Source organism: uncultured Deefgea sp. (genome assembly GCF_947072475.1).
In the GTDB taxonomy this organism is placed as follows: domain Bacteria; phylum Pseudomonadota; class Gammaproteobacteria; order Burkholderiales; family Chitinibacteraceae; genus Deefgea.
The window spans coordinates 1-53,728 of the sequence record NZ_CAMTIA010000005.1 but is presented as its reverse complement, the minus strand read 5'-3'; the positions used below and the strand labels follow the sequence as shown (position 1 = coordinate 53,728).

General features: G+C 51.3%; 70 protein-coding genes (1 of these 70 cut by a window edge). 52 read left to right on the top strand and 18 right to left on the bottom strand.

Translation table 11 applies throughout. The annotated features are described in order from the left end of the window. On the bottom strand, positions 1–357 hold the 5' portion of the coding sequence (locus Q0V82_RS03260) for a hypothetical protein (protein ID WP_297572657.1). 57 nt of this gene lie to the left of the window's left edge; the window shows 357 of its 414 coding nt (coding positions 1–357); it begins with the start codon at positions 355–357; its stop codon lies beyond the left edge, outside the window. A gap of 177 nt (positions 358–534) precedes the next feature. On the opposite strand from Q0V82_RS03260, the gene Q0V82_RS03255 reads away from it, so the two are divergent. Further along, positions 535–1,188, top strand: coding sequence for an aminotransferase class I/II-fold pyridoxal phosphate-dependent enzyme (locus tag Q0V82_RS03255; RefSeq protein WP_297572655.1), 654 nt, complete (start codon positions 535–537; stop codon positions 1,186–1,188). A gap of 144 nt (positions 1,189–1,332) precedes the next feature. Here the strand turns inward: Q0V82_RS03255 and Q0V82_RS03250 are convergent, their stop codons facing one another. The 15 genes from Q0V82_RS03250 to Q0V82_RS03180 form a co-directional block, all read right to left on the bottom strand. Continuing rightward, positions 1,333–1,689, bottom strand: coding sequence for a Mor transcription activator family protein (locus Q0V82_RS03250; protein WP_297572653.1), 357 nt, complete (start codon positions 1,687–1,689; stop codon positions 1,333–1,335). After that, positions 1,686–2,285 carry a gp16 family protein gene (locus Q0V82_RS03245; protein WP_297572651.1) on the bottom strand — a complete coding sequence of 200 codons (600 nt, stop codon included), beginning with the start codon at positions 2,283–2,285 and terminating at the stop codon, positions 1,686–1,688. The genes Q0V82_RS03250 and Q0V82_RS03245 overlap by 4 nt, the downstream gene beginning before the upstream one ends. A 72-nt stretch (positions 2,286–2,357) precedes the next feature. Further along, the gene (locus Q0V82_RS03240; RefSeq protein ID WP_297572650.1) at positions 2,358–2,633 is read right to left on the bottom strand and encodes an HU family DNA-binding protein; all 276 of its coding nucleotides are present in this window, start codon (positions 2,631–2,633) and stop codon (positions 2,358–2,360) included. 87 nt (positions 2,634–2,720) lie between these two features. After that, positions 2,721–2,921 (bottom strand): hypothetical protein, encoded by a 201-nt coding sequence (locus Q0V82_RS03235; RefSeq protein WP_297572648.1) that lies wholly within the window; start codon positions 2,919–2,921, stop codon positions 2,721–2,723. Then, positions 2,921–3,523, bottom strand: a complete 603-nt coding sequence (locus Q0V82_RS03230; RefSeq protein WP_297572646.1) for a DUF3164 family protein — start codon at positions 3,521–3,523, stop codon at positions 2,921–2,923. The genes Q0V82_RS03235 and Q0V82_RS03230 overlap by 1 nt, the downstream gene beginning before the upstream one ends. After that, a complete protein-coding gene (locus Q0V82_RS03225; RefSeq protein WP_297572644.1) occupies positions 3,505–3,855 on the bottom strand; it encodes a hypothetical protein in 351 nt (116 codons plus the stop codon). Before Q0V82_RS03225 ends, Q0V82_RS03230 begins: the two co-directional genes overlap by 19 nt. After that, entirely contained in the window at positions 3,852–4,037 is a 186-nt protein-coding gene (locus tag Q0V82_RS03220) for a hypothetical protein (protein ID WP_297572643.1), read from the bottom strand. The genes Q0V82_RS03225 and Q0V82_RS03220 overlap by 4 nt, the downstream gene beginning before the upstream one ends. After that, positions 4,034–4,270, bottom strand: coding sequence for a hypothetical protein (locus Q0V82_RS03215; RefSeq protein ID WP_288843240.1), 237 nt, complete (start codon positions 4,268–4,270; stop codon positions 4,034–4,036). Before Q0V82_RS03215 ends, Q0V82_RS03220 begins: the two co-directional genes overlap by 4 nt. Continuing rightward, positions 4,254–4,577, bottom strand: coding sequence for a hypothetical protein (locus Q0V82_RS03210; RefSeq protein WP_297572642.1), 324 nt, complete (start codon positions 4,575–4,577; stop codon positions 4,254–4,256). Before Q0V82_RS03210 ends, Q0V82_RS03215 begins: the two co-directional genes overlap by 17 nt. Before the next feature lies 1 nt (position 4,578). Next, positions 4,579–5,763, bottom strand: coding sequence for an ExeA family protein (locus Q0V82_RS03205; RefSeq protein WP_297572640.1), 1,185 nt, complete (start codon positions 5,761–5,763; stop codon positions 4,579–4,581). Continuing rightward, entirely contained in the window at positions 5,763–7,535 is a 1,773-nt protein-coding gene (locus Q0V82_RS03200) for a DDE-type integrase/transposase/recombinase (protein WP_297572638.1), read from the bottom strand. The genes Q0V82_RS03205 and Q0V82_RS03200 overlap by 1 nt, the downstream gene beginning before the upstream one ends. A 2-nt stretch (positions 7,536–7,537) precedes the next feature. Beyond that, positions 7,538–8,539 carry a hypothetical protein gene (locus Q0V82_RS03195; protein WP_297572636.1) on the bottom strand — a complete coding sequence of 334 codons (1,002 nt, stop codon included), beginning with the start codon at positions 8,537–8,539 and terminating at the stop codon, positions 7,538–7,540. Between the two features lie 12 nt (positions 8,540–8,551). Continuing rightward, on the bottom strand, positions 8,552–8,860 hold the full coding sequence (locus Q0V82_RS03190; protein WP_297572634.1) for an HTH domain-containing protein: 309 nt from the start codon (positions 8,858–8,860) through the stop codon (positions 8,552–8,554). Then, a complete protein-coding gene (locus Q0V82_RS03185) occupies positions 8,853–9,032 on the bottom strand; it encodes a hypothetical protein (protein WP_288843234.1) in 180 nt (59 codons plus the stop codon). The genes Q0V82_RS03190 and Q0V82_RS03185 overlap by 8 nt, the downstream gene beginning before the upstream one ends. Then, entirely contained in the window at positions 9,029–9,499 is a 471-nt protein-coding gene (locus tag Q0V82_RS03180; RefSeq protein ID WP_288843233.1) for a hypothetical protein, read from the bottom strand. The genes Q0V82_RS03185 and Q0V82_RS03180 overlap by 4 nt, the downstream gene beginning before the upstream one ends. 118 nt (positions 9,500–9,617) lie before the next feature. Between Q0V82_RS03180 and Q0V82_RS03175 the strand changes: the two genes are divergently transcribed. Beyond that, entirely contained in the window at positions 9,618–9,884 is a 267-nt protein-coding gene (locus tag Q0V82_RS03175; RefSeq protein WP_297572630.1) for a hypothetical protein, read from the top strand. Between the two features lie 155 nt (positions 9,885–10,039). Here the strand turns inward: Q0V82_RS03175 and Q0V82_RS03170 are convergent, their stop codons facing one another. Continuing rightward, positions 10,040–10,246, bottom strand: coding sequence for a DNA-binding protein (locus Q0V82_RS03170; RefSeq protein WP_297572629.1), 207 nt, complete (start codon positions 10,244–10,246; stop codon positions 10,040–10,042). A gap of 121 nt (positions 10,247–10,367) precedes the next feature. Here Q0V82_RS03170 and Q0V82_RS03165 point away from each other — a divergent pair, with 121 nt between their 5' ends. The 41 genes from Q0V82_RS03165 (at position 10,368) to Q0V82_RS02965 (ending at position 40,588) form a co-directional block, all read left to right on the top strand. After that, positions 10,368–10,829 carry a helix-turn-helix domain-containing protein gene (locus Q0V82_RS03165; RefSeq protein WP_297572627.1) on the top strand — a complete coding sequence of 154 codons (462 nt, stop codon included), beginning with the start codon at positions 10,368–10,370 and terminating at the stop codon, positions 10,827–10,829. After that, complete coding sequence (locus Q0V82_RS03160) at positions 10,826–11,653, top strand: hypothetical protein (RefSeq protein ID WP_297572625.1); 828 nt, start codon at positions 10,826–10,828, stop codon at positions 11,651–11,653. The genes Q0V82_RS03165 and Q0V82_RS03160 overlap by 4 nt, the downstream gene beginning before the upstream one ends. Before the next feature lie 29 nt (positions 11,654–11,682). Continuing rightward, complete coding sequence (locus Q0V82_RS03155) at positions 11,683–12,036, top strand: hypothetical protein (RefSeq protein WP_297572623.1); 354 nt, start codon at positions 11,683–11,685, stop codon at positions 12,034–12,036. 24 nt (positions 12,037–12,060) lie between these two features. Beyond that, positions 12,061–12,231 carry a hypothetical protein gene (locus Q0V82_RS03150; RefSeq protein WP_297572621.1) on the top strand — a complete coding sequence of 57 codons (171 nt, stop codon included), beginning with the start codon at positions 12,061–12,063 and terminating at the stop codon, positions 12,229–12,231. Positions 12,232–12,252: 21 nt separating this feature from the next. Next, positions 12,253–13,140 carry a DUF6731 family protein gene (locus tag Q0V82_RS03145; RefSeq protein ID WP_297572619.1) on the top strand — a complete coding sequence of 296 codons (888 nt, stop codon included), beginning with the start codon at positions 12,253–12,255 and terminating at the stop codon, positions 13,138–13,140. Continuing rightward, on the top strand, positions 13,124–13,561 hold the full coding sequence (locus Q0V82_RS03140) for a hypothetical protein (protein ID WP_297572617.1): 438 nt from the start codon (positions 13,124–13,126) through the stop codon (positions 13,559–13,561). The genes Q0V82_RS03145 and Q0V82_RS03140 overlap by 17 nt, the downstream gene beginning before the upstream one ends. Before the next feature lie 75 nt (positions 13,562–13,636). Next, complete coding sequence (locus Q0V82_RS03135) at positions 13,637–14,161, top strand: N-acetylmuramoyl-L-alanine amidase (protein WP_297572615.1); 525 nt, start codon at positions 13,637–13,639, stop codon at positions 14,159–14,161. A gap of 182 nt (positions 14,162–14,343) precedes the next feature. Then, positions 14,344–14,559 (top strand): hypothetical protein, encoded by a 216-nt coding sequence (locus Q0V82_RS03130; protein ID WP_297572613.1) that lies wholly within the window; start codon positions 14,344–14,346, stop codon positions 14,557–14,559. Beyond that, positions 14,556–15,161: a hypothetical protein gene (locus tag Q0V82_RS03125; RefSeq protein WP_297572611.1), complete on the top strand. Its 606-nt coding sequence runs from the start codon at positions 14,556–14,558 to the stop codon at positions 15,159–15,161. The genes Q0V82_RS03130 and Q0V82_RS03125 overlap by 4 nt, the downstream gene beginning before the upstream one ends. After that, positions 15,154–15,561 (top strand): Gp49 family protein, encoded by a 408-nt coding sequence (locus Q0V82_RS03120; RefSeq protein WP_297572608.1) that lies wholly within the window; start codon positions 15,154–15,156, stop codon positions 15,559–15,561. Before Q0V82_RS03125 ends, Q0V82_RS03120 begins: the two co-directional genes overlap by 8 nt. Further along, positions 15,545–15,757, top strand: a complete 213-nt coding sequence (locus tag Q0V82_RS03115) for a TraR/DksA family transcriptional regulator (RefSeq protein ID WP_297572606.1) — start codon at positions 15,545–15,547, stop codon at positions 15,755–15,757. Before Q0V82_RS03120 ends, Q0V82_RS03115 begins: the two co-directional genes overlap by 17 nt. Next, a complete protein-coding gene (locus Q0V82_RS03110; protein ID WP_297572604.1) occupies positions 15,754–16,089 on the top strand; it encodes a hypothetical protein in 336 nt (111 codons plus the stop codon). The genes Q0V82_RS03115 and Q0V82_RS03110 overlap by 4 nt, the downstream gene beginning before the upstream one ends. Beyond that, positions 16,082–16,393, top strand: a complete 312-nt coding sequence (locus tag Q0V82_RS03105; protein ID WP_297572603.1) for a hypothetical protein — start codon at positions 16,082–16,084, stop codon at positions 16,391–16,393. Before Q0V82_RS03110 ends, Q0V82_RS03105 begins: the two co-directional genes overlap by 8 nt. Further along, positions 16,390–16,938, top strand: coding sequence for a DUF3486 family protein (locus Q0V82_RS03100; protein WP_297572601.1), 549 nt, complete (start codon positions 16,390–16,392; stop codon positions 16,936–16,938). The genes Q0V82_RS03105 and Q0V82_RS03100 overlap by 4 nt, the downstream gene beginning before the upstream one ends. Further along, positions 16,938–18,467: a terminase large subunit domain-containing protein gene (locus Q0V82_RS03095; RefSeq protein ID WP_297572599.1), complete on the top strand. Its 1,530-nt coding sequence runs from the start codon at positions 16,938–16,940 to the stop codon at positions 18,465–18,467. Before Q0V82_RS03100 ends, Q0V82_RS03095 begins: the two co-directional genes overlap by 1 nt. Beyond that, positions 18,464–19,936, top strand: coding sequence for a DUF935 domain-containing protein (locus Q0V82_RS03090; protein WP_297572597.1), 1,473 nt, complete (start codon positions 18,464–18,466; stop codon positions 19,934–19,936). Before Q0V82_RS03095 ends, Q0V82_RS03090 begins: the two co-directional genes overlap by 4 nt. After that, the gene (locus Q0V82_RS03085; RefSeq protein WP_297572594.1) at positions 19,933–21,258 is read left to right on the top strand and encodes a phage minor head protein; all 1,326 of its coding nucleotides are present in this window, start codon (positions 19,933–19,935) and stop codon (positions 21,256–21,258) included. The genes Q0V82_RS03090 and Q0V82_RS03085 overlap by 4 nt, the downstream gene beginning before the upstream one ends. Positions 21,259–21,363: 105 nt before the next feature. Further along, positions 21,364–21,861, top strand: coding sequence for a phage virion morphogenesis protein (locus Q0V82_RS03080; protein WP_297572592.1), 498 nt, complete (start codon positions 21,364–21,366; stop codon positions 21,859–21,861). Positions 21,862–22,070: 209 nt separating this feature from the next. Next, on the top strand, positions 22,071–23,195 hold the full coding sequence (locus Q0V82_RS03075) for a peptidase (RefSeq protein WP_297572590.1): 1,125 nt from the start codon (positions 22,071–22,073) through the stop codon (positions 23,193–23,195). Positions 23,196–23,206: 11 nt separating this feature from the next. Further along, positions 23,207–23,581: a capsid cement protein gene (locus tag Q0V82_RS03070; RefSeq protein ID WP_288843468.1), complete on the top strand. Its 375-nt coding sequence runs from the start codon at positions 23,207–23,209 to the stop codon at positions 23,579–23,581. A 15-nt stretch (positions 23,582–23,596) separates the two neighbouring features. Then, complete coding sequence (locus Q0V82_RS03065; RefSeq protein WP_297572588.1) at positions 23,597–24,547, top strand: hypothetical protein; 951 nt, start codon at positions 23,597–23,599, stop codon at positions 24,545–24,547. 53 nt (positions 24,548–24,600) lie between these two features. Beyond that, positions 24,601–24,891 carry a hypothetical protein gene (locus Q0V82_RS03060; RefSeq protein ID WP_297572587.1) on the top strand — a complete coding sequence of 97 codons (291 nt, stop codon included), beginning with the start codon at positions 24,601–24,603 and terminating at the stop codon, positions 24,889–24,891. Continuing rightward, on the top strand, positions 24,891–25,313 hold the full coding sequence (locus Q0V82_RS03055; protein WP_297572584.1) for a gp436 family protein: 423 nt from the start codon (positions 24,891–24,893) through the stop codon (positions 25,311–25,313). Before Q0V82_RS03060 ends, Q0V82_RS03055 begins: the two co-directional genes overlap by 1 nt. Next, positions 25,313–25,915 carry a phage protein Gp37 gene (locus tag Q0V82_RS03050; RefSeq protein WP_297572582.1) on the top strand — a complete coding sequence of 201 codons (603 nt, stop codon included), beginning with the start codon at positions 25,313–25,315 and terminating at the stop codon, positions 25,913–25,915. Before Q0V82_RS03055 ends, Q0V82_RS03050 begins: the two co-directional genes overlap by 1 nt. Continuing rightward, positions 25,912–26,190: a hypothetical protein gene (locus Q0V82_RS03045; RefSeq protein WP_297572580.1), complete on the top strand. Its 279-nt coding sequence runs from the start codon at positions 25,912–25,914 to the stop codon at positions 26,188–26,190. The genes Q0V82_RS03050 and Q0V82_RS03045 overlap by 4 nt, the downstream gene beginning before the upstream one ends. Further along, the gene (locus Q0V82_RS03040; protein WP_297572577.1) at positions 26,190–27,611 is read left to right on the top strand and encodes a phage tail sheath subtilisin-like domain-containing protein; all 1,422 of its coding nucleotides are present in this window, start codon (positions 26,190–26,192) and stop codon (positions 27,609–27,611) included. Before Q0V82_RS03045 ends, Q0V82_RS03040 begins: the two co-directional genes overlap by 1 nt. A 46-nt stretch (positions 27,612–27,657) precedes the next feature. After that, complete coding sequence (locus Q0V82_RS03035; protein ID WP_297572574.1) at positions 27,658–28,032, top strand: phage tail protein; 375 nt, start codon at positions 27,658–27,660, stop codon at positions 28,030–28,032. Then, a complete protein-coding gene (locus Q0V82_RS03030) occupies positions 28,029–28,361 on the top strand; it encodes a hypothetical protein (RefSeq protein WP_297572572.1) in 333 nt (110 codons plus the stop codon). Before Q0V82_RS03035 ends, Q0V82_RS03030 begins: the two co-directional genes overlap by 4 nt. A 207-nt stretch (positions 28,362–28,568) precedes the next feature. Then, positions 28,569–30,722: a phage tail tape measure protein gene (locus Q0V82_RS03025; protein WP_297572569.1), complete on the top strand. Its 2,154-nt coding sequence runs from the start codon at positions 28,569–28,571 to the stop codon at positions 30,720–30,722. A gap of 2 nt (positions 30,723–30,724) precedes the next feature. Then, complete coding sequence (locus Q0V82_RS03020) at positions 30,725–32,125, top strand: DNA circularization protein (protein WP_297572566.1); 1,401 nt, start codon at positions 30,725–30,727, stop codon at positions 32,123–32,125. Continuing rightward, the gene (locus tag Q0V82_RS03015) at positions 32,109–33,236 is read left to right on the top strand and encodes a phage baseplate assembly protein (RefSeq protein WP_297572563.1); all 1,128 of its coding nucleotides are present in this window, start codon (positions 32,109–32,111) and stop codon (positions 33,234–33,236) included. The genes Q0V82_RS03020 and Q0V82_RS03015 overlap by 17 nt, the downstream gene beginning before the upstream one ends. Beyond that, positions 33,236–33,808, top strand: coding sequence for a phage baseplate assembly protein V (locus Q0V82_RS03010; protein ID WP_297572562.1), 573 nt, complete (start codon positions 33,236–33,238; stop codon positions 33,806–33,808). The genes Q0V82_RS03015 and Q0V82_RS03010 overlap by 1 nt, the downstream gene beginning before the upstream one ends. Before the next feature lie 105 nt (positions 33,809–33,913). Then, positions 33,914–34,438 (top strand): hypothetical protein, encoded by a 525-nt coding sequence (locus Q0V82_RS03005; protein ID WP_297572560.1) that lies wholly within the window; start codon positions 33,914–33,916, stop codon positions 34,436–34,438. Between the two features lie 110 nt (positions 34,439–34,548). After that, entirely contained in the window at positions 34,549–34,905 is a 357-nt protein-coding gene (locus tag Q0V82_RS03000; RefSeq protein ID WP_297572558.1) for a phage GP46 family protein, read from the top strand. A 1-nt stretch (position 34,906) separates the two neighbouring features. Then, positions 34,907–35,977 carry a baseplate J/gp47 family protein gene (locus Q0V82_RS02995; RefSeq protein ID WP_297572556.1) on the top strand — a complete coding sequence of 357 codons (1,071 nt, stop codon included), beginning with the start codon at positions 34,907–34,909 and terminating at the stop codon, positions 35,975–35,977. Then, positions 35,974–36,543 (top strand): YmfQ family protein, encoded by a 570-nt coding sequence (locus tag Q0V82_RS02990; protein WP_297572554.1) that lies wholly within the window; start codon positions 35,974–35,976, stop codon positions 36,541–36,543. Before Q0V82_RS02995 ends, Q0V82_RS02990 begins: the two co-directional genes overlap by 4 nt. A 1-nt stretch (position 36,544) precedes the next feature. Continuing rightward, on the top strand, positions 36,545–37,975 hold the full coding sequence (locus Q0V82_RS02985) for a hypothetical protein (protein WP_297572553.1): 1,431 nt from the start codon (positions 36,545–36,547) through the stop codon (positions 37,973–37,975). Between the two features lie 15 nt (positions 37,976–37,990). Then, on the top strand, positions 37,991–38,485 hold the full coding sequence (locus tag Q0V82_RS02980; RefSeq protein WP_297572551.1) for a DUF4376 domain-containing protein: 495 nt from the start codon (positions 37,991–37,993) through the stop codon (positions 38,483–38,485). Positions 38,486–38,730: 245 nt separating this feature from the next. Then, positions 38,731–38,865, top strand: a complete 135-nt coding sequence (locus tag Q0V82_RS02975) for a Com family DNA-binding transcriptional regulator (RefSeq protein ID WP_297572550.1) — start codon at positions 38,731–38,733, stop codon at positions 38,863–38,865. Positions 38,866–38,884: 19 nt separating this feature from the next. After that, positions 38,885–39,679 (top strand): DNA adenine methylase, encoded by a 795-nt coding sequence (locus Q0V82_RS02970; protein ID WP_297572545.1) that lies wholly within the window; start codon positions 38,885–38,887, stop codon positions 39,677–39,679. Positions 39,680–39,829: 150 nt separating this feature from the next. Further along, the gene (locus tag Q0V82_RS02965) at positions 39,830–40,588 is read left to right on the top strand and encodes a PLP-dependent aminotransferase family protein (protein ID WP_374758521.1); all 759 of its coding nucleotides are present in this window, start codon (positions 39,830–39,832) and stop codon (positions 40,586–40,588) included. 394 nt (positions 40,589–40,982) lie between these two features. Here Q0V82_RS02965 and polA read toward each other — a convergent pair whose 3' ends face one another. Further along, positions 40,983–43,754, bottom strand: coding sequence for a DNA polymerase I (polA, locus tag Q0V82_RS02960; RefSeq protein WP_297572540.1), 2,772 nt, complete (start codon positions 43,752–43,754; stop codon positions 40,983–40,985). 192 nt (positions 43,755–43,946) lie between these two features. Here polA and Q0V82_RS02955 point away from each other — a divergent pair, with 192 nt between their 5' ends. The 9 genes from Q0V82_RS02955 to Q0V82_RS02920 form a co-directional block, all read left to right on the top strand. Then, on the top strand, positions 43,947–44,279 hold the full coding sequence (locus Q0V82_RS02955) for a DUF2782 domain-containing protein (RefSeq protein WP_297572537.1): 333 nt from the start codon (positions 43,947–43,949) through the stop codon (positions 44,277–44,279). A 9-nt stretch (positions 44,280–44,288) separates the two neighbouring features. Further along, a complete protein-coding gene (locus Q0V82_RS02950) occupies positions 44,289–45,227 on the top strand; it encodes a homoserine kinase (RefSeq protein WP_297572533.1) in 939 nt (312 codons plus the stop codon). 1 nt (position 45,228) lies between these two features. Continuing rightward, positions 45,229–45,813 (top strand): sigma-70 family RNA polymerase sigma factor, encoded by a 585-nt coding sequence (locus Q0V82_RS02945; RefSeq protein ID WP_297572532.1) that lies wholly within the window; start codon positions 45,229–45,231, stop codon positions 45,811–45,813. Next, complete coding sequence (locus Q0V82_RS16560; protein WP_374758520.1) at positions 45,810–45,989, top strand: zf-HC2 domain-containing protein; 180 nt, start codon at positions 45,810–45,812, stop codon at positions 45,987–45,989. The genes Q0V82_RS02945 and Q0V82_RS16560 overlap by 4 nt, the downstream gene beginning before the upstream one ends. Positions 45,990–46,025: 36 nt before the next feature. Next, positions 46,026–47,405 carry an FAD-binding oxidoreductase gene (locus tag Q0V82_RS02940; protein ID WP_297572530.1) on the top strand — a complete coding sequence of 460 codons (1,380 nt, stop codon included), beginning with the start codon at positions 46,026–46,028 and terminating at the stop codon, positions 47,403–47,405. A 234-nt stretch (positions 47,406–47,639) separates the two neighbouring features. After that, positions 47,640–49,826 (top strand): type I secretion system permease/ATPase, encoded by a 2,187-nt coding sequence (locus tag Q0V82_RS02935; RefSeq protein ID WP_297572528.1) that lies wholly within the window; start codon positions 47,640–47,642, stop codon positions 49,824–49,826. Further along, entirely contained in the window at positions 49,826–51,238 is a 1,413-nt protein-coding gene (locus Q0V82_RS02930) for an HlyD family type I secretion periplasmic adaptor subunit (protein WP_297572526.1), read from the top strand. The genes Q0V82_RS02935 and Q0V82_RS02930 overlap by 1 nt, the downstream gene beginning before the upstream one ends. After that, positions 51,235–51,825 carry a response regulator transcription factor gene (locus Q0V82_RS02925; RefSeq protein ID WP_297572524.1) on the top strand — a complete coding sequence of 197 codons (591 nt, stop codon included), beginning with the start codon at positions 51,235–51,237 and terminating at the stop codon, positions 51,823–51,825. Before Q0V82_RS02930 ends, Q0V82_RS02925 begins: the two co-directional genes overlap by 4 nt. 86 nt (positions 51,826–51,911) lie before the next feature. Next, on the top strand, positions 51,912–53,728 hold a 1,817-nt coding region (locus tag Q0V82_RS02920), incomplete at its 3' end, for a retention module-containing protein (protein ID WP_297572522.1).

The following is a 53,728-nucleotide window of genomic DNA, read 5'->3' as shown; positions in this document are numbered from 1 at the left end:
TTTGCCCAGTATCGGCAAGCGCAATAACGCCGCCGGTTGCTGCGGCACTTGCCGCATCCGCCAAATACCGAGCACGGCGCAAATCACAATCACCGTCACCGCAATCGCTTTAAACCACAACCATGGCATCTGCGCTAAATGTGCGGTGTAAGGTCGCAATAAAGCGCCGCCCGAAAGCACTAACAGCAATAAACCAACATACGAGGCATAGCGCAGCGCAAACAAGCGCAACATCGTCTCGCGCCGCGCCTCTGCTGGCCAACGCTGCGCCAAATAGCCGATAAAAAACAACGCAAAGCCAGAGCCAACCCCAAGCACCAAACCCAAAAAATGCACCAACAATAAAACATCCCGCATGCTGATTCCTTTAATAAAATCACTCGCAAGCACCAACTAGCGCTGCGATCAAAGCTGCCAAAATTCAGATTCAAGTCAAGAAATCTACACTGCTGCTGACCAAACTACCCAAGAAATTGACTATAACGGCATAATGGTCTTTTTCTACAGACCAATTTCTACAACTAGGCCAGACCAATGTCCGCATTGCCCACTTTATTTGCTGCCGAGTCGCAGCCTGATTTAGCACTGTATGCGCAATTATCGCGAACTTTACGCAAAGCGATTTTAGCGGGGCATTTGCCATTGGGGAGTAAGCTACCGGCCAGCCGAGTGTTGGCGGCAGATTTGGCGATTTCACGCAGCACGGTTGAGCTGGCTTTTTCGCAATTAGAAGCCGAAGGCTATCTGCATCGCCAAGTGGGCGTTGGTAGTTTTGTCGCGATTGCCGCACAGCCTAACAAACCTCGCCCACGCAAAACGGCCGCTGGCTTATCACAACGCGGGCAAATGATGGTTGAGGCGGGCACTTGCCGCGATGCCACCTCGCCATTTCAAGCTTTTACTGCGGGCCAGCCCGACCCCGCTGCTTTTCCCCGCGAGCTGTGGGGCAAAATGACGCAACAACGCTGGAAAAAAGACGGCGAGCGCTTGATGCGTTATGGCGATTCGCAAGGTCTACCCGAACTACGCGAAGCCATTGCCGGCTATTTGGCGCAATCGCGTGGCGTAGTTTGTGATGCGGCGCAAATTTTAGTGCTAACCAGCTCACAGCAAGCACTGCAATTAATTGCCCAACTACTGATCGATCCGAATGACAGCGTGTGGCTCGAAGAGCCCGGTTATTTGTGAGGGGGTGTGAGATAAGTGTTAGGGAGTATGCACGATAATTTCGGGATAAGGCACAACGAGGTGGGATATTCTGGAATGGTTACTGCAAAAACGTTTCATTCTGTGCAACGATAATTTCGGCAAAAAATCACGTTGCACAGCTCACTACTCTTGAAAAAGATCCTCTTGGCGTCGAGCCATTTCCGCACGCCGCACCGCTTTGACAATCTTATAGATCCACTGCACTGAAACACTGTACTTGCGTGCCAAATCGCTGTGATTCATGCCATCAAATTCTGCGTAAATCTGATTGTCGCGTTTGGTGAGTTGCAACGACAAGCCCATTGGGAAATATAAGTTCTGACCGCCCCAATGGCCAGCCATGCGCTCCGCCAATTCAGTACCCAGCTGCTCGGCCGCATCCTGGTCCAGATTTAATAATTCAATCGAGATCGCCGCCGTATGTGCAGCCAAGTCGGCTAATAATTCAGGACCCTTACTTTTGAATTCGCGCTTGCTCATTCTTTCACCTTAGTATGCGCCTGCAAGACACGTTTGAAGTCAGTTTCCGTTAGCGCCGATAAATCTACGGCACGTCCCAGAGTACGAGTAATGGCAGCTTGTAACTGCTGGTGTTGATAAACGACGGCCTCAATACCCACCGCAACTGGCAGAGCCAGAGCAGCCAGCAATTGCGCTTTGCGTTGTGTGTTCACGCGATCCAGCCATTCTTTCAAATGCTCAATCACCTGGCTGGCCTGTTTGCTCGATAGCCATTGCAGCGCATCGACCTTCGTCATCCGTTTCACAAATCCAGCTAAAGCCGCCTCAGATGAATTGCGCACGATTTCCATGTCGGCCAGCTCAATCCACAAGCCGCGAATCATTTTCGATTGCGCGTCGTCAGCCAAAACTCGTGTTTTCGCTTTTGTCGGTGGTTTGGCTTTGAAGCCACAACGCTCAAGATGCGCCAGTACCTTCATCGCCAGTGGCACAGTGAGATTCTTGCTGGATTCAACACCAGCCACGCTAGTCAACATGGCGCGATAAGTCTCATCATCCATCGCCAATTGTTTCTTGGCGATATGAATTTTGGCGAGGTGGGCATTGCTGGCCATATGGGTTCCTTGTGGGCTAAATCGCATCGCGCAAACCACTACATATATATGTAATGGCCTGCACGCTGAAACCTAGCTATTCGCCCAGTTTTTCAGCGCCTTAGCAGCGGTAAATTTGACGACGCGTTTGGCCGCAATTTGCAGTGGTTCACCTGTTTTTGGGTTACGGCCAGTGCGGGCTTCTGCCTTACGGACGCTAAACGTGCCCAGATCAGGAATACGCATTTCATTACCAGCCTTCACGGTTTCTAAAATGCTATTGGTCAGTGCCGTCAGTACGTCTTCGGCTTGGCGGGTGGTCACTTCCGCATTGGCTGCAATGTGTTTGATCAGTTCTTGCTTGTTCATGGTGTTGTTCCTTGGTGGGTAATTTAGATTTGGTTCTGCGGCTGATTAACGCCAGCCGCATGCGTTGGTTACGTGCTACGTCGGGTTTCAGCTTCTAACCCCTTCATTCATTGTTGTTTGGCAGGCTGATACTGCAATTTGAAGCTGCTTGCTAAGCATATTTGCCATTTGTCGTGTTTTGGGGTGAATGTCACCTTCTTCATCAGCAACACATTGGACCTGTAAATCAATCGAGCCATCTTCATTGCGTGTTTCATTTATTTCGAGAGAAAGCGTGATTGAGTTCATCACGCCCCCGCAACATCAAGCGCAATCGGGCGGTATTGGCTGGTATCGCCAACACGTTCGTACACACGAATATACGATTTTGAGCATTGCACCTGGATTGAATCGCCCATCGCCTTCATGGCACGTTGCCATTTTTCATCGACGATATCCAAGCGGCGCAGGCTCAATATGCGGCCAGTACTGATCTTGCCTTCCTTGTCGACGTTAAACGCATCGTTAATTAAAGCGCGAATTTCGCTGCGAGCGCCCTCAGTCCATTCGTGTACGCATTCGTCGATCAGTGATTTAGCCGCTTGCAGACCCTCATCAAAAGTGAGCGTATCGCTGATTGCGCGCTGTACCTTGAATTGACCATTAAACGACATCAGGCTCACATTGCCTTTTTGCCCGCCAACCTTAGCTTCGTAACGCTCCAACGACAGCTCGACAAAGGCTTCGATATCGCCAAAAGTTTCGGCTTTAAATTTCGCCAACGTTTCTGATACTTTTCGGGCTTTACCTACGATTTCCAACACCAAATCATTGCGCTGCAAGTCCACCGGCTTAATCATATCCAGTGGAATCAAGCGGCCTTTGGCATCCTTCATATAGTTTTCTGGCATGTTCGTATTCCTAAAGTATTTTTTAATTTTTCCAATTCGCTTCGATTCTTTGCCTTGCGATCTGGCGTCCAAAATGCCGCGCCATCGTCGGCGCGCCGCTGGTAAAACGGCTTATTGCCCGTTCGGCTTAAATCTTGCTGGCTCCATTTGGGTGGTGGTAGCTCAGGCGTAGCGCATTCAGCAACGCTGGGTAAATCTTGCGCAATGGCAATCAAATCATTTTGATAGTTTTGCCAAACCTTCTGGCGCGCTAAAGCCCGATCTACCCCCGAAGCCACCAACACATCAACCGCAGCGGCCAATTCCGCCTGAACTTCGGGCGTGAGATTCAAATGCCTTGCTCCCATACTTCGCGCTGCTGGCGCTCAAACTTCAGGTCTTCGACAGCATATCGAGCTTGTTTTCTTGCCTCCATTTCGGGGTCTATGGGCGGTTTCACTTTGGTACTATCCTTCGCTTTAAAATTGGGACTAAAACGCCAAACAGGTGCGGCCGATTGATTTGATTTGCTCATGCCGGATTCCCCCACACCAAAGTCACACCATCCAATTTCGCCACGTTCAAGCCGTGAACCTTGTGAATACGTGGGGCAACCAAATGCACAGGTGGCGCTGATGGCAAACGCAAGCGCCCACCATCACGATCGAAATCAGTAGCCAGAGCCGAAACACCCGCATTACGTAGCTTGCGCAATACCCCGTTAATTCGCGCCAATTTGCTATTAAATTGTTCATTCAACACGATCATTGCTATCTCCCGAATATTCAACCCATAGAATAAGTCCGCCATTAATTTCAGCCTGCCAGTGCTGCTGCTCACCCTGCGAGCCATAACTACGCCCCATAATTTCAGCGGTAAATTGCTGTTTAATTTCTTCGATTAAGCGTTTTGACCGCTTGCTGCAAATTTGCACGCGTGGGCAAGGTGCCATGCCGATATCGGTAATAAGAAAAAAGCCCCCGCGAATCGCTACCCAGCGCACCAGCGCTAGCGCTTTTTCTGCATCAGCCACCACGGCTCGGCCGTGCGCGGCGGCGTTAAAGTTCATCCCCATCTCAAACTCCCTTCACCACATCGCCAGTTACCAGCGGAAAGCCATATTCCGCCGCCTTATTCATCGCCGCCGTCAGCAAATTGCCGACCGCCAGTGGGTAAAGTAACGACATTTCGGCCTGTCCTTTACGTTGGCCTGCGATGGTCAGGCGCTCACGTACTGCCGCGATGCCGCTAGCGTCGATCAGTTCTGCCATTGGTTTACCGATACGATCGAGCTTGAATTTCAGATACGCTTCCAATTGACCATCAATGAGCGGCGCCAAAGTCACCACTTCGCAGCGCTGAACTACTTCGCGCACTTCCTGATTCTGCTCGCTGAGTTTCATCGCCAGTTCAGGTTGGCCAATCAACACAATCGATAGCAGCTTTTTGAAACCATCTTCCAGCTCAAAAAAACGTTTTAAATGCTTGATGGTTGGAATCGGCAGCGCGTGGGCTTCTTCAATAATCAATACATGGCTATGGCCAGCGCGGCGTGAGTCGCGCAAGGCACGATGTAATTGGCGAAATCGTGCTTCGGGCGAACGTTTTGGGTTTTCCAGTGGAGCCAGCGTGGCAAGGATCGCCTCGGCAATGTGCCCGGCTTTCAGCGTTTTGCCTTTAATATCGTTGTCTTCCAGCGCCAGCACATACGGCTCAATCACGACAATCGATTGGCCTTCACGCTGAATACGGTCAATTAAATCGCGGCGCAGTGTGGATTTACCCGCCCCCGATTCGCCCACCACGGCCATAAACCCGCCGTGTTTTGCGGTTTGAAACATCGCCTCGCGCACGTAACGAATATCCGGGCTAACAAACACTTCATCATGGCTTTGGACTTCTTCGCCGAATGGATCACGAAATAAGCTAAAATGCTTGCGAGTGACTTGAGTTAAACCTTGTTTGCGTAACAGCATATTTTCTTCCTCTGGGTTGGCTTGAGGCTCAGGATCAATCGTGCTCGAACACGATTGATCCACCTCGTTGACGATTTCAAATAAATTTTCACTATCCCAATCCGACGCAATCGCTTCGTAGAGAAAGCACACAATGGCGGCTTCTAAATCTTTACGAACCAGCGACTTTGGCCATTGCCCATGATTCAGCAGCTGAGCAACGGTCGCTTGCGACAAGCTCAAGTGGCTAGCCAAAGTGGACTGTTTGATTTTGTGGTTGGATAAAATGGTTTTAAGCTTCAACATTAAGCCACCCGTACCAAGTTGACTGGCTTGGCCTGAGTCAATGCCGTGACGATGGCGTCGAATTCATCTTGCGGTACGCCTGCTGGATAGCGCTGTTGCAGCCATTGCACCGTCGTTGCCGACCACGCACCGCCCGCAGCTTCAATCATCGGTTTCAATGAGCGTGCTGCATCAAAATGGCTTAACGGTGCATATTCAATTTTTGGTGCCATTAAACCGTGCTCAGTACCGCGACGTGGCATGAAGCTTGGTAGTTGCGTATTTTCGATATGCTTGTATGGGTCAAAACCAGCAAATGGCAGCGTTTTCGCTTTGCGGGCAGCCTCTGCTTCAGCCGACGTGCTTGTGCCGGTGGCGAGTAATTCGATTTCTTGTAATGCAGTCTGCGCAGGTGTGTTGGCGGGTTGTTTGAACTGCTCGCCCAGCACCGCAGCATTTTGCGTAAAGCCAAATTCACCTTTAACCAACATCGGCACGATGTGGAAATACTCACGCCCATCAGCATCGTTCAGCACCACCTGAGCCGCATCGTCGCGCCACGGGTTGCGGGTAATCAGCAGTTTTTCACCGACCATGACGCCAGGCACCGTCGCCACGTCATATTCATTACCATGAAAAGACACGCGTAGCTGAGCGGTGATCTTGCGGCTTTCTGGCTCGGCCACCGCCAGCTCGCGGCAAACTTCAATCGACGGTGCTTTGATCAGTTGATCTTGTTTAATCTTCAACCAAGCACTGCTGCGTGTCATGCCGTGGCGGCGATGCGCTGCAGTGGCATTAAAATGCGTGCGCCATTTCTTTGCCATCGCATTGAGTTCGGCCAGATCATGCACCTCGACGAACTTCAAACCCGGCTCGAATTTACGTTCGATGATATTCCGAGCATTCTCGACTTGGCCGGTGGCGCGGGCGCTGCCTGCTTTGTGAACCAGCATGTCAATACCCAGCGCTTTGCATAGGTTCTTGGTCATCGCCGCCGTGTTGGCCGAGCCAGGATCCATATTCAAAAACCGAGGTACGCCGTGCAGTACATCGTTGCCGCCACGTTCCTGCATCGCATTAATTAAAACGCTGCATAGGTTTTCGCCCGATTCCGCACCCAGTACGTATTCAACGTAAATCCAGCCAGAGGTATGATCGGTAATCTCATACGACCAAACACGTTCATGCGCAATTTTGGCCACATTGGCGGGTTTGTTCTTATAAAACGTGGCGTGATCCATCACCTGCAAACCCGTCGCCTTGCGACTATGGTTGCCGTTTTTGAGGTAATACAGCACGCACAAGCTGGCGTCGATTTGCCAAACATGATTTGGGTGCAGACTAGCGAGCTCCGCAGCAGGCGCGGCTTGCAACAATTGATCAGGATGAACCCCATGTACGCGCAAAGCGCGGTGTATGGTGCTTTCAGACAAAGGCCGCACTTCGCCCGTCGCGCTATCAATATACTCAGCTCGTACCAAGCCATTGGCACGTGCCGCTTCAAGTGCATCGGCAATTGAATACAAGCGTTTGCCATTGCGCCGCGTTGATTCCATCAGCAAGCCACTCAGGATCATCGCTTCATCACGGTTCAGGCTGGTGTCCCCAGTGTCACTGCGTTGTTTACGTGGTTTTTTTACGGTGAGTTCACCCAGTTTACGATGCAATTTAGCCAGGCTAATGCCCAATTCAGCACAAGCTGCTTGGTAAATTACGCCTTTGCCACCATGCCCAGCCCGACTCGCGGCTTGGGCAGCAGAGAACAAACGTTCATTAATGACCGCGCTCATGATTAACTCTCTACAGGACTGAGAACATTGCCGTGGTGGAGTTCGCTATCCAGTGGCAACGCAGCTTGCTGGCGCTTGAATTTAGCTAGGGCGTCATCGGCCTCTTCACGCACCCATTCCGGTTCAATTTCACCATCCGGCAGCGCTTTGATATCAAACTCATCGCGCAGTTGATTCAGAGCTAGTTGCACTTGGGCGATCAGGCCGGCCATTACTTCGCTATGACTCACCGCATTTTTATCGCCATGCGCTTGCAGTGCCGATAATGCGGCTTTGAGTGAACGCACTTCAATTTCAGCTTTGGAGGCCATCGCGCTGGCTTCGCTGCGGATTTGTTCGCCGATATCGAGTGGCGACATCGCTTGCACTTGGCGCTGAGTGCGGATCAGTGCTTGATCGAGTTCATCAATTTTGCCGTTCCGCGTTTCGAGTACACGGTCTTTGTCGGTCAAGGATTCACGCGCCTCGCGCAATGTCTTACGTAGTTCTTTCACACTCATGGTGGCAACATCGTCAAGCTTAAGTTCGCCAGTCTGGCCGGTGAGTTCGAGTTCTTCGATTTGCTCGTCATCAAGCACTAGCATTTCGAATAGCTTGGTTTGATTGCCAATTGCTTTGGTTAAAGTTGCGTTTGACGGCAATTTTGAAAACTTGGTTGCGGATTGAATAAAGCGACTTGCAACATACTTATCAATACCCAATACATCCAAACGAGCGGTAAATTGCCCGTGGATGCAAGCAGCCTTAAGCACAGTTAAGCCGCGCCCAACCTCAAGGCAGGCTTCAACGCTACGGCGCATGTTTGAAGCAATGTCGCGCTGAATCAGGTCAGGGTCGATCATATCGCCTGGCAATTGATAGCCCACTTGCAGAGCAATCGCCCGCACATGTGCTTGCTGTAGATCCAGTGCAATGCTGCCCATTTGTTGAACTTCTTGCAGGTGTGCCACAGGTAAATCAGGCAACACGATGGCTTCTGTTGTTTGTTGTGTTTCGCGACCCATGTTCTTCTCCCTTTAGTTCAATGATCCCGCCGCGATGCGGCGGTTGATTTCGGTAATTCGATCTTGCAGATTGGCTACATGCGCCGAATGCGCTTGGGCGATTTGCAGTAGTGCCACGCCATGAGCGAAGCGGCCGTTATCCAACTTCACCGCCAAGCCTTCTTCAATCAGATCTGCCAAGTCGCGGGTGATGCTGCTGGGGCTGCAACCGAGCATTTCGGCCAGGTCTTTATTTGAAAGGCCAGTAATCGTGTGGCCTTTCAGCGCCTTGAGCACTTGCAATACGCGGCTACCTTTGCCGCTGGGCGCTGTTTTACTCATCGCGCTGCGCCTTAATGTTGCGCTGGATAATTGCTTTGACGGCGTCGATAACAGTTGGCGCGTCAACGCTATCTATAGCGATCTCGCCGTAATTGGTTTGAATCACAAAGCCACGTGCCATATCAGGAATTTGTTTGGCAATGGCGTAATTCAATTGATTGATATTCATCATTCGGCTCCTAACGCCAGCTCAGGTTGGTTATGTTTTTCAATATTCGATTTGTGCCACGCTAGGCCCGCCATGCCGCTATGGATTGCGCCCAGTGCGGTTTCGGCCTCAGCTTGTCCATCCGCAAAGGCCAGAATCTGCCCGACCGCTTGATTCAAGAGTGCTTGCAGCGCATGCACATCTCTTGCCGTACTGGCACGGCCGCGTGGCATATCAATCACCAACTTGCCTGCCGACAGCGCCAACCACTGGCTAACAAAGTGGCAACCGCAAGCCAGTTCATACGCCGGAATCAGAATCGAAGGCATCCGGCCATTGCCCAGCCACTTATATAAATCGTGGTGCGTCACCGCCATCAAATCCGCGATCCGCTCCACGCTGAGGTTTTTGCATTCGCGGGCGTAGTCCTTGGTCAAGCGCAAAGCATCGATCAGTGAGTTGGCTTGAATGGCCTTCCAATTACGTTTCATTTCTGGAAACCCCCTAAAATCCTGACTTCTAAACAATTTATTGATTTCGCTCTATGCAAACCGTTTGCCGTAATCGAAACTAGCAAGGCATAATTCATAACAGCAAAAAGGAAAGGAAATGACGCAATCAACTCAAGAACGGTTAGACGCACTCGACCGAGATATGAATGCCGTGTTTGAAACAATGACGATGCTCAAGGGCACGTTGGCCGCTGTGGTTCAGTCGCTGCCTGCTCCGCAATCGGCTCAAGTACTGCCAAAGCTGGATCAAACACTGGACGAGCTGCTGAAAGACAAACCGGGCACAGCAATGGTTGTTCTGACTCTAAATACGTGGCGCAATCAGGTCGCGCAGAACGCAGGACTTCCTGCACGTCAGCTATAGAATAAAGACGCTTGCCATTGGTGCGTACGCCTTCTTGGCTCAGTCGGGTGTAAAGCGCTTGGCAAGTTTCTGGTTCTGACTCAGGTACGAATTGCCCACCAAGGGCGATCGCGTTAGGGGTAAAGCCAAATGGGACATGGGTCATGATCGGTCTCTTAGTGTGATAAGGTGGCAGGATCGGCTTTGAGGCCAAGCAATACGGCGGCACGGTGAGCTTCACCGCGCAACCCTTTGCGGCGACCACGTAATAAGTCGAGCACGGTAAAGCGGCTCAGCTTGTTTTCGCGGCACCAATCGTTGATGCAAATGCCATTGGCGCGAAACCAGGCATGAGCTTGTTGTGGGGTTTTTAACGTCTGCATGACGGCTCCTTTTTTTTCGCTGTGCAAGTGGCATTGCGCGGCGAGAAGTGGTTAAAAATGCTTTGATGTGGTGATAATAGGCACAATCGTGCCCAATGTAAATGTATATTTAGGAAAAATAGTGTCTTTTATTGGTGGGCGTTTACTGGATGAGCGAGAGCGGCTTGGTTTGAGTCAAACGGAGCTGTCTGAGAAGTGTGGAATTGCAATGCGTTCACAAAGAAATTACGAAAAAGGTGAGCGCGTGCCTGATGCCGAATATCTGGCGGCACTTGCTGCATCTGGCGCAGATGTACTCTATATCCTTACAGGTCAGCGCCAAGGGCAAGGAATTGGTGAGTCTGCCGTGCATCAAGCGGTACTTGATGCGGTTGACTTGCTGTCACTGGAAAAGAAAGTCGATGCCAATCAGCTTGCTAAGGCAGTAGTGAAGCTGGCTGTGAAATCAGCAACTGCACCGACATTTTCAACAGCAGCATCAAAATTTGACATTAACTTTGGTCAGGCCACAATTGGTCAAAATATCACTATACATGGCGAGCACGCACAGGTTAATCAGGATTTTAAGCCCGGTAAAAAATGACAGTAGAACAACGCAACGTAGAATTTAGCGGCCATATTGACCGGTTGCATGTGGGTGATACTTACCACTCTGGCGGTCGTGCACTAACGAAGATTGAGCGCAATGAACTAAATGCCAAAGTGCGTAAATTAGAAAACGACTATGGGGTGCCAGGCTGGCAGCCGTGGAAGTTTCTGCATCGGATTTTTGGCGTTGATTCTGTCGAAGATATGAAGCTAGGCCAACGCGATGCGGTGACCGCTATTTTAGATTTGCTACTGGATAACGCGGCACAGCAAGCGAGAGCCGATCAATCGGCCAGAGCACTCATTGAACAAGTGCAACGAAATGATCGGCTCAATGCTGAGCTGGGCAATCGCCCACAAACTGCGCAATACACGAATCAGATTAATCGATTGACCGCAGAGCTAAGTGAGCAAAAACAGCGAACCAATCATTTTGGACTGCGGGCGGAAAAGGCAGAAACAGGATGGCGGTGGAGCGATTCGATTGCATTACGTCGGCACGCCAAGTTGAAATGGCTCTCGGCACTACTTTGCGGCAGCTTGATGGCGTCGGCATGGGGTAGTTATTCATGGTTGAAACAGCCGCAATTCACCAATACGGTGATTAAGCGCGATGCAAAGCTGTGTTATTACAAAAATGAATCGTATTTGCCTGGCGGTAAAGTTGACACTCCAGGTATGGGTTTTATGCGCTGCGAACTAGAAAATGGCGTAGCCAGCTGGGGTGAGGTCGCAGGCGCAAAACCAATCCGCAAAACAGTTAAACCACGTAAGCCCAAAGTGGTTGAGCTTCCTGATGTTGTTGATACAACAGAATGAATTTAGCCATGTTGATTAAGGAATCGTTGATGTCGAAGTTATTTTTAGCTTTATTACTATCGGGTTTATCGTTGACCTGTTTGGCTCAAACTGAAAAAGAAATGAAATCCGCAGCACTGAAAGGTGACTATCAGGCTCAACGTAATTTAGCGTATAGCTATGGTACAGGATGGGGAACGGTCGGCGGCGCAACCTATGTTGCTAAAAAACCAATTGAGTCCTGCGCTTGGTATCGAACAATACTTTTGTTGGACAGCAATAAAATCAAGGATGCCGATTATTCGAACGAATGGGTTTATTGCCATACGCTCTCCCTAAGTGATGCAAGTCAGGCGTGGGAGCGAGCTAGAACGTATAAAAGGCAAATTCTGTCGCGTAAGTAATTCTTGCTAAGCTAAGGGCCCACCATGCTGAAATTTTTATTGATCGCCGCGCTATCGATGTTTGTTGCTACTGCCTACGCCCAAAACACCCCGTGCTCAGGCAAAAAAGGCGGCGTAGCGGCTTGCACCAAAGACGGTAAATTCATCTGCCAAAACAGCACGATCAGCCAGTCGAAGAAGATTTGTCAGAAATAATCATCTTTACCGAGATTTTGAATGAAACCAAAAAATTATAAGATTCGTTACTACATGCCTTCTGTCGGTGCCGATGGAGCGCAAGGTTCAATAGCAAGTTTACTTAATCGAATCGCCTTAATGGACGATGGTATTGGCTCAGTGCGTGAGGCCGGTTCGATGGTTCATCAAGTTCGGGTGATTGCTGACCTATCAACCAAACAAGAGTATCGTGCTGCGTTTGTACGGTTTAGGGATGAATTGCCATCCGTTTCTAAAAGAACTTCATGTGTTGAGTCACGGCCAGAGTTAAAACCTGACGAAGAGTTGATTGAGAAAAATCACTTTGTCTTATTTGTTGAGGATGATGGGGCAGAATTGCTTGCCTACCAAATGAGTATGGAGGGTTCGGATATTTCATCGTTGGCACGTTATTTCACTCACCTTACCCCTGATGGGGTTACTGTTGCGCTGCATGAAGTAGTTAAAGGTGATGCATTTTTGCAGCTTCAAAATGGCGTCGTGAAATCAATTGAATTTGAAGTTGCTAAGCCGCGCAGTAAAAGCTATGCCCCCGACCCAAATGACACTTGGACCAAGGATGCGATCCAGTTCATGAATAGCACAGGGGCAACTCGCTTCTGGGGCAAAATAAAAACCACATCAAGAACCAAAGGTTTAATCAATCTAGTCAAGGAACAGATTGGGTTTTTGTTTGAATCGAATCAGACCAAGAAACTCAGCGTTCGTCTTTCTGGCGTTGATCACCCGATTGATTTGTTTGCGGATAGAGTGTTTGATACAGTATCCGTTGTTCTTGATAAGGGTCACATAAATAGTCAACACCTCTATACTGAAATAGGTGCAGCTAAACGCGCCAACGTAGATTTGGCGGCTTATTTGGCAAAAGGCGATGAAAAACTGGACTAAATTTAGTATGTTATTAAGTATCACGGCAGGTTTTGCTATATGGCATTACGGCCTAATAGCTGAGTTGTCACCAGCGGACTTGAGAACATTTGTTGGGTTACTCGCTCAAATTTCTGTCACGATGCTTGGGTTTTTACTTGCTGCGCTTGCTATTTTGGCTTCAATTGCCGGTCATAGGCTAATGCGTAACATGCAAAAAACAGGACACTACCAAGTGTTACTGAAGCGTTTTTTTGCTAATACTGTTGCCTATGGTGTTTCAACCGTGACAACGCTACTCGCTTACTTAGCAAGTGCCAATCTAGTCTTAGCTACGATCGGGGCGATTACTTGTGTACTGTTTGCAACCTTACTGTTGATTGATGCTGGTTGGCGATTTTGGTTGGTTTTAAGTAACTTAACCCCAGACAGCCCCTCGTAAATACCCTAAACCTCATTAAAAGCCACTCCTGCATGCCACCCTCACAATGGGTGGCATGTACCTAGGAGCTGGCTCATGTCTCGTAATATAAATCAAATTGTAATTCACTGTGCCGCCAGTCAAAACGGTAAACGGCTTGGTGATGGCAAGCGCAAAACAGCCGCTGGCTGCATTGACGTTTGGCACTCCGCACGGGGTTTTAAGCGTGCCGCGAGTGCCCGCGCTATTTTTAATCCTACCTTGTTTGCGGTTGGTTATCACTTTGTTATCGATACCGATGGCACTAAAGAAACCGGCCGCTCGCTGGACGAAATTGGTGCGCATGTAGCTGGGCATAACACTAACTCGGTCGGCGTGTGCTTGGTCGGCACGGATCGCTTCACTAAAGCGCAGTGGGATGCATTAAGCAGCCTGATTCGTGGCTTGCAGCTTAAATATCCAGTGGCCTCAATTGTGGGGCATCGCGATCTATCGCCCGATTTGAATCTCGATGGGAAGATTACCCCCAATGAATTCACCAAGATTTGCCCCGGCTTTACCGTTGCAGAGTGGCTAGCCAGCGGCATGCTGCCTTTGCGCTCCGCTCTGTGGGAGAGCTAGGCCATGTTGCGTTATCTCCTTGCCGCAGCAGGTGCAATGTGGAGCCGATGGTCGCCATCCGCACCGCTGTTTTTACATTGCGCAAGCAATAACAAATCGTCGCCACAGCCACACCGTATCAGCGGCGTTCGTGCCATTCAGCGCGCCGCCGCCAAACGCCGCAATCAACGCCGGAGCCGCCGATGAAACTCTCTGACCTCATTACTGATGCCCAAGGTGAGCATCTTTCACATTCCAAAATTTGGGCCAACGTCGCTTGCGCAGCAGCGACCGTTGTTTTTATCAAGCAAGGTTGGGCTGGCACGCTGACTGCCGATGCTTGGTTTGTGTACTTGGGCGTGGTTGGCGGCTATGCCGTTGCTCGCCGCTGGTTGGCGAATAAAGGGGCCGCGCAATGATGGCCGCCTTTTTTGCAAGTCGGTTTGCTCCCTACCTAATCACGCTCTTTGTATTTTCTGGTGGCGCTGCGGTAGGCGGCGCTGCTGCGTGGGATTGGGCAAGTAGTCGCGCTGATAAAGAAATCGCCACCCTCAAAGCCGACCACCAGCAAGCCGTGATTGCTGGGCTGAGCGAGGCCGAAATCGCCCGAGACGGTGCGATTTTGCGTGGCAACGCACTCAGTATTGAGCTGGCCCATGTGCGCAATAGTTTGGCTGAAAGCCGCGTTCAACTTTCAAGGAATGTGCCTAATGTTACGACCATTTACCGCCCCGCGCCGAAAGCTGCGGCTAGGCCTTTGCCTGCTTGCATCTTTACTGCTGGCTTCGTGCGCGACTGGAACACCGCCCTTGGCGTGCCAACCGTACCTAAAGCAAATCAATCCGCCAGCGGAACTACTGATCCGGCCAGCCAAAGCAACGCCACTGACGGCCTCGACGCCAGCGACATCAATCAAGCCGACATCCTCACCAATCACATTGACAACGCCAACCGTTGCCAAATCATCGAAAGCCAGCTCAATCAACTGATTGATTGGCATACAGGAACCTCCCATGAGTGATCAGCAAATCGAACAAGAAATCCAAGCCAAAGGCAAAACAGCGCCACGTATTACGCCTACTGACATTGAGGCATGCATTGCGAACGTGCATTACTTCACAGCTGCAGACGGTGTTGCCGGTGCAATTGGCGCTGAACTTTATCCCGTTGCTGAAAGCGACATTGGAAGCTCAAAGACCGTTGAAGTAATCAGCGTCAATCCTACACTTGGATTGCTAACCTTTTGTGTCCTGATTTTACGTAATGGGTTCACCGTCACTGGCGAATCCGCCTGCGCCTCTCCTGAAAACTTTGACCCTGAAATTGGGCGCAAGATAGCTCGCCAAAATGCAATCCAAAAGATTTGGCCATTGGAAGGTTATCTGCTGAAGGAAAAACTGAGCCATGACCGACATCTTTGACCGAGCCAGTGAGCAAGAACAATGGTTGCGTGATCAGGCTTTAGCACAGGCACTGGCTCACGAGGAATCGACGATAATTTCCTTGGGTTGCCACGATTGCGGCGAGCCTTTGTCTGAGGCACGTCGCGAAGCCGTACCGCACTGCACCCGCTGTGTTGAATGCCAAACCGACTTTGAAACAAGGAAAAACCGATGAATTTAGCGATGGATTTTTGGCAGTGGATCGGCACCGTGTCAGCGCTATTTGTTTTTATGCTCAGTGCCATTGTGGCGCTGGGTAAGGTTGCCATAAAGCAATTTGAAGAGCGCCAAAACACGCGCTTTAATGCGGTTGAAAACGCGGTATCCAAACGCGATGACGATTTCACTCGCCTCGAGCGCGAATGGATGAAGTTTTTAGCTGAGTTGCCTATTCAGTATGTGCGGCGCGAGGATTACATTCGCGGGCAGTCGGTGCTCGAAGCCAAGCTGGATGCCTTATATAGCGAAGTCAAACTGGCGCAATTAAAGGGAGCCAAGCATGAGTGATTTAACCAAGATTCGCCGCGAATCAATGCGCTGGAATTTGATCAACACCATGGATAAAGCGCGGCCACACACGTCAAATGAACAATTCTTGCTGGATGTGATGCGTGCGATTTATCCCGATGCGACGGCTTTAGAAGTTCGCCGCGAGCTAGGTTACTTGGCAGATCGTGATTTGGCTGAACTCAACAAAACGCCATCCGGTACTTGGTTTGCTGATCTAACGCGCTATGGCATCGATATCGCTGAATACACCATTGTGTGCGAGCCTGGCATTGGTCGGCCAGAGAAGTATTGGAGCGCATGATGGCGCGCCGTAGCAGTATTGATGGTTTGCCTGAAGACGTGCGACGCTGGCTGGAGCGTGCTTTGGCCGACAGTAATTTCAGCGGCTACCAAGCCTTGGAAGAAATGCTGCATGAACGCGGCTTTGCCATTAGCAAAAGCGCGATTCATCGTTATGGCCAGAAGATCGAACGGCGTTTTGCTGCGATCAAAGCCAGTACCGAGGCCGCCCGTATGCTCACCGAAGGTGCGGCCGATGATAAAGATGCCCGCTCGGAAGCCTTGGTGGCACTGGTGCAAACCGAGCTATTCGAGTCGATTATTAATTTGCAAGAGGCTGGCGAAGAAGGGATCGACCCTGCCGAGCGCATTAGCATACTATCCAATGCGGCCAAAAATATCGCGACTTTGTCACGCGCCTCGGTCAATTTAAAGAAATTCCAGATGGAAGTACGTGCCAAGGTTGAAGCCGCTGCGGCTGCGGTCGATCAGGTGGTTAAATCCGGCGGGCTTTCTGACGATGCTGCGAACGCGATTCGCCGCCAAATCTTGGGGATTGTAGGCTGATGAATGCACTTGCCACCCCAGATAATCGCCTTGATCGCGCGCCGACGGTGCTTCTGCCGTATCAGCAGCGCTGGTGTGCCGATATGTCGCCCGTCAAAGTCATGGAAAAATCGCGCCGGATTGGTTTGTCGTGGGGCGAAGCGGCGGATTCAGCCTTGTTGTCGGCCAGCCAAAGCGGCATGGATACCTGGTACATCGGTTACAACAAAGACATGGCACAAGAATTTATCCGTGACTGTGCCGACTGGGCGAAGCACTACAGCCTTGCTGCTGGTGAGATTGAAGAAACCGAAGAAGTGTTTATCAATGGTGATGATGAAAAAGCCATTCTGGCATTTGTGATCCGCTTTGCTTCTGGCTTTCGGATTACCGCCTTGTCGTCGCGCCCCTCCAATCTGCGGGGGAAGCAAGGTCGCGTCATCATCGATGAGGCAGCGTTCCACGAGCAGCTCGCCGAGCTACTCAAAGCGGCGATGGCGCTGCTAATGTGGGGCGGTCAGGTGCATATCATTTCGACGCACGATGGCGTCGACAATGCCTTCAATGAATTAGTAACCGATGCCCGCAGCAAGAAGAAACCCTACAGCTTGCACCGCGTTACCTTTAACGATGCTTTGGCCGATGGTCTGTATGCCCGCATTTGTCTGCGGCGCGGCATTGATTGGACTGCGGAGGGCGAGCTGGAATGGGCAAAAGAAATCCGTAACTTCTATGGCGATGATGCTGATGAAGAGCTGGATTGCGTGCCAAAAAATAGCGGTGGCGCATGGCTATCTCGGGCGCTGATTGAATCACGGATGTCAGCCGATACGCCCGTTTTGCGCTGGGCGTGCAAAGAAGGTTTCGAACTGCTACCCGATCACATCCGCACCGCAGAGTGCCGCGATTGGCTGGAAGAACATCTTGCGCCGTTGTTAGCCAAATTGCCGAGTACAGCCAATTCCTATCATGGCGAAGACTTTGGCCGCACTGGTGATTTGACCGTACACGTACCGCTGATTCAGCAACAGAATCTCAGCATGAAAGTACCGTTCGTGCTTGAGCTGCGCAATGTGCCGTTTCGCCAGCAAGAACAGGTTTGCTTTTATTTACTTGATCGTCTGCCGCGCTTTATGGGTGGTGCTTTTGATGCGCGTGGTAATGGCCAGTTTATGGCCGAGGTGGCGATGCAGCGTTATAGCGCATTGCGTATTGCTCAAGTGATGCTGTCTGAAGCATGGTACCGAGAGAACATGCCACCGGTTAAAGCGGCACTGGAAGATGGCACGCTGATTGATTTGCCGCTCGATGCCGACATTTTGGCGGATCTGCGCCTGGTGCAAATTATTCGCGGGATTCCACGCATCCCTGATGCACGCACCACTGGCCAAGATAAAAGCAAACGCCACGGTGACGCCGCTGTGGCTCTGGCCTTGGCCTATTTTGCTAGCCGTGAACTCGGGGGTTACTTCACTGCTGATGATATTCAAACGGTTGGCCACTCGCGTGCGGGTTATAACCTTAACGATTACTTTGGATCGCAACGATGAGCCTAGATCAAGACTTGAAGCAAGAGATTGCGACCTCCGATAAAGACCCATTCAGTGTGGTTTTTAATGGGCTAATGCGTCCGAACGACGATACCTTAGCGAGCCGTGGCGGCGGCCGTGGGCTCAAAATTTATGATGAGATCGAACGCGATTGCCATGCTTTTAGCGTATTACAAAAGCGCAAACTGGCATTGATCGCCCGTCCGGTCATTGTTGAGGCTGCCAGTGATGCGCTGCTGGATAAAAAAGCCCGCGACATTGTTGAGCAGCAGCTCAATGCAATCGGTTTTGATGGCATGTGCTTGCAGTTGATGGATGCGGTCTTAAAGGGTTATGCAGCGGTTGAAATTATCTGGGAAGCGCGTGGTGCCGAGATTTGGGCCAGCAAGGCTAAGGATAAAAATGCGCGCCGTTTCATCTTTGATGATCAAATGAAACCGCGCTTACTGACGCGCGAAAATTGGACGACTGGCGAAGCGCTGCCCGAGCGTAAATTCCTGATCCATCGCTATGGCGCGAAAGACGGCAACCCCTACGGTCTTGGACTCGGTACGCGGCTTTTTTGGCCAGTATTCTTTAAGCGCCAAGGCATCCAATTCTGGCTAACGTTTGCCGATAAATTCGGCAGTCCAACCGCCGTTGGCAAATATCCGAAGGGCACTCAGCCTGCCGAACAGCTCAAATTGACTGATGCCTTAAGCCGTATCAGCCAAGATGCTGCCGTAACAATTCCAGAAGGTATGACCGTTGATCTGCTTGAGGCTGCGCGCAGTGGGTCAGTGAATACCTATGAATCGCTATGCCGTTATATGGATGAAGAAATTAGCAAGGCCGTGCTCGGCGAAACACTATCGACCACCTTGGGTAATGGCGGTGGCAGTCTGGCCGCATCCCGCACTCACAATGACGTGCGACGTGAATTGACGCTGGCCGACGCCGATTTGTTATCTGATACCTTGGCGCAATTGGTGCAATGGATTGTGGAATTTAATGTACCGGGTGCAACGCCGCCGCGCGTCTATCGCGATTGCAGTGAGCCAGAAGACTTAAATAGCCGCAGTCAGGTGGATGAGCGCCTGGGCAAATTGGGCTATCGACCTAGCGCCGAATTGGTCGCCCGTGTTTATGGCGAAGGCTATGAAGCCACTCCAGTCGCTGGATCGCCAAAGCTAACGCCACCAGCGCCGCATGACTTCGCCGAAGCAGACCCATCGCAGTTCCCAGATCAAGCTTTGCTGGATCAAGTCTTGGATGGCATTCCCGCCAAACAGCAAACCGATCAAATGGCGCAGCTGCTCGCCCCTGCGATCAAGGCCATTCAATCGGCCAAAAGCGAAGACGAAGTGCTGGGTTTGTTGTCAGAAGCTTATCCGCAAATGGATGCCAATCTGCTCGAGCAGGAATTAGGTCGATTAATGTTTTTGGCTGATTTGCTTGGTCGTATTAGTGCCCAGGAACAAGTGGCATGAGTCCAGAGATGAAAGCGGTTTTTGGTATGGAGCCTGAAGCTGCGGTGAAATACTTGCAATCCAAGGGCTACCGCATCAGCTGGAACTGGCATGAAATGCTGGATGAAGCGCATGCCCGTGCTTTTACTGTTGCTAAGTGTGCCAGACTCGATGTGCTGCAAGATATTCGTGGCGCGGTGACTAAAGCATTGCAAAGTGGCCAAACATTGGAGCAATTCAAGGACGCACTGACCCCCACGCTGCAAGCCAAAGGCTGGTGGGGTAAGCAAGTGATTGTCGATGGCGCTGGTAATGCCGAGATGGTGCAACTGGGTAGCTCGCGCCGGCTAAAAACGATTTACCAAACCAACCTGCAATCGTCATATATGGCGGGTCGTTATCAACAAATGAAATCGACTACCGATGATTTCCCTTTCTGGCGTTATGTGGCCATTTTGGATGGCCGCACTCGCCCCAGTCACCGCGCCATGAATGGCCGTGTTTTCCGTCATGATGATGGGCTGTGGGATAGTAGCTTCCCACCCAACGGCTTTAATTGCCGTTGCCGCGTGCAGCCGCTCACGCAGAAAATGATTGATCGTGAAGGCGCTCAGGTAGAAAGCAGCGCTGGCCGTATGCAAACAGTTGAAAAAACGGCGGGTACGGATAAACGAACTGGCGAAGTGGTTAAGGTGGATGTGCCTGGTATTAAGGTCACTGGCGCAGAAGGTCAGCCACATATTTTTGCCCCTGACGTGGGCTTTGCCAGTAGCCCAGCAGCGAGCCATGCGTTGGATGACTTGTTGTACCAAAAGGCCGTTACCACGCTACCCAATCGTGCAATGGCATTACAGGAAGTGCAACAAACGTTACTGTCGCCAGTTCGTCGACGCGCTTGGAAAGGTTTTGTTGATACGGCCATATCTAGCCCCTACGCCATGAATAAAAGCATGGCCGTTGGCGTGCTGGCTGAACGTGATCTGCAATTTGTCGAGGCTCGCGGTATCACGCCTGTCAGTGGCGTGATTTATGTCGAAGATCGTATGTTTGTCGGGCCGAAAGCCGAGCGGCACGCCCGAGCAGGTAATGCGCTCACTCGCGCAGAATGGATCGCACTGCCTGATGATTTAACGAATGCACAGGTGCTGTGGGATACCAAGAATCAAACTTTGCTGTATGTGGTGCCGAGCCAAGATGGTCGAGAGAGCAAACTGGTGATCGCATTTAATCGCTTTAATAAGCCTACAGACCTGAGTAAAAATCAAGCGGCATCGGCCTTCAAAGTGACGGCAGCGGATATTGAAAGTGGGATTAAAAACGGGCAGTACGAAAGGGTGAGGTAGAGGTGGGGGGGTGCGGGTTCCCCCATCGCCGACGGCTTCCGCCCTCAGGCAGGTCTCGCATTTCCTGTCGTCACCTCTACGTCACACACCAATTATAGGCCGACCATGTTTGAAGTAAAGATCGATAGCCGCGAATTAAATGAAGGATTGTCGCGCCTGATGCAGGCGAGTAGCGATCTGACCCCCGTCATGCGTAGCATTGCCACTGCCTTGCTCAGCCATACTGAGGCCAATTTTGCAGCAGGTGGCCGACCTAAGTGGACGGCAAAAAAAGATGGTAGCCCCGCGACGTTACAAAAAAGTGGTCAATTGGCCGCATCCATCACGCCCAGCTCTGGCCGCGACTACGCCGCGATTGGCACCAATAAGCCCTACGCTGCAATTCACCAGTTTGGCGGACAAACTAGCCCGCATGTGATCCGCCCTAAGAATAAAAAAGCTTTGGCGTTTGGCGGCAAGGTTTTTAAATCGGTGAATCATCCAGGTAGCAAAATGCCAGCCCGTCCATTCCTGCCGGTCATCAATGGTGCATTACAAGCCGATGCTGCTGAAGATGTGCTCGACTTAATTGAGCGGCATTTGCAGCGCGCTTTAGCAAAATAGCCATTCTGGCGCAATCGCCGCTAGCGCGCCGACGGCGTAGCGCATAAGTATTGATGCCAGTTTCGTCTTGCACCCGCTTTATAAAGCGTTTCTACCGCCCAGCCGCACCATTGCAGCAGCCCTTGCGCTGGGGCTTGCCGCAATCCCTTTCTGAAATTTGATAAATCCAATTAAAAGCCCCCGCGCGATGATTCTCCGATCATGGCGCTATGACTACACCACTCCACATCTTTAAAGCTGGCCAACACACCGCGATGAACGGGGTGACGTTGAGTTTTAGCGAATCCGATCTAGCCGCCTCGGCCGCCGCGTACAACCCTGAGTTGCACCAAGCACCGATTGTGGTTGGGCATCCAAGTACCGACAACCCTGCATATGGCTGGATCGCCGGCTTAGCCAACGACCAAGATGGCTTGCATGCTGCACCAGAACAAGTCGATCCCGCCTTTGCCGACATGGTGAATGCTGGCCGCTTCAAAAAAATCTCCGCTTCATTTTACCTGCCCGATTCGCCGGTGAACCCTGTGCCTGGCGTGTACTACTTACGCCATGTTGGTTTCCTTGGTGCGCAAGCGCCTGCGGTCAAAGGGCTCAAAGCCGCGAGCTTCGCAGACAGTGATGCTAGCGGCGTAGTCGAGTTTGGTGATTGGGATGACATACAGAACGCAGGGCTTTGGCGTCGAATGCGTGAATGGCTAATTGGCCGTTTTGGCCTCGACGAAGCCGACAAAATCATCCCTGACTACACCGTGGCCAGCTTAGAGGAAAGTGCTCGCCGTGACGACGAGCCCTCAGCAGTTGGCGCAATTCCTTATTCCGAAGTTCAACCCATTACGGATTCGTCCGCTCAACACCAAGAGGTAAACCCTGTGACCCCTGAAGAAATTGCGGCCTTAAAAGCTGAAAACCAGCGTTTGGCTGGGCTCGTTACCCAAAATGAAACCCAAGCTAAAGCTGACGCCTCTGCCAAGCGCAAGACTGAATTTGGTGAGTACATTGCGGGGCTGGTAAAGGACGGCAAAGTGTTGCCAGTCGATGCCGCTGCGCTAACGGGTGTGCTGTGCCATGCCGCAGGCGATGAAGTAGGCACTGCCGAATTTGGCGAAGGTGATGTTGCCAACCCGACGGCATGGTTGAAGTCGTTCTTAGGCCGCATACCAAAGCAAGTGAATTATGGCGAACACCCTGATGCAGGCAATCCGCCAAGTATTGATTTTGCAGACCCTCAGGCCATTGCTGATGCGGCGGTGCAGTATCAGGCGCAGCAAGAAAAAAGTGGCGTTTCAATTAAATACGAGATGGCGGTCGCACACATCGTCGCTCGTAATCAGTAAAGGAACAGGAAATGAGTAATCCGAACATCGTCAAAAACTTTACTGCCGGGGCCGCAATTCCTGCATGCACCTTGGTCAAGTTTTCGGCAGCAGAAACCGTAGTGGCTGCGACTTCGTCCACCGATCTAATTATTGGCGTCACAACGGACATCCCTGCCGCAGCGGGTGAGCGCTGCGATGTCATTCTCGAAGGCATTGCTTTTGTAAATGCTGGTGCAGTCAGTGCGCTAGGGGCTCGTTTAACTAGCGATGCGTCAGGGCGAGTGATTACCGCTGCGCCTGCCGTTGGCGTGAATGCCCAAGTGAGTGGCATCGCTTTTGATGCTGCTCTCGCCGCCGGAGACATTATCCGTGTGCTGCTCGCCCCAAGTGTAATGCAAGGCTAATTAGGAGATTTACCCATGAGTACCACCGCTTTTCCTGTCAATCCAGAACTAACCGCCGTCGCGATTGGCTACAAAAACCGCGACGTTGATTTGATCGCCGATGCGGTTTTGCCACGCATTCCAACGGCAATGAAGTTTGCCTACACCAAGTACAGCTCAACGGATGCTTATACCGTACCGACCACCCGCGTTGGCCGTAAGTCAGAGCCAACCATGGTTGATTTTGGTGGCACGCTTATTAATGACGAATGTGCCGACTGGGGCTTGGATGACTTAGTGCCTAACCAAGAAATGGAAGCTTGGGCTGCGATGCCCAAGCCAGGCACGATGGTCAGTCCAATGGCCAAGTCGGTGAGTTTGCTGTCGGGGTTGATCCAGTTGGATCGTGAAATCCGCGTGGCTAGTACGGTATTCAATGCCGCCAATTATTTAGCGGGAAATCAAGCCACATTAGCAGGTGCCACCCAATGGAGTGATTTTGCAAACTCCAATCCACTGGATGCCTTGCTGGCGGCTTTAGATGTCCCCTTGTTCCGCCCGAATACCATTGTACTGGGTCAGGCTGGCTGGACTAAATTGCGCCAGCATCCGCGTCTGATTCAGGCCGCGAATGCCTCAGCGCAAACCGGCGGTGCAATTACACGCCAAGACCTTGCTGATCTGCTCGAAGTAAAAAACGTATTGATTGGCGCAGGTTTTGTGAATAACGCCCGTAAAGGCCAAGCGCCAGTAATGAGCCGTGTGTGGGGTAAGCATTGTGGTCTGCTCTATATCAGCGAAGACCAGGCGAATGCAGATCAACCGACCTTTGGTTTTACTGCGCAATTTGGCACGCGCATTGCCGGTGACTTCCCCGATCCTAAAGCGGGTTTACGCGGTTCAAATCGTATCCGTGTCGGTGAATCCGTGAAAGAAGTGATTGCCGCTCAAGACGCGGGCTATTTCTTCCAGAACATTATTGCTTAACGGCGCGCTGGTGGGCTTGCCCCACCAGAGCTCTTTAATAAAGGAAAAAGACCATGCGTTTTAGCTTTAAAGTCCTCAGTCCCATTAATTATGGCATCGCCGTTGATGGTCGTTTTGTTGAGAAGCGTTTTGAAATCGGTTCGATTATTGAGCTACCAGAAGAAGATGCCGCGCCTTTGATCGCCTGCAATGCGATTGAATTCAACCCACAATCAGATGCGCCAAATGAAGCGTCAGTCATAGAAGCGCCTAAGAATGATTCGAGCGCTGGCACGGATCAAGCCGATCAAGCTGCAGCGGTTGATGATGCCAAGAAAGCTGGCACAAAAGAAGCGGCTAAATAATGGCCTACGCCACCCGCGCCGATATGGCTTCACGTTTTGGTGACAATGAGCTAATCATGCTCACCGACCGTGATCGCCTCGGCCTCATTGATAACGTGGTGCTGGATCAGGCTTTGCTGGATGCCTCTGCAGAAATCGATGGCTGGGTGGCGAGTCGCTACAGTTTGCCTTTGGCCAACGTCCCCCGCGTACTGGTTGGTGCGTGCTGCGATATTGCTCGTTATCGTTTGGCGGGCAATGACGTCAATGAATCCAGCATTATTCTGCGCCGGTTCGAAGACGCGCAAAAGCTACTCAAAGCCATTTCGCGAGGTGAGGTTAGCTTTGGCCTGCCGAGTACGCAAACGCCAGTCACCCGTGATGATGTGCATATTGTTGGCGGTGTGCGGGTATTTAGCCGCGACACCTTGAGCGATTACTAATGAGCGCGCCAACTTCCCCTACCATCATCGCCCAGCTCGAAGACAAGATGCTTAATGCGCTGAAAACCCAGTTGCCAACAGGCGGCTACAAGCCGCTCGTAACAACGTATGGCGGTGAGCTGGATGCGGAATGGGCTGAAGGCGTTCGCCAGTTACCGGCCGTATGGCTGTTTTGTGAAGGTGGCGGCGAGCCTACACCGTATGGCACTAGCAAAGAAAAATGGCTGATACCACTCACTTGGTCGGTGATCGTGGCCACGCGCAATCTGCGTGGCGAACGCGATGCACGGCACGGCGTGCAGGTTGGTGGGCATTTTGAAGTCGGTAGTTATCAATTATTGACGGATGTGCGCCGAGTATTGATGAACCAAGATTTCAACTTGCCCGTGCAGCATTTGAAGCCTGGGCGCTTACGGTCTTTGGGGATCAATGGTGGCCAGCGTGGCATGTCGGTGTATGCCCAACAATTTCATACTGCCTACATCGAAACGTTGAGCAAGCCAGCCGGCGATTTGACCTCAATCAAACTGGACTTTGTTTTAAAGCCTGGCGATGAAGTGGTGGATGATTCCGATTTAATTACCCTGAGGATTGAAGAATGAAAGTCATTGCTCAAACAGGCATCCAAGTGCCAATGGCCGACAACCCGCGTCGCTACATCACCGACGCCAAAGTCGTCGAGGTAGCTGACGATACCTATTACCACCGCCGAATTGCCGATGGAGATTTGCGACTGGCGACGGATGAGGATTTAGCCGCAGAGCGATCCACCACCGCAGTGACCGATGTTGCCGAAGCCGTGGCGGTTGTGGCTGAGTCCGCGCCAACTGATGTTAAACCCCGCCGTAAACCGAACGCCACCGAGGGAGAGCAATAATGGCCAGTCCAAATATTAGTTTTGACTCCATCCCAAGCAGCATCCGCAAGCCAGGGAAATACATTGAATTTAACACCAAACTAGCTGTTCGCACCTTGCCAGGCAATTTGCAGAAGCTGGTTCTCATCGGTCAACGCCTTGCCACTGGCTCGGTGCTGGCGGGCGTGCCTACCGATGTGTTTAGTGATGCCGATGCTGGTGCGTTTTTTGGGCGGGGCTCACATCTGCATAGCATGGCCGCCGCCGCATTGGCCGCGAATCCTTATTTGCAGCTGAGTTGTGTCGCCTTGGATGATGCGGTGGGTACAGCAGCATCATGCACGGTTACCTTCACCGGCACGGCGACGGCCGCTGGCACGATCACGCTTTGGATTGCGGATTGCCGTGTTGATTTACCCGTTTCTGTGGGGGATACCGCTGCAACCGAAGCCACCGCACTTAAAGCAGCTTTAGACGCGTTACCTGATCTACCGGTTTCGGCGATTGCGGCTGCAGGTGTAGTGACATTAACCGCGAAAAACAAAGGCACGCTTGGCAATCAGATCAAAGTCTCTGCTAGTGCATGGCAGGCAACCGGCTTAACGGTGGTCGCAACGCCAATGGCTGCCGGTGCAACCGACCCTGATCTTCAAACGGCACTCAGCGCGATTTTTTCGGCGGGTCATCATGTGATCGGCACGAGTTTAAATGACAGCGCCAATTTAACTAAATTGCGTACCCATTTGGACAATGTCTCTGCGGCACTTGAGCAGCGTGGTGCAGTAGCTGCGTATGGATTTACCGGCACTTTAGCCGCATCCACTACGCTGGCCACGACGATTAATAGCGGCCGCATCACTTGTGCGCTTTTGCCTGGCACGATCAGCTTGCCGTGGGAAGTCGCTGCAGCATATGCCGCAGTGATTGCCTTTGAAGAAGACCCAGCGCGGCCGCTGAACACGTTGGCATTAACCGGCATTGTGGCACCGCCACTGGCCAATCGCTTAGGCCGCACCGAGCAGGAAAACGCGCTGAACAATGGCGTAACCCCACTCGAAGTCGGCCCCGGTGAAAAAGTGCATATCGTGCGTGCGGTAACAACGTACACCAAAGACCCGCAAGGGATTATCGATATCAGTCTGTTTGACCTGACGACGATTCGCACGCTGGATTATGTGCGCCGCGCTTGCCGTGATCGCATTAGCCTGCGCTTCCCTCGTGAAAAGCTCAGCCAACGCACTGCGCCACGCGTTTGGAGCGAGCTGTTCGACGTATTGACCAAGCTCGAAGAACTCGAAATCGTTGAGCTAGTGACCGAGAACAAAGGCAAATTGCTGGTCGAACGCGACAGCCAAGACCCGAATCGACTCAATGCGCGTATCCCGTGTGATGTGGTGAATGGCTTGCATGTGTTCGCGGGCCGGATTGATTTGTATCTGTAATGTGATGTGGCGGGCATTTGCCCGCCCTTGAAACAAGGGGCTAAAGATGGCTTTAGAAGAATTCGCTGGCGCGATTGTGCTGGAAGTCGATGGTAAGGAGGTCGAAGTGGTTGATCTAACCGCGACCACTAAGACTGGCCGCAAGTTAGTCAAAACAATGAATCGCACTGGCAAGCCACGCGGCTATGCCAAAGGCGTGATGGATTTTGATTTGAGTATTACGGTGGTGATCCCACTATCGGGCGATCTCGATTGGTTGGCCGTCGAAGGCGCGAAGATTACGATTTTCCCCGTGTCCGAAGGTGGCAAACGCACCACGTATCGCGATTGCATCGTATTAGAAAAATCCGAGAAGTACTCGGTCGACAATGAAGGCCGTCGCGATTTGAAAATCGCCGCAATGGATGAGGTGCAAGAATGATACAAGCCAAGCAGCGGCTCAAATACGGCGTAGAGTTTGGCGGTCAGTTACATAGTGATTTTGCACTGCGCTTACCGACGATGGCCGACAATATTGCGGTGTTTGATGAACTGCCCGATGGTGGTGGTCTGGCGCTCAATGTCGGAATTCTTGCGCGTTGTTTGACCCAACTGGGTGAAATCCCTTTGCAGCAAGTGCAAGAGCCAAAATGGTTGGCAACGGTGTTGGTGGATGACGATTACGACGTGCTATGGACTGAGCTGCAAGCGCTTAAAAAAAAGCGGCTGCAATCGAACAGCGTCGTCACGGAATCGAACTTGCCCTGCTAAGTGTGATGCGGCTGGGATTTAGCCGCACTGAAGTGCTGGCGATGAGCGAGGTGCGATTCGCCAGTTTACTATCTCTGGTTTCGCCAAGTCCTGCAAAGCCATCCCCTACATCTAATGCCGATGGTGTGCGTAAAGTGACTTCGCTGCGGCGCAAGCCAAGTGAACAGCGCATGCACCCCGATGGGGTCAATGCTTCAGGAGAGCGTGATGTCCGGTAATTTGCAAGTTTCCATGCTACTGAAGGCGGTCGATCAGGCCTCCTCAGTACTCAAACAAGTCAGCCAAAATGCCAATGCGCTCGCCGAGCGTGCCGCCCGTTTTTCCAAAGATGGCCAAAATCAAACGCAACGTGCCTATCGCGAAACGGCTCAGGTTTTTAATCGCGGCGTGGCCGATCAGTCGCGCAGCGCCAGTACATTAGCCGAGCGTGCCGCACGCTCAGCCAAAGATGGACAAACCCAAACGCAACGTGCCTATCGTGAAACGGCGCAGGTATTTAATCGCGGCGTGTCCGATCAAGCTCGGCAGTCTGAGCGCGCCGCTCAGTCTCGTGAGCAGGCCAGTGTGCGTGCTGAAAATGCCATTCAACGCGAAATCACCCAAACCGAGGCGGCCTATCGCCGCGTAAGTCGTGCCGCGACTTCAAGCGCCACCGCCCAACAGCGCGCTTTTGCTGGCGTTAGCACCCAAGCCCGTCGGACAACGACTGATTTACAAGCGATGAAACGGCAACAAGAACAAATTGTCCGTCAAACTCGGCAAAGTACTGGCGGTGGTGGAATGGGTAATACGGCAATGGCTGTTGGGGGCGGCGTTATTGCTGGAGGTTACGCAGCCAGCCGCCCCATTGGCGAGACAATGAGCTATGACCGTCGTTTGGCCATGATGAGTAATACCGCTTATTCCGATAAAAATTTAGCGGGTCGTCAGGCTGGAATGAAAGAGTTAGATACTGCGATTGTTCATTCGGTACGCACTGGGGGTGGTACACGTGAAGATGCGGCAGAAACCTTGGATGGCTTACTCGCCTCTGGCGCGATAAGCCAAAAGTCGGCAATGAATTTATTGCCCACGTTGCAGAAATTTTCAACGGCAACGGGGGCTGATCCAAAGGCATTGGGTGATATTGCAATCCGTGGCATGCAAACCTTTGGGATTAAAGAATCCGAGCTTCCAAAGGCGCTGGATATGGCGATTATGGCGGGGCAAAAAGGTGGCTTTGAACTGAAAGATATGGCCAAGTGGTTGCCTCAGCAAATGGCCGCAGGTAAGCAAGCAGGATTGTCTGGGATGGGGGGCTTTGCCAAATTACTTGCGGCTAATCAAGCGTCCGTAATCACCGCTGGTAGCAAAGATGAGGCAGGTAATAACTTGGTCAATTTGTTGGCCAAAATCAATTCAAATGATACCAAGGCAGACTTAAAAAAATTACACATTGATCTTCCTGGCACCTTGGCAAAAGCGCGCAGTGAAGGCACCGATGGCCTGGATGCCTTTGTGGGGATTGTGGATCACGTCGTTGGAAAAGATAAGCGCTTTGCTGAATTGAAAAAGCAGGCTGCTAGCGCACCGACGAAAAGTGTAGAAAAGCAAGACGCGATGAATGGCATGGCCGATATTTTACAAGGTTCGGCGATTGGTAAGGTGATTCAAGATCGCCAAGCTTTAATGGCGTTGGTTGCGTTGATGAACAACCGTGACTACGTGAAAGGGATTGAAAAGCAACTACCTAATGCAGCTGGTACTGGCGAGGCTAACTTTCAGACGATTGCTGCGACCGATGATTTTAAGGTTAAGCAAGCAGCTAATGAAAATGCCATTGCAAAACAAAAAGCGCTGGGTGGTGTGAATGGTGTTGTGGGTGATGGTGCTGACTGGTGGACTCGGTTTGCACGTGATAACCCGCTGTTTGCGACGGCAACTAGTGGCTCGATTGAGACGGGAAAAGTGGCCGCTTCTGCAGGAGGAGTTACAGGGACACTGCTGCTACTGCAGCGTTTTTTGGGTGCGAGTGGCAAGGTTGCGGCAACTGAGGCGGCACCCAGTGTGTTTTCGCGCGTAGCAGCTGCTGCGGCGCCTGCTGTAGGGCCATTTGCCGCAGGCGTTGCACCATTAGGTGTTATGGCCGGTGTGACTGCGTGGGCTCAAAAAGAAGATAAAAGCACCGAGACTAATTTTTTGGTTGGCTTATCAAAATGGTTGGATGGATTCATTGGCAAGCAAGCTGAGTTTGACTCACGCCGTGAAGCGCAATTGCAATCGTTACTGACAACCCCGATCAAGGTCGTTGTCGAAGTCAAAGACGGCAACATCGTCGCGCAAATGAACCAATGGCAAGTCATCAAAGAAAAGAGATTCTAATCATGGCTTGGAAAGACAATCTACAAGACGCCAGCTTTCGCAATGTTGCGCTGGAGGTCATTTCTTGTGAAGAAACCGGCGGCCATGATGTGGCCAAGCATTCTTACCCGTATCGCCCTGGTATTGAAACCGAAGATTTGGGTTTAAAAGAGCGCACCTTTCATTTGACGTGTGCTTTTTGGGGCGATGATTACGAAACGCCGCTGATGGATCTGACTCAAGCTTTGTCTATGGAAGGCATTGGTGAGTTAAAGCACCCCGTTTGGGGCAGTATTTGGGCTCAGCCGACGGATTGGAGCCCGACTTTTCAGGCTGAAGATCCTGACTATGTCGCGATCAAAATCACATTTTTAGAAGCCTCAACGCCAACGCCTTTGTTTATTCGGCAATCGCCTACATTGATCGCTGAAGCGGCAATGCTCAGTGATGAGCCGGTGCTGGCCGCTGCAACCGATGCCTTGGCGGCAGAAGTTGAAGGTATTAGTTTATCGGGGGTGCTGGAGCGGATCCAAAGCGCCCGTACTTTAATGACCGAGACCCTCTCTGGCGTGCAATCGATGGTGGCGGGTGCGATTCGTTCGGTAACCGATGTCATTGATATGCCGCGTGCGTTTGCCAGTGATTTAATTGATGGTTTATCTGGGGTACTGAGTACCGGCAATCGATTTAATCCAAAGAATTTATTCGGCAGCTGGAAAGGCTTGCTGGATAACGCTAAACGCATGGGCCGCATGCCTGGCAATCTGTTTAAAAACTGGCAGCGTGAAAAAAGCGGCACTGCGCCACAAGCGCGTGATGTACGATCGGTCGAGCGTTTCCAGCGCACGGTGAGCGCGGCGATTTTGGCCAGTAGTGCTGGTCAGATTATGGTGGATGAAGTCCGGCGCGGTGCCGCGATTCGCGCTAAGCCGAGTGCACCGATTAATCGTCCCGAAGTGCCCAGCGGCAACGTAAATAGTGCAAATTCAAACGCGAGTATTTCCGCCAGCACTGCAACAAACACTGAGCGTGAATTAGCGCCGATTTTAACGCCCAAGCAAGTTGAGCAATTGGTGGCGGATGTGCGTACTGAGATTAACGCGGCGATTGCCTTATTGCGACCGCAGCCCGATGAAATCAACGAGCCTGATTTTGATGCCGCTAAGCAGCTGATTACTTATCGCCCAGTGATTGAGGCGCTGAAGTCGCAAGCGTTGGCGATTCAAGAGGCAGGTTCGGCCGTGATCGCGATTCGGCCGCCATTGATTGAACGCACCGTGCCGTTCGCGGGTAATTGGCACTTGTTGGCGCACGAATGGTATGGCGATTACACCCGTGCCAGCGAATTAGCCCGGCTCAATCCGCAGGTAACTTTGCCTAATAATCTGCAACGTGGCGATGTGGTGAATGCTTATGCGCGCTGAGGACAAAATTACTTTACTCATTAACGGCACTGCCCACGATGATTGGATGCGCTACGACGTTGATAGCGATCTGTTTATCCCTGCCGATGCATGGAGTTTAGAGCTGGGCTTGGCCGGTGGCCAAGTGCCACCCAAACTATCCGAAGGCACGGCGATTCGCTTGATGCTTGGTGGTGATGTGGTGTTGTCGGGCGTGCTCGATTGCGTTGCTGAACGAATTGATCGCCAGCAACACAGTTTTAGCCTTCGCGGCCGCGATGGCGCGGGCATCTTAGTGGATTGCTCTGCGCCGATTTTTACCACCAAGCAAGCCACGCTGGCTGAAGTTGTAAAAACCATCGTTAACGAGCTTGGCGTGAGGCAAGTCCGCATCGCCGCTGAGTCATCTTTTCGCGCCGATAAAGTCAATATTGAGCCCGGCGATACGGCATGGGACGCGTTGCAACATGCTGCTGAAGCGGCCGGCCTATGGCCGTGGTTTGAACCGAATGGCACGCTGGTTGTCGGAGGCCCGGATTATTCTGCACCCGTCGTTGGTACGTTGATTTTGGGTGGCGGTGATTTGTCGGCCGATCAACAGCCGCTTGAATCATTGAGCGTAACCCGCGATCTGGCACGGCGCGTATCGCAGATTACCGTGCTTGGCCAAACGCATGGCGGTGGCATGGATGGCAATAGCGAAGGTAAGAATACGTTAAAAGCCACCGTAAAAGACCCGACGATTCACGTTTATCGTCCCAAGATTGTCATCGATCACGAAGCCGATACCCCAGGCATCGCCCAAACGCGAGCTAGAAAACTGCTGGCCGACTCGCGCTTAGCCGCTTTTACCGTTGAAGGAGTGGTGACTGGACATCGGGCACCAAACGGCAAACCGTGGGCACCAGGCATGCGCGTCCATGTGGTTAGTGCCCGCCACCAGCTCGACCAAATTTTGTTTTGCACCGCACGCAAAATAAGCGGCGGCCGTGGACAACCGAGCGTAACGCATTTGACGCTGAAAGAAGATGCTTTGTGGATCCCCGACGCACACCCGCATAAACGCAAGCATCGACGGAGTAAGAATGACTCTAACGGCCAAATTTTAAACATACCTGGATACCAACAATAATGTGGCGTGAAATCGATCAACGGATCAAACAAGGCTTGGGGCGAGTCCGCCAAGCATTTCGCGGGCGCATTGTTGGCGTGAAAAATGCTGGCGCAGTGATGCTGGTACAGGGTGAAGGTCTTTCTGGCGAGAAGTTGCTCGACGCCGAGTTATTCCAGCAATTCGGTTTCACTAGCATGCCGCCTGAAGGCACGATGCTCGTATCCCTACCAATTGGCGGTAAGACTAGCCACAGTATTGTGGTGGCGACCGAGCATGGCACATACCGCCTGAAGTTTTTGGAGAATGGTGAAGCGGCGATGTATAGCCAAGAAGGTGCATATGTCGCAATCCGCAAAGGCCGCGTGGTTGAGGTTGACTGTGTTCGCTACGTGGTCAATGCCAGTGAAGAAGTAGTATTCAATACGCCAAAGGTGCACGCTACAGCACAGATTTTAGCTGATGGTGAGATTACCGATCTGGCCGCTACAGGCGGCAAGTCGATGTCGAATATGCGCAGCGTGTACAACGGGCATGACCATAAAGAAAATGATGCTAAGGGCAATACGAATAAGCCGAATCAGCTGGTTTAACTTTTCATCTGGCCTTGAATTTATGTAAGGAAGCCCTCACTATTATTAGTAGTACTGTCTTGTTGCCTTGGGTTTTTCTTAATCTAATATTGTGGGGAATTTGAAATGATTGAAAGCTTTCTTGAGTGGTACCGCTCTCTTTCTGAAAATGAGCGCGCAGAAATTGTAATATGGGCGTGGAGTGATCTTGATGGAATTATTGGTGAAAAAGGGCTTTTCTCTTGTCTTGATTGCTTGCCAGGCACATTAGCAAACTGGATTAACGCTCCAGCGAAAACTGATGAAGAAGATAACTTTACCGCCCCTTCAACAAAGCTCTCTATGCTAATAGGGTTACTCGACCAGACTCTCTCTGTGATGGGCACCAAAGCACACTGGGAATCTGTTAAAGAAGAACAAAAGGGACTTCTGGCATGGATTATTGAACAGGATGGTGACAGTAATAAACTTGATCTTTTACGTAAAAGTATTGCAGGGATAGATACTCGTGCAGATGATTGGTCTGAAATTGCTCGTGTGTGGACAACTTTACGTAAAGAAAAAATAACTGACGCTGGATTACTTGCATTGCGCCGTCAAAGCAGGCTTGAACGTATGAGGCAGCGTAACATTCAACCTGTCACTGCTTGATGTAAATCACCCCACTGAACCCCATCCACCCGATGGGGTTTTTTATTGCCCGTACCATTCCTTAAAGCACGCTAATCGTCATTTTGGCGCGGTGCATTGATGATGATGCTATGGAACCCAAACTAAATCCGATGACGGGTGGCTATGACCCGATTCAACGCGCTAGCGCCCTAGAAAACGCCGTTTACTTGCGTTTGATGGTACCGCTAGGAAGCTGGTGGCGTGATCCGCTACTGGGTTCGCGTCTGCATGAATTAGCCCGAGAAAAAGACCTGCCCCGTGTTCGTCGCTTGGCTCAGCAATATGCGGCCGATGCGTTAAAGCCATTGCTCGACGCGGGTGAAGCGAGCGCGATTAATGTCACTGCCGATGCTTTTCATGATGGCTGGTTACGCTTATCGATTCGTGTCACTGATGCCGGTGGCCAAGAGCAGTTGTTTCAACATCCTGTTGCGGTAGGTGGTTAAGATGGCGCGAGATATTCCAAGTATTGCAGCCATTGAAGCGGCTTTATTGCGTGATGTTTTAAATAAAACAGGGCCTTTGCGACCATCGCGCATTTCAGACTTACAAGTTCGTGCCGCAGGTACTGCGTCAGCAATTGAGGGCTTGTACGAGCATCAAGAGTGGATTGTTCAGCAGATTTTTCCTGATACCGCCGATACCGACATGCTGGAACGCCATTGCGCCGTGCGTAAAATCACTCGCAAAGCGGCGGTATCGGCAGGTGGTACGGTCGCCGCAACAGGGCAAGCCGGGTTAACTATTCCAACGGGCCTGACATTACAACACGCCGATGGCCGTGCTTATCGATCTACAGCACCGGCACTGATTAATGGGGCTGGATTAGCAACAGTATCAGTCAGCGCCGTATTAGCGGGTGAAGCTGGCTCAATGGTTGCGGGGCAAGCCCTTACATGGCAATCGCCGCCGCTCGGCGTTGCGGGTAACGCAACAAGTAACGAGATTACTGGCGGCACAGACCTTGAAGCGGATGACAGTATGCTGGCGCGGCTACTCGATCTGATTCAACGTCCCCCAGCCGGTGGCAATCAATATGACTTTAAACGCTGGGCGCTCGAAGTACCTGGCGTCACAGCGGCCTACGTTTACCCCCTGCGCAGAGGGTTTGGTACTGTCGACGTGGTGATCACCGCTAACGGTGGCTTGCCTTCGCCAGAGGTTCTCGCGAGTACGCAAAGCCATATCGATGACGAACGCCCGGTCACAGCTAAAAACACGGCCGTAATTACTCCAACGCTCAGTGCCATTGCACTCGATTTAAAAATCAAACCCGTTGTGGGTTTTACACTGGCGGCGCTCGATCCAAAAATCCGCGCCGTGATTACCGCGTATTTTGCCGCACTGCAACCGGGTGATCATATGGTGGTCAATAAATTACTCGGCCAGCTCACGACGCTGCCAGGGGTTAGTGACGCCAAAATTACCTCACCTGCGGCCAATGTGCTGGCGATTGTTGATGCCAACCAAGTGCAATGGCTACGCCAAGGCGCGGTGGCTATCGGTTTATTGCCATGATGCACGCTGAATTATTAGCTCGCTTATTGCCCCCCGTTGCGTATCAAGCCAACGAGCCACAGCTTGCTGCTGAGCTGGCCGCAGAAGGTGCTGCACTTGATGCAGCTTTATGTCGTGCCAAACGTATTGCATCAGCAGTAACGCCTTTTGGTGCCGGTGATTTATTGCCCAATTGGGAGCGCGTTTGCGGCTTAAAACCATCGGCTGAAGCGGGTTATCAGCAGCGCTTGCAAGCGGTATTGGCCAAGCTAGCTGAAACCGGTGGCCTCTCTATTCCGTATTTCACCAACCTTGCCGCCAGCATGGGCTACACCATCGCCATTGAAGAGCCACAGCCATTTCGGGCTGGCGTTAATCGTGCTGGCGAGACGATTTATCACCCCGATGTGATGTGGTGTTGGCGCGTCCATGTGAGCGGTAGCAATACGCAATCCTTTAATTTTAGAGCAGGTGTTTCATGTGCCAGTGAGCGCTTGCTGTCTTTTGGCGATCCGGTGCTGGAGTCCGTATTCACGGATTTAAAGCCTGCTTTTTCCTACGTCGATTTCACTTACTCGGGGGGCTAATATGCTGCCAATTCAAAGTCCAGATAATTTATTTCGTGACGGTATACCAGGTTCTGAGTTAGGCACTATTTTGACTGCCGCATGGCTCAATGGCATGCAAGCAGAAAATTTAAGCATTCTGCAAGCAGCAGGAATCGCACCTAGCGCCGCCACCAATCAAATTTTGCTGGCATTGCGTGCCGCTGGGGTGTTTCAGACCGCATCATTGAATGACAACACGACAAAAGCCGCTACCACGGCTTTTGCGCAGCTGCTCGTGAATGGCCGGCTGGTTAAATCAGTTGCAGGTGGTGTGACTGTCAATCTGAGTGCGGTTGAGTCTAGCTTTGCGATTATCGAATTCACCGGCGCGCTAACTGCCAATATTGCGGTGACGGTGCCGAATGTCTCTGGGCATTGGACGATTAAAAACGGCACGACTGGGGCGTTCACACTCACCGTCAAAACTGCAGCGGGCACTGGCGTAGCGATCACGCAAGGCTTGGTCTGGCCGGTGTATTGCGACGGCACAAATGTATTGGATGCGGCGAGTGATTTTAAAGACATCGCGCTCAGTGGGATCTCGACTGCGCCGACGGCGGCTCGATCGGTTAATACGCTTCAACTCGCGAACATGTCCGCTTTGGCCGCTGCAGTTGGCACCGATGGTGGGTTTAGTTTTAGAAATTTGCTGATCAACGCTGCAGGCACGATCAATCAGCGCGGTTATGTCTCGGGTGCTGCGACTACAGCAGCAAATCAATACACACTTGATCGCTGGCGAGTAGTGACGGCGGGCCAAAATCTGAGCTGGGCCGCGAGTGGTGCGGTAATGACGATGACCGCGCCAGCGGGTGGCGTTGAGCAAGTGATTGAAGGTGCCAATATTATCGGCGGTACGTATGTGCTCAATTGGACCGGCACAGCAACCGCGACAGTCGCAGGTACTGCTATCGCAAAAGGTGCATCTTTCACTCTGTCAGCAAACTCAAATGCCGTTGTCCGCTTCACCGGCGGCACATTCAGCATGCCGCAGATTGAGCAGGGGGCAGTGGCGACGGCATTTGAGATGCGGCCCATCAATTCTGAAATTCAATTCTGTCAGCGTTACTATGAGAAAACGTTTCCGCAGGGGATGGCACCGATGAATGGTGTCGGTGCAAGTGGAGCGTGTCTGATTAGCATTGTGTATCAAGGGCAGTCGACAAGTTCTTCTCAGCCGCTTGCGCAGTGGCAATTTAAGGTAGAAAAACGAGCAACGCCCGCGATCCAGATGTTTAATCCCGGCTCTTTGGGGGCTGCGGGACAGTGGGTAAATGGGTCTGGGTCAGCGACATCGTCAAATGCCCGCTGTTTAGCGGCGTCGTCCCGAGGAGCGACATTCGACAATTCTGACACTGCAATCGGGCCGCAGACGTGGTATCTACACGCAATCGCTGATGCTGAACTTTAAAAGGGATCAATCAATATGTATCAATTAACAAGTGGTGCTGATTCAATTCTGCATGTCGAAGCGGGCGCACATATTCCGCGTGGTCATCGACTTTGGGAAGACTACGAGCAATGGCTCGCAGATGGCGGCGTACCGCAGCCAGCTGTGACTGACGAGCAAACACGGCAAAACGTAGTTGAAAAGATCAACGCCTGGCGCGATCAGCAAGAACAAAAGGGCTTTGTCTTTCGCTACGATGAGCATACATGGGACGGCGGCGTGGCGGTCGCAACGCGGCTACAAAACAGCGTCAAAATGCCTGCACTGTCAGATGGGTTTTATTGGACTGATGCCGATAACGTCGATGTGCCGATGACGCTAGAGCAGCTGCAACAACTCAACGCCGCGCATGATCAAGCGATTTTTAATCAAGGGTTTCGGATTCACGATCGACAGCGCACCATGAAAGCTGAAGTCGAAAAACTGAGCGGCGAGGCGCTGTCGGCGTACATCGTCGATTGGCCTAAGTGATCCTATAACCCATTTTTGGGCTTCTCTCTAGCCAAGATAGAGCTGTTTGTTGCGGAGGTTGATATGTAAAACGCTGGCCTGCTTGTGGCCTAGTAATGAGCAAAGATGGAAATGAGACGGCGAACGATCGAGTGTTGTAGCACTCGATCGAACCCGAGCCACTGACTAGACAGTGAACTCAGCCAAGGCCGCTACCCTGTACAGGATGGGCGAAGCCTAGCGCAATAACGGGTTTACGACAAACTATGGAAACGATCCGCTGTGCTCAATGCGACAAAAAGCTCGCAGAAGGCCAATACACTGCACTAAATATCAAATGCCCCCGCTGCGGGGCACTCAATTTACTGAGAGCCAAGAGCTCCGAACCAGAACGCCGTTGAGCATCCTGGATACTATTATATGCATGCCAATCCGATCATTCCATGGCTGGGCGGAAAACGCCGTCTAGCAGATCGCCTGATCCCTTTATTCCCGCCGCATGAATGTTATGTGGAAGTATTTGCCGGTGGCGCAGCTTTGTATTTCCTGCGCCCCGTTCCGGCTAAGACCGAAGTGCTCAACGACATTAACGGCGAGCTGGTCAATCTGTACCGAGTGATCCAAAACCACATGGAAACCTTTGTGCAGCAGTTCAAGTGGGCGCTGTCGAGTCGGCAAATATTTAAATGGGAACAAGAGAAACGCCCTGAGACGCTGACTGACATTCAGCGCGCAGCGCGCTTCTTTTACTTGCAGCAACACGCCTTCGGCGGGCGCGTCGATGGTCAGACCTTTGGTACCGCCACTACCGGCCCATCAATCAACCTATGCCGCATTGAAGAAAATCTCAGCGCGGCATGGATGCGCATGGCTGGAACGTATATCGAGAACTTGGCGTGGCAAGATGTAATGCAGCGCTACGACCGACTGCATAGCTTCTTCTACTGCGACCCGCCGTACTGGCAAACTGAGGGTTACGGTGTCGATTTTGGCTTTGAGCAATACGAGCAGTTAGCCGAGTTCATGCGTAGCTGCAAAGGCAAAGTGATGGTGAGCATCAATGACCATCCTGACATTCGACGCGTGTTCGATGGTTTTTGGATTGAGGGCCTAGACATCAAGTACAGCACCGGCAACGCCCACGGCGCACCGAAGACCAGCAAAGAGCTGGTGATCTGCAACTGGGAGCCACAAGTGATGGGTGGACTGTTCTAACGCGCAACAAAAAGCCCCGCGTTCAAGCGGGGCTAGTGACATTCATCGTGCAATTTGTTTGTATATGCTGCAACATACGCCTAAGCCATTTATCGCGCAAAATCACGCCAAAAATCGCGCCGCGCTACATATTTGGGCGCACGCAACGCGATGCTCTGCGCTGGAGCAAAAATCATCCCTGCGCCGGTTGATCATGATGGCCTCGATACTGATCTTTCCAGCACCCTATTGCCACCCAAGCTAATCTACACAACGCCCTCACACCAATACCCACTCGGTGTAATGATGAGTTTGCCTCGCCGCATGGCCTTACTCGAGCAAGCTGCACAGCACAATGCGTGGATTATTGAGGACGATTACGACAGCGAATTTAGCTACGATCAGCGACCGCTCCCCGCCCTGCAAGGGCTGGATCAGCAAGGCCGTGTGATTTATATCGGCACCTTTAGCAAAGTGCTGTTCCCATCATTACGCATCGCTTATCTTGTTTTGCCACCCGATTTAATCCCGGCCTTTGTCAATGCGCGCGCCGCGTTTGACGGCCATACACCGCAACTGGCGCAAGCCGTCACCGCCGATTTTATGCACCAAGGGCATTTCGCCAGCCATATCCGGCAAATGCGCGTGCTCTATCGTAGCCGCCGAGATTTACTGCTCACTGGCTTGCAACCACTCTCCGAGCTGATTCAAACCGTTAATGTGAACGGCGGCTTGCAATTTGCAGTTGAAGTCGATCATCAGCGCGAACCGCAATGGACCGCAGCCGGCCAAGCGCAAGGCCTCGCGCTACGACCACTGTCGCAATTTTATTTTGGGGAAAGAAAAAAAAGCGGCTGGCTTTTGGGGTATGCATCGCTGAGTAATATTCAAATTAACTCAGCAGTCGATACCCTCAAAAAATGTCTTTGATTGAAGATTTGATTCAATAAAAAGCCAGCTGTACCTTAAAAATAACGATGGCAAGCCATGCAGGCGACAATCAGCGAAGCGAATTGCGCCAAATCACCGTGGGTGGATAAGACAAGACAAGACAATGAGACTCAAGCATTGAGCAATCCGCACCAAGATCGGTTCAATTTACGCCAAAGCCGGTGCAATTCGCAAAAGCTCATTGCCCCCTACGGTTGCATCGAATTCGGATCGATTGCGGCTTAGGAGTGGAAGTTGCAGTTCAGCGCGGGTCACGACCCGCCCTTATACCGCTTTACAACTGAGCCAACTCGCGCATAAAAAAACCGCCATTACTGGCGGTTTTCATTGCATCCGGCGTCTTACCGCTGCGCGAGCAATACGCCGAACAAAATCAATGTGCCTCTTCCCAATTATTGCCAACGCCAACTTCGGCTAATAACGGCACTTTTAGTTGCGCTACGCTAGCCATGATTTCAGGCAGTTTGCGGGTGACTAATTCCAGCTCGGCTTCTGGCACTTCCAAGATCAATTCATCGTGTACTTGCAGTAAGAGCTTGCTGTTTAATTGCTCATCAGCCAACCACTTTGCCACAGCAATCATTGCCAATTTGATTAAATCGGCGGCGGTGCCTTGCATTGGGCCGTTAATCGCGGCGCGCTCAGCGCCAGCGCGTTTGGCGCCATTGCTCGATTTGATTTCGGGCAGCCATAAACGGCGACCAAACACGGTTTCGACATAGCCCAGCTCGCGCACCGATTGCCGAGTTTGCTCCATATAATCGGCCACGCTGTAAAAGCGATTGAAATAGCGCTCGATAAAGGTTTTTGCCGCTTCGCGGGTGATTTCCAATTGCTGCGCCAAGCCAAACACGCCCATACCGTAAATCAAACCAAAGTTAATCGATTTGGCATAACGGCGCTGCTCGCTGCTCACTTCATCCAGCGCAATGCCAAACACTTCGGCCGCAGTGGCTTTGTGAATGTCTTGGCCTTGTTCAAACGCTTTGAGCATCGCAGCGTCGTTAGATAAATGCGCCATAATCCGCAGCTCAATTTGCGAATAATCGGCCGAAACAATTTTGCTGCCCGCTGGCGCGATAAACGCTTCGCGGATTTTGCGGCCCTCTAGCGTGCGCACAGGGATATTTTGCAAATTCGGCTCGGACGAGCTCAAGCGCCCAGTGACTGCGACGGTTTGATTAAAGCTGGTGTGAATTCGGCCGGTTTTTGGGTTCACCATTAAGGGCAGTTTGTCGGTATAGGTAGACTTTAATTTCGACAAACTACGATGCTCGAGCAGCACTTTGGGCAGAGGATAATCTTTGGCCAATTCGCTTAAGACTTCTTCGTCGGTGGATGGCGCGCCTTTCGGGGTTTTTTTAATCACTGGCAATTGCAGTTTTTCAAAAAAGATTTCGCCCAATTGCTTGGGTGAAGCCAAATTAAACGGCTGGCCCGCCAGCTCGTAAGCGTGGTTTTCTAATTCAATTAAGCGCAAGCCAATCTCGTGGCTTTGCTTTTGCAATAAAGCTGAATCGAGCAAAATGCCGTTGCGCTCCATGATGTACAGCACATCGCGCGATGGCATTTCGATGTCGCGATACACTTCCAGCATCCGGCCAGTTAAGCGCGGCTTAAGGGTATGCGCCAGACGCAAAGTAATATCGGCGTCTTCGGCCGCATACCTGGTGGCGGTATCAACATCGACTTCGGCAAAGCCAATTTGCTTGGCGCCTTTGCCGCAAATATCGGCGTATTTAATCGTCGTTTCACCGAGCTCACGCGCTGCTTGATCATCCATATTGTGCTTTTCGTGGCTGGCCAATACGTAAGACATCAATAAAGTGTCATCGCAAATGCCTGCGAGCTCAATGCCGTAATTGGCCAAGACATGTTGATCGTATTTCAGGTTTTGCCCAACTTTGCCGTGCTGGGTTGATTCTAACCACGGCTTTAATAAGGCCAAGGTTTCGTCAAACGGCAGTTGTTCGGCATGATCTGGTCCGCAATGCGCCAACGGCAAGTACGCCGCCTCGCCTTCCGTTACCGAAAAAGACATCCCGACCAAGCGCGCCTGCATGGCGTCAAGGCTGGTGGTTTCGGTATCAAAAGCGGTAATGGCTGCGGCATTGATTTTGGCTAACCAATCGCTCAACTGCGCGGCGGTTTGAATGATTACATAATGCCGCTCAATGCTGGGTGCGGTAGGTATTTCAACCTGCGCCTCATCTAACATTACTTGGGTAGCAATACCCTCAGTTTTTTCTGCAAATAAATCATCACTGCCGCTGCTAACTGCGGGCGCGCGGCTTTCTAATTCGCGCACCCAACTGCGAAAACCAAACTGCTTAAACAACGCCAATAAGGTCGCGCTGTCTTCAGTTGTTGGCACTAAATCGGCAATACCTTGCGGGATTTCGGCGCTGAGATCGACATCGCATTTAATCGTCACCAAGGCTTTGGCCAGCGGCAACCATGGCAAGGTATCGCGCAGATTTTGTCCCACCACGCCTTTGATTTCATCGGCGTGAGCGATCACATTATCCATGGTTTGATATTCAGCCAACCATTTGGCCGCGGTTTTTGGGCCGCATTTAGGCACACCCGGCACGTTGTCCACAGTGTCGCCAATCAATGCCAGATAATCCACGATTTGCTCAGGCCACACATTAAATTTGGCAAACACTTCATCGCGGCGCAGCACTTCGCTGGTCATGCTGTTTTCGATACGGGCAAACTCATCGACCAATTGCGCCATGTCTTTATCGCCAGTCGACATAATGGTGGTAATGCCTTGGCGGCTCGCTTCGCGCGCTAAAGTACCGATCACATCGTCAGCTTCTACCCCATTGATCATCAAAATCGGAATCCCAAACGCAGCCACGGCTTGATGAATCGGCGCGATTTGCACCCGTAGCTCATCGGGCATCGATGGACGCTGCGCTTTATATTGATCGTAAAGTGCATCGCGAAACGTTGGTCCTTTAGCATCGAACACACACGCGATATAATCAGCTGGGGTTTGCTGACGCAGTTTTTTCAACATATTCACAAAGCCATACAGCGCATTGCTAGGTGTACCATCGGGGGCGGTTAAATCTCGAATCGCATGGAAAGCGCGATACAAATAAGATGATCCATCGATTAAAAGCAGCGTTGCCATGCGAGAATTCTCTATACTGTTGTAAGAATGGGGATTGCAACCCACATTATACGCCGTACTCAGGCCAAAGATTCCCAATGCGTTGCGCGCCCTTGTGCAATGCCTTTGCGATGGATTAAAGCCGCACTAATTGATCAGCTTGGTGACAGCTCAACATCGCTCGACCTTATTTTTACTCCCAAGGAGTGCCTCATGCGTCACCTTATTTTGGGCCTTAGCTTTTGTTTGACGCTACCAGCTTTCGCCGCCACTATCGGCGATGGCGTTGCCGATACCCCGCCGGCGATGCCGGCAGAAACCAAATCAAATAAACCACAACCACAACCCGACATCCGTATTGTTGAAAAAGGCGATGCCACGCTCACTGAATACCGCATCAATGGCCGGCTATATCAAATCAAAGTCGTGCCGAAAGTCGGCAAGCCATATTTCTTAATTGATCCTAACGGCCAAGGTAATTTCGTGACGCAAGGCAATATGATTGATAATATCGCCGTCCCAAGCTGGGTTATATTGGAATTCTGAGAGCGCTCCATGTCTGTTTTTACTACCGTCGGCATCGACGAAATTACGCCATTTTTGCACCGCTATTCATTAGGCCAATTGGTCGAGCTTAAAGGCATTTCTGCCGGTGTGACCAATACCAATTATTTTGTCACAACGACGCATGGTAAATATGTACTGACTTTGTTTGAAACCCTGCGCGCCGATGAACTACCTTTTTACGTCAATTTAATGGTACATCTAGCGCAGCACGGCATCGCCGTTGCCGCGCCGATCGCCAATTTGCAACACCAATACATTGATCAACTCAACGGCAAACCAACGCTGATCGTACCTTGCTTGCCTGGCTCGGTCGCCGAATCACCCACCGCAGAACAATGCGCCCAAGTGGGTGAAATGTTGGCCCAAATGCATTTGGCCGCAGCGAGCTATCCAGCCCAAATGCCCAATCCGCGCGGTCCACACTGGTGGACGGCCATTGCGCCAACGCTATATGCATTGATGAAGCCACAAGACGCCGATTTACTCGCTGCTGAAGTGGCACTCCAAGCACAACACCAGCACGATGCGCTGCCAACCGGGGTGATTCATGCGGATTTATTCCGTGATAATGCCTTAATGAATGGCGAGCACGTTGGCGGATTTATTGATTTTTATTATGCCTGCACCGACGTCTTGCTATACGACTTGGCGATCACGCTCAACGATTGGTGCGTGCTCGAGGATGGCGAAATCGATGATGAACGCGCACTGGCAATGCTCAACGCCTACCAAAGCGTGCGGCCACTCAGTCTTGCCGAAATTCAAGCTTGGCCAACACTACTGCGGGCTGCCGCACTGCGTTTTTGGGTATCTCGCTTGCTGGATTTTTACCAACCAGCGGCCGGTGAAATGACGTTTGCTAAAGATCCAAGCCACTTCCAGCGTGTCATCCGCCGACACGCGCAACGTCGCAATTTCTGGGTTTAATATGGCCATCTCGGCAAACGAGTTGCAATCTCATCATTCAGCCTTATTACGCTACGCGCTATTTCAGCTTGGTGATATGCCTTTGGCCGAAGATGTGGTGCAAGAAACCCTACTGGCGGCGCTCGAAAAGCCCGAATCTTTTAGCGGGCAATCGAGCGTCAAAACTTGGTTAACTGCCATTTTGAAATACAAAATTCTTGACGTGCAACGTCGTCGCTACCGTGATCCACAATTGATTTCACCGCTGATCGACGAAGAAAACGATAGAAGCGATTTTGACTCACTGTTTGATTCACACGGCCACTGGGGCAGCGATGCACCACGTAACTGGGGCCAGCCCGAAGCCAATTTAACTGATCAGCATTTCTGGGAAACTTATCATCTTTGCGCCACCAAAATGCCCAAGCGCACCGCAATGGTGTTTACCTTGCGTGAGGTAATGGAGTTAGACATTAGCGAAATTTGTCAGCAATTGGAGATCACCGCGACTAATTGCTCGGTGATGCTGTATCGCGCTCGCATGAGCTTACGGCTGTGTTTAGAAAAAAACTGGTTTGACGAAAAAATATCGGGGACAACATCATGATGAAATGCCGCGATATTTCTTTTTTACTCTCTGAATCACAAGATCGCGCTCTATCTTTAAGCGAAGGCCTACAGCTGCGCCTGCATTTATTTATGTGTCAAAAATGCACTCATTTTTCACACCAACTCAAGGTAATACGCCTCGCGAGCCAAGCTCAAAAAGACGATCGCAAATAACTCATGCCCAGCCATTTTTTGACACAACTTCAGTCGATGACTGAATCTCACGGCCTATTGTTCGGCGAAAACACCGCGCCCTATTGTCTTGATCAACGCCGTCGTTTCCAAGGCCAAGCACTGGCCGTCGCCCGCCCAAAATCAACTGAACAACTGGTTGAACTGGTCAAACTTTGCGCAGAGCACCACATTGCGATGGTGCCACAAGGTGGCAATACCAGTTTATGTGGTGCGGCTACACCAGACAGCAGTGGCCATAGCCTAATTATCGCTTTTGAACGGATGAATCAATTCATCGAAGTCGATGCCGACAACAACACCATTACCGTGGATGCTGGCGTCACGCTACAACAAGTGCAAACCGCCGCTTTAGCCGCCAATCGCTTATTCCCTGCCAATTGGGGTGCGGCAGCCAGCTGCCAAATCGGCGGAGCGCTCGCTACCAATGCCGGCGGCGTCAATGTACTGCGCTACGGCAATATGCGCGAGCTAACCCTCGGTCTCGAAGTCGTGCTGGCTGATGGTACGATTTGGCATGGCTTACGCGGCTTACGCAAAGACAATACCGGCTATGATCTCAAGCAATTATTTGTCGGCGCTGAAGGCACTTTGGGTTTAATTAGCCGTGCGGTATTGCGGCTGTATCCGCTGCCTACGGCGCACGCCACCGCTTTAATCGAAGTGGATTCGCCAGCGATTGCCGTTGAATTACTGCGCGATCTACAAGCGAAAGTGGGCGATCGAGTCACCTCATTTGAGTTGATTTCGCGCCCCTGCCTGGATTTACTACAGCGGCATTTTCCAGCGCTACAACAGCCCTTTAGTCCATCACCGGCTTGGTGTGTTTTGCTTGAGTTGTCTGACGGCGGCAATAGCGAGCAATTAATTTCGCAATTGGCCGAAATTTTATTTGCTTCGGGTTTTAGTAATGCCTATGTGGCACAAAATCAGCGGCAAGCACAAGATTTTTGGCGTTTACGTGAACGCATTCCCGAAGCGCAGCGCATTGAAGGCGTGAGTATTAAACACGATATCAGTATTCCTGTTGGCGACATCCCACGTTTTTTAACTGAATGCCAAAATGAATTAATTCAGCAATACCCCGATGCTAATATCGTGGCTTTTGGTCATTTAGGTGATGGTAATTTGCATTACAACTTGTTTTTAAAAGAAAAAACAGCGTTGATTTATCAATTTGAGCTGGCCATCAATGCCATTGTTTATCGTTTAGTCGCTCAATACAATGGCAGCATTAGTGCTGAGCATGGGATTGGACAATTAAAGAAACAATCACTGAGTCAATATCGAACGGCGACCGAACTTTTAATGATGCGCAGTATTAAACAAGCACTCGATCCACAGCAATTGATGAATCCGGGTAAAGTTTTGCTGGATTTAAACCATCCCATCGATTGATTAGATGAATTAGAGCATGAATGCCTAAGTCATTAATTAGCAATACATATTCAGACAATCGTCATCAGTAATGCGGCGAGGCAACACCAAAACGTAAGAAAATTTTGTGTTTCTCTTTCGTACATCGCAAAAAGAACCCGATTTTTAGATTATTATATCTATTTGCCATGTCTGCGCTTGCTGTATGCTTGCATATCAAGAAACAATACAATACCCATTATAAAATGAGTCGCTATGGATAGGCCTACAAGCAGCTCTGCCAAAAACGCATTCGATTGGCATTTTAGCGAAAATCAAGCGCATTTCGATCCCCTACTCGATTGCTTAGTCGAGCTCACGCGAATTCATGGCACACCGTGGACGCATGAAGCACTGGCAGCCGGCTTGCCTTTGGTTGAAAACCGGCTCACGCCGTCTTTATTGCCACGCGCCGCCAAACGCGCGGGCCTATCGGCACGCGTATTACGCCGCGATATCAAAGAAATCCCCGACCGCTTACTGCCCGCTGTTTTATTGCTTAATGATCAACGCGCGTGTTTATTGCTCGAACGCCAAGCCGATGGCCAATATAAAGTGCGCTTTCCCGAAGGCGCAGAATCGGTTGAAATCTTAAGCGAAGCTGAATTAACTGAACTGTACAGCGGGATTGTGCTGATTGTTCGCCCGCGTTTTCGCTTTGATTTACGCACGCCAGAAATGGGTAAAATTCGTGAGCGGCATTGGTTTTGGGGCGTCGTGTTTGATAATTGGCGAATTTACCGCGATGCCTTAATTGCGGCATTGCTGATTAATATTTTTGCCCTAGCCATGCCCTTGTATTCAATGAATGTTTACGACCGGGTGGTACCCAACCATGCGATGGAGACGCTATGGGTGCTCGCCCTTGGCGCGATCCTCGTCTTAGGTTTTGATTTCGTACTGCGAACTGCACGCGGCTATATCTTGGATGTCGCCTCCAAGCGCATCGACGTGACTTTATCAGCGTTGATTATGGAGCGCGTGTTAGGCATTCAAATGGGATCGCGCCCGGCTTCGGTGGGTTCGTTCACCGCCAATTTGCGGGCGTTTGAATCGGTTCGCGATTTTATTGCTTCGGCCTCGATTACCACTTTGGTCGATCTGCCTTTTGTATTGATCTTCTTTTTAGTTTTAGTTTGGATTTCGCCGTGGCTGGTTTTACCACCATTGGTGGGCGCGATTTTAATTATTGCTTTTGCTTGGCTGGCGCAAGCCAAAATGAATCAATTGGTTGAACTGACCCAACGCGCGTCGGCACAACGCAATGCCACCTTAGTTGAAAGCATGGTTGGACTTGAAACCATCAAAATCATGGGGGCCGAAAGCGAGATGCAACGGCGCTGGGAGCGTGCGACACAGTTTTTAGCGCAAATTGGCGGCCGTTTAAAACTCATGTCAACGACCACCGTCAACTTCGCGCAAGCAGTTACGCAATTGGTGTCGGTCGTGGTGGTAATTGTTGGCGTGTATCTACTGATTGAAGGCCAGCTGTCAATGGGGGGCATTATTGCTGCATCGATGCTGGCTGGCCGGGCGATGGCGCCACTCGGGCAAGTTGCCGGTTTATTGATGCAATATCAAAACGCCAAAACCTCGCTTGGTGCCGTCGAGTCGCATATGCAGATGCCGATTGAACGGCCTGCCGACAGTAACTTTTTGCACCGAGAATCGTTTCGTGGCGAGATTGAATTTCGCAATGTGACATTCAAATATCCGAACAATGACGATATCGCCTTAAAAAACGTCAGTTTTAAAATGAATGCCGGAGAAAAGATCGCCATTATTGGCCGCATCGGCTCAGGAAAATCCACCATTGAAAAGCTGATTTTGGGGCTGTATCAGCCTACAGAGGGCTCGGTACTTGTTGATGGGATTGATACCCGTCAGATTGATCCAGCCGAATTACGCCGGGCCATCGGCTATGTGCCGCAAGATCCTTTACTGTTTTTTGGCTCATTGCGCCAAAACATCGCCATGGGTGCCCCCTATGCCGAAGATAGCCACATTATTGCCGCTGCCGATTTGGCGGGGATTGCCGAATTTGTTAATGCCCATCCGCGTGGCTTTGAAATGCCAATTAGTGAGCGCGGCGAATCACTGTCTGGCGGCCAGCGCCAAGCGATTTCAATCGCCCGCGCGGCACTCAATGACCCGCCGATTTTTATGCTCGACGAACCCAGCAGCGCGATGGACCATCAAAGCGAAGAGCGTTTAAAGGGGCGCTTGCGAACTTATCTGGCCGGTAAAACGATGATTTTGGTCACCCACCGCACCTCATTACTGGAGTTAGTTGATCGACTGATCGTCATCGATCAAGGACAAATCATGGCCGATGGGCCCAAAGCCCAAGTCGTTGAAGCCTTGCAACAAGGTCGAATTGGCAAAGCAGGGAGCAGTTCATAATGCAGCGACTACTGCAAAGCCTCAAATCAATGTGGGCGCGCTTGCAATATTGGAGTGACCGGGCCTTTGATCGCTATTTATTTAGCACCGATAAAAGCGACTTAATCGACGATAGAGACTTCATCGCCGATGCGGACAACGTCATCATGGAGCAAAGCCCGCGCGGCGCTCGCGTGCTGATTCGCACTGCGGCGCTGGCCGTCGCACTGCTCTTACTCTGGGCCGGTTGCGCCAAAATCGACGAAGTCACCAAGGGCGATGGCCGTGTCATTCCATCGAGTGAATTACAAGTGATCCAAAGCTTGGACGGCGGGATCGTCAAACAAATTTTGGTGCATGAAGGCCAAGCGGTTAAAAAAGGCGATTTGCTGATCAAAATTGACTCGACCCGTTTTGCCTCGTCGCTGAATGAAGGCCGCGCACAATATTTGTCGCTCAAAGCCAAAGCCGCCCGCCTTGATGCCATTGCCAATGGCAAAACACTGATTATTCCTGAGGACGTTGAAAAAGAAGCTCCCGATCTCGCCGCACAAGAAAAACTACTGTATCAATCCAAAATGGCCGAACTCGATGCCAGCATGGGCATTGCCAAGCAGCAACTGAATCAACGATCACAAGAGCTCAACGAAGTTCGCACCAAGCGTGAGCAAGCGACTCAAGGCTATGACCTGACCAAGCGAGAACTCGATGCAACCCGACCGCTACTAAAAAGCGGCGCGGTCTCGGATGTTGAGATTTTACGCTTAGAACGCGATGTATCTCGCTACAAAGGCGATATGGACGGGGCTTCTGCACAGATACCCCGTATTCAATCCTCAATTGCCGAAGCGGGCCGAAAATCGCAAGAAGTCGACTTGATGTTTCGCAATCAAGCGCGTACTGAGCTAGCCGAAACCTCAGGCAAACTCAGTAGTATCAGCCAAGGCAATTTAGGCTTGGCTGATCGGGTGAAACAATCGGATATTCGCTCGCCTATGGATGGCACGGTCAAGCAGCTGTTTGCCAATACCGTGGGTGGCGTCGTCCAACCGGGTAAAGACATTATTGAAATCGTCCCTGCCGGCGAAAGCTTACTACTCGAAGCCAAAGTCTTACCTAAAGACATTGCCTTTTTACGTTCTGCACAACCGGCTTTAGTTAAATTTTCTGCCTATGACTTTTCAGTCTATGGTGGATTAGATGCTGAAGTTGTCAACATCAGTGCAGATACGGTCAAAGACGAGAAAGGTAACGCTTTTTATTTGGTTCGAGTCAAAACCAAAAATAGCTTTTTAGAAAAAGACGGCAAACGTTTACCAATTATTCCGGGGATGATGGCTGAAGTGGATATTTTGACCGGTAAAAAAACCATTCTTTCATATTTAATCAAGCCAGTACTGCGGGCTAAATCCTCTGCGTTGACCGAACGATGATCCCTGCCATTTATTTTTATACTCAAGACAGCGGCCTATTGCGCCACTGGCAAGCCAGCTTTGATGGCGTTGAGTTGCCACAACAAGAATGGGCGCATGCTGCCGACAGCATTGCAGTCATCGACAGCCAATACCCCATGCTGCCGGCATGGAACGAACCGATTTGGCAGCAGCGGATGCAGCATCAGTACGTCATTGTGGTTAACACTTGCCCCAATGATGAAGAAGGCTATGCCGTGCTTTTGGCTGGCGCAGCGGCGTATTGCCATGCAGCGGCCCCCAAAGAATTATTACAGCAAGTCATTAGTGCCGTTGTTTCTGGCGAAATCTGGGCTGGGCGTAGCTTGGTGCTGCGCTTACTCAATGCGGTCAACCGCCTACCGGCCAAACGCGATGCGCTGTTAATCCTATCGGACCGTGAACGTGAAGTCGCACACGCGGCAGCCCGTGGGCAAAGTAATAAAGAAATCGCCCGCACGCTCAATATCACCGAACGCACGGTTAAAGCGCATTTAAGTGCCTGCTTCGAGAAGCTCGGTCTCAGCGACCGGGTTCAGCTGACACTAAAAGTCAACGGTATAAATTAATCACGCAAGTTGTACTTCAGTACAATCGCATTTGTCATAAGCTGTGCGTAGACTTCTAAATAGAATATTCTATCTGGAGTCTTACCATGGCCGAGCAAATCATTGCAGCAAACAGTGGCGCAAAACAACAAATCGTCGTCGTTCAAGGCGAAGCATTTATTAAAGATGCTCGCGGTCAGCTGCAAGCGATTAAAGCCGGCGATGTCTTGCTCGAAGGCCAAATCATCGTCACCGATGCCCAAGGCCACCTCACCGTATTACTCCCGAATGGACAAATCATCGAATTGGGCGCGGATCGATCTTTATTGATCGACGGCGACTTGCTCGGCACCGCGCCCACCGACAGCACCGAAGCGGCCGTCGCCAAAACCAATGACAGTGCCGACCAAATCATTAATGCCCTCAACGAAGGCAAAGATCTCTCTACCGATTTAGAGGCGACCGCCGCAGGTCTCAGTGCCGGTGCCGGAGGTGGTGAAGGTAGTGGTTTTGTGCGTTTAATGCGCGTCGCCGAAGGCGTTGACCCTCTTAGTTTTAATTTTGCAACCGCGCTCGACACCTTTGAGCCACCGCCTACAGCCAACTTTGCCGATGCCATTGCTGCCGAAGTTATTGCCGACAACATCAATCCAGAATTTGTGGATAGCAATAATATTCCCCTCGGCACTGACCAAGCCACCACCACGCCAGAAGACACCCCAGTTAGCGGCCAACTCGTCGCCAAAGACGACAACGGCGATGTACTCGTCTTTAGCAAAACCAGCGACCCAAGCCACGGCACCGTCGTGGTCAATGCCAATGGCGCGTACACCTACATCCCCAACAAAGATTACACCGGCCCAGACAGCTTCCAAGTTCAAGTCAGCGACGGCAAAGGCGGCACTGACACCCTTACTGTGAATGTGGGCGTGACCCCGACATCCGATCCAGCGATTATCGGTGGCGTAAAACAAGGTGACGTGACTGAAGATGTGACAGTCGTGGGCAATGAAATCAAAACCCAAGGTCAGTTGACCATTACCGATCCGGACGCTGGCGAAGCCGTGTTCCGCCCCCAAAATACGCCGGGCACGTATGGCCAGTTTACCGTTAATGATGCTGGCTTGTGGACGTATACCGTCAACAACAACCAAGCCGTTGTGCAAGGCTTGGACGACAAAGAAACCCTCACTGAAAGCTTCACGGTCTTGTCCAAAGACGGTACGCCAGTAACGATTACGGTGGTCGTGAACGGCACCAATGATGCACCTGTTGCGACTGCTTCGACACTGAACGTGAAAGAAAACGACGCGAAGGTGGATGGTAAATTGATCGCCACCGATGTCGACGTGGAAACCCTCACCTTCGCCGCTAAAAATCCATTACCAGCTGGCTTGATGCTCAAACCCGACGGCAGCTACACCTTTGACCCAACTGATCCAGCCTACAACAGCCTCAAAGCCGGTGAAGAACTTAAAATCACCGTGCCGTACACTGTCACCGATGGCACTGTGACGGTGGATAGCAGCTTGTCGTTGACCATTACCGGCACCAACGACAAGCCGGTCGTAACGCCACCGATTAACCCACCAACGCCCGTGAACTTTGACCCGAACACCGGCACCTATACCCACAATGTGGCTGAAGACACCGTGGTGATTGGTCAAGTCACCGGCACGGATGTGGATGGCGATATCTTGTCGTTCACCCAAGCAAGCAACCCAACGCACGGCACCGTGACGATGAAGCTCGACGGTACCTATATCTACACGCCCAACCTCGACTACGTCGGTCCCGACAGCTTTACCGTCACCGTCTCCGATGGTCAAGGCGGTACCGCCTTGGCGACCGTCAACATCAATCTCTCCGCGACATCCGATCCAGCGATTATCGGTGGCGTAAAACAAGGTGACGTGACTGAAGA

What these genes read in the sequence shown, in the direction of transcription:
- Q0V82_RS03255 (WP_297572655.1), top strand. Translation starts at nt 535, where the DNA reads ATGTCCGCATTGCCCACTTTATTTGCTGCCGAGTCGCAGCCTGATTTA.
- Q0V82_RS03250 (WP_297572653.1), bottom strand. Translation starts at nt 1,689, where the DNA reads ATGAGCAAGCGCGAATTCAAAAGTAAGGGTCCTGAATTATTAGCCGAC.
- Q0V82_RS03245 (WP_297572651.1), bottom strand. Translation starts at nt 2,285, where the DNA reads ATGGCCAGCAATGCCCACCTCGCCAAAATTCATATCGCCAAGAAACAA.
- Q0V82_RS03240 (WP_297572650.1), bottom strand. Translation starts at nt 2,633, where the DNA reads ATGAACAAGCAAGAACTGATCAAACACATTGCAGCCAATGCGGAAGTG.
- Q0V82_RS03235 (WP_297572648.1), bottom strand. Translation starts at nt 2,921, where the DNA reads ATGAACTCAATCACGCTTTCTCTCGAAATAAATGAAACACGCAATGAA.
- Q0V82_RS03230 (WP_297572646.1), bottom strand. Translation starts at nt 3,523, where the DNA reads ATGCCAGAAAACTATATGAAGGATGCCAAAGGCCGCTTGATTCCACTG.
- Q0V82_RS03220 (WP_297572643.1), bottom strand. Translation starts at nt 4,037, where the DNA reads ATGAGCAAATCAAATCAATCGGCCGCACCTGTTTGGCGTTTTAGTCCC.
- Q0V82_RS03215 (WP_288843240.1), bottom strand. Translation starts at nt 4,270, where the DNA reads ATGATCGTGTTGAATGAACAATTTAATAGCAAATTGGCGCGAATTAAC.
- Q0V82_RS03210 (WP_297572642.1), bottom strand. Translation starts at nt 4,577, where the DNA reads ATGGGGATGAACTTTAACGCCGCCGCGCACGGCCGAGCCGTGGTGGCT.
- Q0V82_RS03205 (WP_297572640.1), bottom strand. Translation starts at nt 5,763, where the DNA reads ATGTTGAAGCTTAAAACCATTTTATCCAACCACAAAATCAAACAGTCC.
- Q0V82_RS03200 (WP_297572638.1), bottom strand. Translation starts at nt 7,535, where the DNA reads ATGAGCGCGGTCATTAATGAACGTTTGTTCTCTGCTGCCCAAGCCGCG.
- Q0V82_RS03195 (WP_297572636.1), bottom strand. Translation starts at nt 8,539, where the DNA reads ATGGGTCGCGAAACACAACAAACAACAGAAGCCATCGTGTTGCCTGAT.
- Q0V82_RS03190 (WP_297572634.1), bottom strand. Translation starts at nt 8,860, where the DNA reads ATGAGTAAAACAGCGCCCAGCGGCAAAGGTAGCCGCGTATTGCAAGTG.
- Q0V82_RS03185 (WP_288843234.1), bottom strand. Translation starts at nt 9,032, where the DNA reads ATGATGAATATCAATCAATTGAATTACGCCATTGCCAAACAAATTCCT.
- Q0V82_RS03180 (WP_288843233.1), bottom strand. Translation starts at nt 9,499, where the DNA reads ATGAAACGTAATTGGAAGGCCATTCAAGCCAACTCACTGATCGATGCT.
- Q0V82_RS03175 (WP_297572630.1), top strand. Translation starts at nt 9,618, where the DNA reads ATGACGCAATCAACTCAAGAACGGTTAGACGCACTCGACCGAGATATG.
- Q0V82_RS03170 (WP_297572629.1), bottom strand. Translation starts at nt 10,246, where the DNA reads ATGCAGACGTTAAAAACCCCACAACAAGCTCATGCCTGGTTTCGCGCC.
- Q0V82_RS03160 (WP_297572625.1), top strand. Translation starts at nt 10,826, where the DNA reads ATGACAGTAGAACAACGCAACGTAGAATTTAGCGGCCATATTGACCGG.
- Q0V82_RS03155 (WP_297572623.1), top strand. Translation starts at nt 11,683, where the DNA reads ATGTCGAAGTTATTTTTAGCTTTATTACTATCGGGTTTATCGTTGACC.
- Q0V82_RS03150 (WP_297572621.1), top strand. Translation starts at nt 12,061, where the DNA reads ATGCTGAAATTTTTATTGATCGCCGCGCTATCGATGTTTGTTGCTACT.
- Q0V82_RS03145 (WP_297572619.1), top strand. Translation starts at nt 12,253, where the DNA reads ATGAAACCAAAAAATTATAAGATTCGTTACTACATGCCTTCTGTCGGT.
- Q0V82_RS03140 (WP_297572617.1), top strand. Translation starts at nt 13,124, where the DNA reads ATGAAAAACTGGACTAAATTTAGTATGTTATTAAGTATCACGGCAGGT.
- Q0V82_RS03135 (WP_297572615.1), top strand. Translation starts at nt 13,637, where the DNA reads ATGTCTCGTAATATAAATCAAATTGTAATTCACTGTGCCGCCAGTCAA.
- Q0V82_RS03130 (WP_297572613.1), top strand. Translation starts at nt 14,344, where the DNA reads ATGAAACTCTCTGACCTCATTACTGATGCCCAAGGTGAGCATCTTTCA.
- Q0V82_RS03125 (WP_297572611.1), top strand. Translation starts at nt 14,556, where the DNA reads ATGATGGCCGCCTTTTTTGCAAGTCGGTTTGCTCCCTACCTAATCACG.
- Q0V82_RS03120 (WP_297572608.1), top strand. Translation starts at nt 15,154, where the DNA reads ATGAGTGATCAGCAAATCGAACAAGAAATCCAAGCCAAAGGCAAAACA.
- Q0V82_RS03115 (WP_297572606.1), top strand. Translation starts at nt 15,545, where the DNA reads ATGACCGACATCTTTGACCGAGCCAGTGAGCAAGAACAATGGTTGCGT.
- Q0V82_RS03110 (WP_297572604.1), top strand. Translation starts at nt 15,754, where the DNA reads ATGAATTTAGCGATGGATTTTTGGCAGTGGATCGGCACCGTGTCAGCG.
- Q0V82_RS03105 (WP_297572603.1), top strand. Translation starts at nt 16,082, where the DNA reads ATGAGTGATTTAACCAAGATTCGCCGCGAATCAATGCGCTGGAATTTG.
- Q0V82_RS03100 (WP_297572601.1), top strand. Translation starts at nt 16,390, where the DNA reads ATGATGGCGCGCCGTAGCAGTATTGATGGTTTGCCTGAAGACGTGCGA.
- Q0V82_RS03095 (WP_297572599.1), top strand. Translation starts at nt 16,938, where the DNA reads ATGAATGCACTTGCCACCCCAGATAATCGCCTTGATCGCGCGCCGACG.
- Q0V82_RS03090 (WP_297572597.1), top strand. Translation starts at nt 18,464, where the DNA reads ATGAGCCTAGATCAAGACTTGAAGCAAGAGATTGCGACCTCCGATAAA.
- Q0V82_RS03085 (WP_297572594.1), top strand. Translation starts at nt 19,933, where the DNA reads ATGAGTCCAGAGATGAAAGCGGTTTTTGGTATGGAGCCTGAAGCTGCG.
- Q0V82_RS03080 (WP_297572592.1), top strand. Translation starts at nt 21,364, where the DNA reads ATGTTTGAAGTAAAGATCGATAGCCGCGAATTAAATGAAGGATTGTCG.
- Q0V82_RS03075 (WP_297572590.1), top strand. Translation starts at nt 22,071, where the DNA reads ATGACTACACCACTCCACATCTTTAAAGCTGGCCAACACACCGCGATG.
- Q0V82_RS03070 (WP_288843468.1), top strand. Translation starts at nt 23,207, where the DNA reads ATGAGTAATCCGAACATCGTCAAAAACTTTACTGCCGGGGCCGCAATT.
- Q0V82_RS03065 (WP_297572588.1), top strand. Translation starts at nt 23,597, where the DNA reads ATGAGTACCACCGCTTTTCCTGTCAATCCAGAACTAACCGCCGTCGCG.
- Q0V82_RS03060 (WP_297572587.1), top strand. Translation starts at nt 24,601, where the DNA reads ATGCGTTTTAGCTTTAAAGTCCTCAGTCCCATTAATTATGGCATCGCC.
- Q0V82_RS03055 (WP_297572584.1), top strand. Translation starts at nt 24,891, where the DNA reads ATGGCCTACGCCACCCGCGCCGATATGGCTTCACGTTTTGGTGACAAT.
- Q0V82_RS03050 (WP_297572582.1), top strand. Translation starts at nt 25,313, where the DNA reads ATGAGCGCGCCAACTTCCCCTACCATCATCGCCCAGCTCGAAGACAAG.
- Q0V82_RS03045 (WP_297572580.1), top strand. Translation starts at nt 25,912, where the DNA reads ATGAAAGTCATTGCTCAAACAGGCATCCAAGTGCCAATGGCCGACAAC.
- Q0V82_RS03040 (WP_297572577.1), top strand. Translation starts at nt 26,190, where the DNA reads ATGGCCAGTCCAAATATTAGTTTTGACTCCATCCCAAGCAGCATCCGC.
- Q0V82_RS03035 (WP_297572574.1), top strand. Translation starts at nt 27,658, where the DNA reads ATGGCTTTAGAAGAATTCGCTGGCGCGATTGTGCTGGAAGTCGATGGT.
- Q0V82_RS03030 (WP_297572572.1), top strand. Translation starts at nt 28,029, where the DNA reads ATGATACAAGCCAAGCAGCGGCTCAAATACGGCGTAGAGTTTGGCGGT.
- Q0V82_RS03025 (WP_297572569.1), top strand. Translation starts at nt 28,569, where the DNA reads ATGTCCGGTAATTTGCAAGTTTCCATGCTACTGAAGGCGGTCGATCAG.
- Q0V82_RS03020 (WP_297572566.1), top strand. Translation starts at nt 30,725, where the DNA reads ATGGCTTGGAAAGACAATCTACAAGACGCCAGCTTTCGCAATGTTGCG.
- Q0V82_RS03015 (WP_297572563.1), top strand. Translation starts at nt 32,109, where the DNA reads ATGCTTATGCGCGCTGAGGACAAAATTACTTTACTCATTAACGGCACT.
- Q0V82_RS03010 (WP_297572562.1), top strand. Translation starts at nt 33,236, where the DNA reads ATGTGGCGTGAAATCGATCAACGGATCAAACAAGGCTTGGGGCGAGTC.
- Q0V82_RS03005 (WP_297572560.1), top strand. Translation starts at nt 33,914, where the DNA reads ATGATTGAAAGCTTTCTTGAGTGGTACCGCTCTCTTTCTGAAAATGAG.
- Q0V82_RS03000 (WP_297572558.1), top strand. Translation starts at nt 34,549, where the DNA reads ATGGAACCCAAACTAAATCCGATGACGGGTGGCTATGACCCGATTCAA.
- Q0V82_RS02995 (WP_297572556.1), top strand. Translation starts at nt 34,907, where the DNA reads ATGGCGCGAGATATTCCAAGTATTGCAGCCATTGAAGCGGCTTTATTG.
- Q0V82_RS02990 (WP_297572554.1), top strand. Translation starts at nt 35,974, where the DNA reads ATGATGCACGCTGAATTATTAGCTCGCTTATTGCCCCCCGTTGCGTAT.
- Q0V82_RS02985 (WP_297572553.1), top strand. Translation starts at nt 36,545, where the DNA reads ATGCTGCCAATTCAAAGTCCAGATAATTTATTTCGTGACGGTATACCA.
- Q0V82_RS02980 (WP_297572551.1), top strand. Translation starts at nt 37,991, where the DNA reads ATGTATCAATTAACAAGTGGTGCTGATTCAATTCTGCATGTCGAAGCG.
- Q0V82_RS02975 (WP_297572550.1), top strand. Translation starts at nt 38,731, where the DNA reads ATGGAAACGATCCGCTGTGCTCAATGCGACAAAAAGCTCGCAGAAGGC.
- Q0V82_RS02970 (WP_297572545.1), top strand. Translation starts at nt 38,885, where the DNA reads ATGCATGCCAATCCGATCATTCCATGGCTGGGCGGAAAACGCCGTCTA.
- Q0V82_RS02965 (WP_374758521.1), top strand. Translation starts at nt 39,830, where the DNA reads ATGCTCTGCGCTGGAGCAAAAATCATCCCTGCGCCGGTTGATCATGAT.
- polA (WP_297572540.1), bottom strand. Translation starts at nt 43,754, where the DNA reads ATGGCAACGCTGCTTTTAATCGATGGATCATCTTATTTGTATCGCGCT.
- Q0V82_RS02955 (WP_297572537.1), top strand. Translation starts at nt 43,947, where the DNA reads ATGCGTCACCTTATTTTGGGCCTTAGCTTTTGTTTGACGCTACCAGCT.
- Q0V82_RS02950 (WP_297572533.1), top strand. Translation starts at nt 44,289, where the DNA reads ATGTCTGTTTTTACTACCGTCGGCATCGACGAAATTACGCCATTTTTG.
- Q0V82_RS02945 (WP_297572532.1), top strand. Translation starts at nt 45,229, where the DNA reads ATGGCCATCTCGGCAAACGAGTTGCAATCTCATCATTCAGCCTTATTA.
- Q0V82_RS16560 (WP_374758520.1), top strand. Translation starts at nt 45,810, where the DNA reads ATGATGAAATGCCGCGATATTTCTTTTTTACTCTCTGAATCACAAGAT.
- Q0V82_RS02940 (WP_297572530.1), top strand. Translation starts at nt 46,026, where the DNA reads ATGACTGAATCTCACGGCCTATTGTTCGGCGAAAACACCGCGCCCTAT.
- Q0V82_RS02935 (WP_297572528.1), top strand. Translation starts at nt 47,640, where the DNA reads ATGGATAGGCCTACAAGCAGCTCTGCCAAAAACGCATTCGATTGGCAT.
- Q0V82_RS02930 (WP_297572526.1), top strand. Translation starts at nt 49,826, where the DNA reads ATGCAGCGACTACTGCAAAGCCTCAAATCAATGTGGGCGCGCTTGCAA.
- Q0V82_RS02925 (WP_297572524.1), top strand. Translation starts at nt 51,235, where the DNA reads ATGATCCCTGCCATTTATTTTTATACTCAAGACAGCGGCCTATTGCGC.